Annotated in this window: 59 protein-coding genes, 1 tRNA gene and 1 pseudogene (2 of these 61 only partly in view); 32 read left to right on the top strand and 29 right to left on the bottom strand. The window is 61.0% G+C overall.

Annotated elements, in window-relative coordinates:
* Positions 1-1,182, top strand: the 3' portion of a protein-coding gene (ntrC, locus tag AF337_RS34550; RefSeq protein ID WP_049735607.1) for a nitrogen regulation protein NR(I). The gene continues 270 nt to the left of window position 1, outside the view; the window shows 1,182 of its 1,452 coding nt (coding positions 271-1,452); the start codon falls outside the window, past its left edge; it ends in the stop codon at positions 1,180-1,182.
* Positions 1,183-1,720: 538 nt separating this feature from the next.
* Positions 1,721-2,710 carry a potassium channel beta subunit family protein gene (locus AF337_RS34545; protein ID WP_049735606.1) on the top strand — a complete coding sequence of 330 codons (990 nt, stop codon included), beginning with the start codon at positions 1,721-1,723 and terminating at the stop codon, positions 2,708-2,710.
* 124 nt (positions 2,711-2,834) lie between these two features.
* On the opposite strand, the gene AF337_RS34540 is transcribed toward AF337_RS34545, so the two are convergent.
* The 6 genes from AF337_RS34540 to AF337_RS34515 form a co-directional block, all read right to left on the bottom strand.
* A complete protein-coding gene (locus AF337_RS34540; protein WP_049735605.1) occupies positions 2,835-4,160 on the bottom strand; it encodes a D-serine ammonia-lyase in 1,326 nt (441 codons plus the stop codon).
* 34 nt (positions 4,161-4,194) lie between these two features.
* Positions 4,195-4,953 carry an amino acid ABC transporter ATP-binding protein gene (locus AF337_RS34535; RefSeq protein ID WP_049735604.1) on the bottom strand — a complete coding sequence of 253 codons (759 nt, stop codon included), beginning with the start codon at positions 4,951-4,953 and terminating at the stop codon, positions 4,195-4,197.
* A gap of 25 nt (positions 4,954-4,978) precedes the next feature.
* Positions 4,979-6,106: an amino acid ABC transporter permease gene (locus tag AF337_RS34530; protein WP_049735603.1), complete on the bottom strand. Its 1,128-nt coding sequence runs from the start codon at positions 6,104-6,106 to the stop codon at positions 4,979-4,981.
* Positions 6,103-7,317 carry an ABC transporter permease subunit gene (locus AF337_RS34525; RefSeq protein ID WP_049735602.1) on the bottom strand — a complete coding sequence of 405 codons (1,215 nt, stop codon included), beginning with the start codon at positions 7,315-7,317 and terminating at the stop codon, positions 6,103-6,105. Before AF337_RS34525 ends, AF337_RS34530 begins: the two co-directional genes overlap by 4 nt.
* 57 nt (positions 7,318-7,374) lie before the next feature.
* Positions 7,375-8,406, bottom strand: a complete 1,032-nt coding sequence (locus tag AF337_RS34520) for a transporter substrate-binding domain-containing protein (RefSeq protein ID WP_049735601.1) — start codon at positions 8,404-8,406, stop codon at positions 7,375-7,377.
* A gap of 305 nt (positions 8,407-8,711) precedes the next feature.
* Positions 8,712-9,608, bottom strand: coding sequence for a LysR family transcriptional regulator (locus AF337_RS34515; protein ID WP_049735600.1), 897 nt, complete (start codon positions 9,606-9,608; stop codon positions 8,712-8,714).
* 126 nt (positions 9,609-9,734) lie between these two features.
* On the opposite strand from AF337_RS34515, the gene AF337_RS34510 reads away from it, so the two are divergent.
* From AF337_RS34510 to purU, 3 genes are all read left to right on the top strand, one after another.
* Positions 9,735-11,012, top strand: a complete 1,278-nt coding sequence (locus tag AF337_RS34510) for a serine hydroxymethyltransferase (protein WP_049735599.1) — start codon at positions 9,735-9,737, stop codon at positions 11,010-11,012.
* Between the two features lie 86 nt (positions 11,013-11,098).
* Positions 11,099-11,995, top strand: coding sequence for a bifunctional methylenetetrahydrofolate dehydrogenase/methenyltetrahydrofolate cyclohydrolase FolD (gene folD, locus AF337_RS34505; RefSeq protein WP_049735598.1), 897 nt, complete (start codon positions 11,099-11,101; stop codon positions 11,993-11,995).
* A 22-nt stretch (positions 11,996-12,017) separates the two neighbouring features.
* Positions 12,018-12,914 carry a formyltetrahydrofolate deformylase gene (purU, locus tag AF337_RS34500; protein WP_049735597.1) on the top strand — a complete coding sequence of 299 codons (897 nt, stop codon included), beginning with the start codon at positions 12,018-12,020 and terminating at the stop codon, positions 12,912-12,914.
* 127 nt (positions 12,915-13,041) lie between these two features.
* Here purU and AF337_RS34495 read toward each other — a convergent pair whose 3' ends face one another.
* On the bottom strand, positions 13,042-14,292 hold the full coding sequence (locus AF337_RS34495; protein ID WP_049735596.1) for a MalY/PatB family protein: 1,251 nt from the start codon (positions 14,290-14,292) through the stop codon (positions 13,042-13,044).
* A 157-nt stretch (positions 14,293-14,449) separates the two neighbouring features.
* Here AF337_RS34495 and AF337_RS34490 point away from each other — a divergent pair, with 157 nt between their 5' ends.
* On the top strand, positions 14,450-14,920 hold the full coding sequence (locus AF337_RS34490) for an Lrp/AsnC family transcriptional regulator (RefSeq protein WP_049735595.1): 471 nt from the start codon (positions 14,450-14,452) through the stop codon (positions 14,918-14,920).
* Positions 14,921-15,013: 93 nt separating this feature from the next.
* On the opposite strand, the gene AF337_RS34485 is transcribed toward AF337_RS34490, so the two are convergent.
* A complete protein-coding gene (locus AF337_RS34485) occupies positions 15,014-15,574 on the bottom strand; it encodes a hypothetical protein (protein ID WP_152971327.1) in 561 nt (186 codons plus the stop codon).
* Between the two features lie 315 nt (positions 15,575-15,889).
* Between AF337_RS34485 and AF337_RS34480 the strand changes: the two genes are divergently transcribed.
* Positions 15,890-17,335, top strand: a complete 1,446-nt coding sequence (locus AF337_RS34480; protein WP_049735629.1) for an IS1182 family transposase — start codon at positions 15,890-15,892, stop codon at positions 17,333-17,335.
* Positions 17,336-17,595: 260 nt separating this feature from the next.
* On the opposite strand, the gene AF337_RS46160 is transcribed toward AF337_RS34480, so the two are convergent.
* On the bottom strand, positions 17,596-17,724 hold the full coding sequence (locus tag AF337_RS46160) for a hypothetical protein (protein ID WP_280138886.1): 129 nt from the start codon (positions 17,722-17,724) through the stop codon (positions 17,596-17,598).
* Between the two features lie 210 nt (positions 17,725-17,934).
* On the opposite strand from AF337_RS46160, the gene AF337_RS34475 reads away from it, so the two are divergent.
* From AF337_RS34475 to hflX, 5 genes are all read left to right on the top strand, one after another.
* Positions 17,935-20,205, top strand: a complete 2,271-nt coding sequence (locus tag AF337_RS34475; protein ID WP_049735593.1) for a sensor histidine kinase NtrY-like — start codon at positions 17,935-17,937, stop codon at positions 20,203-20,205.
* Complete coding sequence (gene ntrX / locus AF337_RS34470) at positions 20,195-21,559, top strand: nitrogen assimilation response regulator NtrX (protein ID WP_049735592.1); 1,365 nt, start codon at positions 20,195-20,197, stop codon at positions 21,557-21,559. The genes AF337_RS34475 and ntrX overlap by 11 nt, the downstream gene beginning before the upstream one ends.
* A gap of 64 nt (positions 21,560-21,623) precedes the next feature.
* Positions 21,624-22,487, top strand: coding sequence for a D-amino-acid transaminase (locus AF337_RS34465; RefSeq protein WP_049735591.1), 864 nt, complete (start codon positions 21,624-21,626; stop codon positions 22,485-22,487).
* A gap of 111 nt (positions 22,488-22,598) precedes the next feature.
* Positions 22,599-22,841 carry an RNA chaperone Hfq gene (hfq, locus tag AF337_RS34460; protein ID WP_003539403.1) on the top strand — a complete coding sequence of 81 codons (243 nt, stop codon included), beginning with the start codon at positions 22,599-22,601 and terminating at the stop codon, positions 22,839-22,841.
* Positions 22,842-22,918: 77 nt separating this feature from the next.
* On the top strand, positions 22,919-24,244 hold the full coding sequence (gene hflX / locus AF337_RS34455; protein WP_049735590.1) for a GTPase HflX: 1,326 nt from the start codon (positions 22,919-22,921) through the stop codon (positions 24,242-24,244).
* A 286-nt stretch (positions 24,245-24,530) separates the two neighbouring features.
* On the opposite strand, the gene mazG is transcribed toward hflX, so the two are convergent.
* Together mazG and AF337_RS34445 are read right to left on the bottom strand one after the other, a co-directional pair.
* Positions 24,531-25,376 (bottom strand): nucleoside triphosphate pyrophosphohydrolase, encoded by an 846-nt coding sequence (gene mazG / locus AF337_RS34450; protein ID WP_049735589.1) that lies wholly within the window; start codon positions 25,374-25,376, stop codon positions 24,531-24,533.
* A 20-nt stretch (positions 25,377-25,396) separates the two neighbouring features.
* Positions 25,397-25,984 carry a deaminase gene (locus AF337_RS34445; RefSeq protein ID WP_049735588.1) on the bottom strand — a complete coding sequence of 196 codons (588 nt, stop codon included), beginning with the start codon at positions 25,982-25,984 and terminating at the stop codon, positions 25,397-25,399.
* A 265-nt stretch (positions 25,985-26,249) separates the two neighbouring features.
* On the opposite strand from AF337_RS34445, the gene cysG reads away from it, so the two are divergent.
* From cysG to AF337_RS34420, 5 genes are read left to right on the top strand one after another with little or no spacing between them, the layout of a single operon-like run.
* Positions 26,250-27,686 carry a siroheme synthase CysG gene (gene cysG, locus AF337_RS34440; RefSeq protein ID WP_049735628.1) on the top strand — a complete coding sequence of 479 codons (1,437 nt, stop codon included), beginning with the start codon at positions 26,250-26,252 and terminating at the stop codon, positions 27,684-27,686.
* A 2-nt stretch (positions 27,687-27,688) separates the two neighbouring features.
* The gene (locus tag AF337_RS34435) at positions 27,689-28,003 is read left to right on the top strand and encodes a DUF2849 domain-containing protein (RefSeq protein WP_049735587.1); all 315 of its coding nucleotides are present in this window, start codon (positions 27,689-27,691) and stop codon (positions 28,001-28,003) included.
* A gap of 8 nt (positions 28,004-28,011) precedes the next feature.
* Positions 28,012-29,682 (top strand): nitrite/sulfite reductase, encoded by a 1,671-nt coding sequence (locus tag AF337_RS34430; protein ID WP_049735586.1) that lies wholly within the window; start codon positions 28,012-28,014, stop codon positions 29,680-29,682.
* A gap of 10 nt (positions 29,683-29,692) precedes the next feature.
* Complete coding sequence (locus tag AF337_RS34425; RefSeq protein ID WP_049735585.1) at positions 29,693-30,205, top strand: DUF934 domain-containing protein; 513 nt, start codon at positions 29,693-29,695, stop codon at positions 30,203-30,205.
* 38 nt (positions 30,206-30,243) lie between these two features.
* A complete protein-coding gene (locus tag AF337_RS34420; protein WP_049735584.1) occupies positions 30,244-31,455 on the top strand; it encodes a UbiH/UbiF family hydroxylase in 1,212 nt (403 codons plus the stop codon).
* Here the strand turns inward: AF337_RS34420 and AF337_RS34415 are convergent.
* The 3 genes from AF337_RS34415 to AF337_RS34405 form a co-directional block, all read right to left on the bottom strand.
* A complete protein-coding gene (locus AF337_RS34415; protein ID WP_049735583.1) occupies positions 31,423-32,385 on the bottom strand; it encodes an AEC family transporter in 963 nt (320 codons plus the stop codon). The two genes, AF337_RS34420 and AF337_RS34415, sit on opposite strands and share 33 nt — an antisense overlap.
* Positions 32,386-32,567: 182 nt before the next feature.
* Positions 32,568-33,503 (bottom strand): MBL fold metallo-hydrolase, encoded by a 936-nt coding sequence (locus tag AF337_RS34410; RefSeq protein ID WP_049735582.1) that lies wholly within the window; start codon positions 33,501-33,503, stop codon positions 32,568-32,570.
* Between the two features lie 192 nt (positions 33,504-33,695).
* Complete coding sequence (locus tag AF337_RS34405; protein ID WP_049735581.1) at positions 33,696-34,445, bottom strand: cytochrome c biogenesis CcdA family protein; 750 nt, start codon at positions 34,443-34,445, stop codon at positions 33,696-33,698.
* A 326-nt stretch (positions 34,446-34,771) separates the two neighbouring features.
* On the opposite strand from AF337_RS34405, the gene AF337_RS34400 reads away from it, so the two are divergent.
* A tRNA-Lys gene (locus AF337_RS34400) sits at positions 34,772-34,847 on the top strand.
* 129 nt (positions 34,848-34,976) lie between these two features.
* Positions 34,977-35,477 (top strand): hypothetical protein, encoded by a 501-nt coding sequence (locus tag AF337_RS34395; RefSeq protein ID WP_049735580.1) that lies wholly within the window; start codon positions 34,977-34,979, stop codon positions 35,475-35,477.
* Positions 35,478-35,847: 370 nt separating this feature from the next.
* On the opposite strand, the gene AF337_RS34390 is transcribed toward AF337_RS34395, so the two are convergent.
* A complete protein-coding gene (locus tag AF337_RS34390; protein WP_049735579.1) occupies positions 35,848-36,165 on the bottom strand; it encodes a sunset domain-containing protein in 318 nt (105 codons plus the stop codon).
* 396 nt (positions 36,166-36,561) lie between these two features.
* On the opposite strand from AF337_RS34390, the gene AF337_RS34385 reads away from it, so the two are divergent.
* The 4 genes from AF337_RS34385 to AF337_RS46370 all read left to right on the top strand — a co-directional run bounded on the left by AF337_RS34385 (position 36,562) and on the right by AF337_RS46370 (position 38,815).
* Positions 36,562-37,362, top strand: a complete 801-nt coding sequence (locus tag AF337_RS34385) for a TIGR04255 family protein (protein WP_160320415.1) — start codon at positions 36,562-36,564, stop codon at positions 37,360-37,362.
* 112 nt (positions 37,363-37,474) lie between these two features.
* Entirely contained in the window at positions 37,475-37,966 is a 492-nt protein-coding gene (locus AF337_RS34380; protein ID WP_152971326.1) for a hypothetical protein, read from the top strand.
* A gap of 6 nt (positions 37,967-37,972) precedes the next feature.
* Positions 37,973-38,470 carry a hypothetical protein gene (locus AF337_RS34375; protein ID WP_049735576.1) on the top strand — a complete coding sequence of 166 codons (498 nt, stop codon included), beginning with the start codon at positions 37,973-37,975 and terminating at the stop codon, positions 38,468-38,470.
* 132 nt (positions 38,471-38,602) lie between these two features.
* Positions 38,603-38,815 carry a hypothetical protein gene (locus tag AF337_RS46370; protein ID WP_049735575.1) on the top strand — a complete coding sequence of 71 codons (213 nt, stop codon included), beginning with the start codon at positions 38,603-38,605 and terminating at the stop codon, positions 38,813-38,815.
* Positions 38,816-38,993: 178 nt separating this feature from the next.
* Here AF337_RS46370 and AF337_RS34365 read toward each other — a convergent pair whose 3' ends face one another.
* The 9 genes from AF337_RS34365 to AF337_RS45895 form a co-directional block, all read right to left on the bottom strand.
* Positions 38,994-39,227, bottom strand: a complete 234-nt coding sequence (locus tag AF337_RS34365) for a hypothetical protein (protein ID WP_049735574.1) — start codon at positions 39,225-39,227, stop codon at positions 38,994-38,996.
* A complete protein-coding gene (locus tag AF337_RS34360; protein ID WP_049735573.1) occupies positions 39,224-39,568 on the bottom strand; it encodes a hypothetical protein in 345 nt (114 codons plus the stop codon). Before AF337_RS34360 ends, AF337_RS34365 begins: the two co-directional genes overlap by 4 nt.
* A gap of 15 nt (positions 39,569-39,583) precedes the next feature.
* The gene (locus AF337_RS34355; RefSeq protein ID WP_049735572.1) at positions 39,584-40,603 is read right to left on the bottom strand and encodes a phage major capsid protein; all 1,020 of its coding nucleotides are present in this window, start codon (positions 40,601-40,603) and stop codon (positions 39,584-39,586) included.
* Between the two features lie 85 nt (positions 40,604-40,688).
* A complete protein-coding gene (locus AF337_RS44040; protein WP_049735571.1) occupies positions 40,689-41,045 on the bottom strand; it encodes a helix-turn-helix domain-containing protein in 357 nt (118 codons plus the stop codon).
* Positions 41,042-41,755 (bottom strand): hypothetical protein, encoded by a 714-nt coding sequence (locus AF337_RS34345; protein ID WP_049735570.1) that lies wholly within the window; start codon positions 41,753-41,755, stop codon positions 41,042-41,044. Before AF337_RS34345 ends, AF337_RS44040 begins: the two co-directional genes overlap by 4 nt.
* 340 nt (positions 41,756-42,095) lie before the next feature.
* Positions 42,096-43,259, bottom strand: coding sequence for an AAA family ATPase (locus AF337_RS34340; protein WP_152971325.1), 1,164 nt, complete (start codon positions 43,257-43,259; stop codon positions 42,096-42,098).
* A gap of 345 nt (positions 43,260-43,604) precedes the next feature.
* Positions 43,605-43,868: a helix-turn-helix transcriptional regulator gene (locus tag AF337_RS34335; protein ID WP_049735627.1), complete on the bottom strand. Its 264-nt coding sequence runs from the start codon at positions 43,866-43,868 to the stop codon at positions 43,605-43,607.
* Between the two features lie 252 nt (positions 43,869-44,120).
* Complete coding sequence (locus tag AF337_RS34330; protein ID WP_049735568.1) at positions 44,121-45,410, bottom strand: tyrosine-type recombinase/integrase; 1,290 nt, start codon at positions 45,408-45,410, stop codon at positions 44,121-44,123.
* A gap of 393 nt (positions 45,411-45,803) precedes the next feature.
* On the bottom strand, positions 45,804-46,031 hold the full coding sequence (locus AF337_RS45895) for a hypothetical protein (protein ID WP_082336900.1): 228 nt from the start codon (positions 46,029-46,031) through the stop codon (positions 45,804-45,806).
* A gap of 186 nt (positions 46,032-46,217) precedes the next feature.
* Between AF337_RS45895 and AF337_RS34325 the strand changes: the two genes are divergently transcribed.
* The 3 genes and pseudogenes from AF337_RS34325 to AF337_RS34320 all read left to right on the top strand — a co-directional run bounded on the left by AF337_RS34325 (position 46,218) and on the right by AF337_RS34320 (position 48,616).
* Entirely contained in the window at positions 46,218-46,421 is a 204-nt protein-coding gene (locus tag AF337_RS34325; protein WP_049735567.1) for a CsbD family protein, read from the top strand.
* 177 nt (positions 46,422-46,598) lie between these two features.
* Positions 46,599-46,769 carry a hypothetical protein gene (locus tag AF337_RS43880; protein WP_167347831.1) on the top strand — a complete coding sequence of 57 codons (171 nt, stop codon included), beginning with the start codon at positions 46,599-46,601 and terminating at the stop codon, positions 46,767-46,769.
* 331 nt (positions 46,770-47,100) lie between these two features.
* Positions 47,101-48,616: pseudogene (locus AF337_RS34320) on the top strand (FAD-dependent monooxygenase).
* Here the strand turns inward: AF337_RS34320 and AF337_RS34315 are convergent.
* The gene (locus AF337_RS34315) at positions 48,613-49,344 is read right to left on the bottom strand and encodes a hypothetical protein (protein ID WP_049735566.1); all 732 of its coding nucleotides are present in this window, start codon (positions 49,342-49,344) and stop codon (positions 48,613-48,615) included. The pseudogene AF337_RS34320 and the gene AF337_RS34315 overlap by 4 nt on opposite strands.
* Positions 49,345-49,875: 531 nt before the next feature.
* Positions 49,876-50,058, bottom strand: a complete 183-nt coding sequence (locus tag AF337_RS34310; RefSeq protein ID WP_049735565.1) for a hypothetical protein — start codon at positions 50,056-50,058, stop codon at positions 49,876-49,878.
* A 308-nt stretch (positions 50,059-50,366) separates the two neighbouring features.
* On the opposite strand from AF337_RS34310, the gene AF337_RS34305 reads away from it, so the two are divergent.
* Together AF337_RS34305 and AF337_RS46155 are read left to right on the top strand one after the other, a co-directional pair.
* Entirely contained in the window at positions 50,367-50,660 is a 294-nt protein-coding gene (locus AF337_RS34305; protein ID WP_049735564.1) for a DUF982 domain-containing protein, read from the top strand.
* A complete protein-coding gene (locus AF337_RS46155; protein ID WP_280138885.1) occupies positions 50,653-50,781 on the top strand; it encodes a hypothetical protein in 129 nt (42 codons plus the stop codon). Before AF337_RS34305 ends, AF337_RS46155 begins: the two co-directional genes overlap by 8 nt.
* Positions 50,782-50,815: 34 nt before the next feature.
* Here AF337_RS46155 and AF337_RS34300 read toward each other — a convergent pair whose 3' ends face one another.
* Positions 50,816-51,643, bottom strand: a complete 828-nt coding sequence (locus AF337_RS34300) for a nickel-binding protein (RefSeq protein ID WP_049735563.1) — start codon at positions 51,641-51,643, stop codon at positions 50,816-50,818.
* Positions 51,644-52,032: 389 nt separating this feature from the next.
* Between AF337_RS34300 and AF337_RS34295 the strand changes: the two genes are divergently transcribed.
* From AF337_RS34295 to AF337_RS34290, 3 genes are all read left to right on the top strand, one after another.
* Positions 52,033-52,290, top strand: a complete 258-nt coding sequence (locus AF337_RS34295) for a DUF982 domain-containing protein (RefSeq protein ID WP_049735562.1) — start codon at positions 52,033-52,035, stop codon at positions 52,288-52,290.
* A 98-nt stretch (positions 52,291-52,388) separates the two neighbouring features.
* Positions 52,389-52,559, top strand: coding sequence for a hypothetical protein (locus AF337_RS42965; RefSeq protein WP_010069037.1), 171 nt, complete (start codon positions 52,389-52,391; stop codon positions 52,557-52,559).
* On the top strand, positions 52,559-52,840 hold the full coding sequence (locus tag AF337_RS34290; RefSeq protein ID WP_049735561.1) for a hypothetical protein: 282 nt from the start codon (positions 52,559-52,561) through the stop codon (positions 52,838-52,840). The genes AF337_RS42965 and AF337_RS34290 overlap by 1 nt, the downstream gene beginning before the upstream one ends.
* A gap of 69 nt (positions 52,841-52,909) precedes the next feature.
* On the opposite strand, the gene AF337_RS45890 is transcribed toward AF337_RS34290, so the two are convergent.
* Positions 52,910-53,320 carry an SDR family NAD(P)-dependent oxidoreductase gene (locus tag AF337_RS45890; RefSeq protein ID WP_244471368.1) on the bottom strand — a complete coding sequence of 137 codons (411 nt, stop codon included), beginning with the start codon at positions 53,318-53,320 and terminating at the stop codon, positions 52,910-52,912.
* 123 nt (positions 53,321-53,443) lie between these two features.
* On the opposite strand from AF337_RS45890, the gene AF337_RS42960 reads away from it, so the two are divergent.
* The gene (locus AF337_RS42960; protein ID WP_244471367.1) at positions 53,444-53,698 is read left to right on the top strand and encodes a hypothetical protein; all 255 of its coding nucleotides are present in this window, start codon (positions 53,444-53,446) and stop codon (positions 53,696-53,698) included.
* A 104-nt stretch (positions 53,699-53,802) separates the two neighbouring features.
* Here AF337_RS42960 and AF337_RS34275 read toward each other — a convergent pair whose 3' ends face one another.
* Positions 53,803-54,898 carry the 3' portion of an FAD-dependent oxidoreductase gene (locus AF337_RS34275; protein WP_049735626.1) on the bottom strand. It continues 407 nt past the right edge of the window, so only the last 1,096 of its 1,503 coding nucleotides appear in the window; its start codon lies off the right edge, out of view; the stop codon is at positions 53,803-53,805.

Below are 54,898 nucleotides of genomic sequence, written 5' to 3'. Positions count from 1 at the left end.
AAGGCCTCCGAGAAGGGCGCCTACGACTATCTGCCGAAGCCCTTCGACTTGACCGAGCTGATCGGCATCATCGGCCGCGCGCTTGCCGAGCCGAAGCGCAAACCGGCCAAGCTCGAAGAGGACATGCAGGACGGCATGCCGCTCGTCGGCCGCTCGGCGGCGATGCAGGAAATCTACCGCGTGCTCGCCCGCTTGATGCAGACGGACCTGACGCTGATGATCACCGGCGAATCCGGCACCGGCAAGGAGCTCGTCGCCCGGGCGCTGCATGATTACGGCAAGCGCCGCAACGGCCCGTTCGTCGCCATCAACATGGCGGCGATTCCGCGCGACCTGATCGAATCGGAACTCTTCGGCCACGAGAAGGGCGCCTTCACCGGCGCGCAGACCCGCTCGACCGGCCGCTTCGAACAGGCCGAAGGCGGCACGCTCTTCCTCGACGAGATCGGCGATATGCCGATGGACGCCCAGACCCGGCTTCTGCGCGTGCTGCAGCAGGGCGAATACACAACCGTTGGCGGCCGCACGCCGATCCGCACGGATGTGCGCATCGTCGCCGCCACCAACAAGGATCTGAAGCAGGCGATCAACCAGGGGCTGTTCCGCGAAGATCTCTATTACCGACTCAACGTCGTGCCGCTGCGCCTGCCGCCGCTGCGCGACCGCGCCGAGGACATTCCCGATCTCGTGCGCCATTTCATCCAGCAGGCCGAAAAGGAAGGCCTCGGCTCCAAGCGCTTCGATCAGGAAGCGCTGGAACTGATGAAGGCCTATGCCTGGCCGGGCAATGTCCGCGAGCTGGAAAATCTCATCCGCCGGCTGATGGCGCTCTATCCGCAGGATGTCATCACCCGCGAGATCATCGACGCGGAACTGCGCTCCGACGTGCCCGACAGCCCGATCGACAAGGGTCCGGTCCGCAGCGGCTCGATGACGATCGCGCAAGCGGTCGAGGAGAACATGCGCACCTATTTCTCAGGCTTCGGCGAAAACCTGCCGCCGCCCGGCCTCTATGACCGCGTGCTGACGGAAATGGAATATCCGCTGATCCTCGCGGCGCTCACGGCAACGCGCGGCAACCAGATCAAGGCGGCCGATCTTCTCGGCCTCAACCGCAACACCCTGCGCAAGAAGATCAGGGAACTCGGTGTCTCGGTCTATAGAAGCTCCCGCACTGCCTGAATCAGAACTGGCTGAATGAAAAGAGGGCGGCGGGCCCTCATGTTGCCCACCGCCCACTTCCTCCCGGCGTCCGCCGCCACGGTCGGGAAGAGAATTGAATCTAGCTGAGCCGCGTCGTGGTTTGTATCTGCGCCCGCAAACAAAAGCGCAGTGTCATTCGATGGTCACATTGTATTTGCGGGCTATTGTTTGCCGCCAGGCGAATGTCATTGAAGTTGCTGCGGTCGTAGCTCCAGCGCCTGTGGATAGGCTGTGGATAACAGGTGGATGACAGAGGCGATCGGCTGGAAATAACGTCCCCTGTTCCGCTTGCATGTTGCCAATCCGTTCCGAATCTCGTCATCTGCCGTTGCTGCTGTCGACCTCCGCCGCAAACGTCGTCGATTGCATGCTACGGGCGCTCCGGCTGATGTCGTTGAGCGCCCTTTTTCTTTCCGCTCCTCGCATATCGTCGTTCATGCCATAGATTACGCGAGTCGGTCCTCGATCGATCGCGCAACGCCGGTGACCGGCCGGCACATTTTTCGGGAGCTGCATGATGGAATATCGTCGTCTGGGAAAGTCGGGTCTGCAAGTGAGCGAGTTCTCGTTCGGCTCATGGGTGACATTCGGCAAGCAGGTCCATGGAGGCGATGCCGTCGACCTCATGAAGCTTGCCTATGACAACGGGGTGAACTTCTTCGACAATGCCGAAGGCTATGAGAGCGGCAAGTCCGAAATCGTCATGGGCGAGGCGCTGAAATCGCTTGGCTGGAGCCGCGACAGCTTCGTCGTCTCGAGCAAGGTCTTCTGGGGCGGCCAGAAGCCGACGCAGCGCGGCCTGTCGCGCAAGCACGTGACCGATGCCTGCCATGCCGCGCTGAAGAGACTTCAGGTCGATTACCTCGACCTCTATTTCTGCCACCGCCCGGATATCGATACGCCGGTCGAGGAAACGGTGCGGGCGATGCACGATCTCGTCGCCCAGGGCAAGGTGCTCTATTGGGGGACGTCGGAATGGTCGGCGCAGCAACTGACGGAAGCCTATGCCGTGGCCCGCGATCTTCGCATCACGCCGCCGACCATGGAGCAGCCGCAGTACAATATCTTCGAACGCCAGAAGGTCGAATCCGACTATCTGCCGCTCTACGACCTCATCGGCCTCGGCACCACGATCTGGTCGCCACTCGCCTCCGGCGTCCTGACCGGCAAATACAATAACGGCGTGCCGGCCGACAGCCGTATGAACCTGCCGGGCTATGAATGGCTGAAGGAGAAATGGTCCAGCGACGCCGGCCGCGCCCAGCTCAAACAGGTTGGCGAACTCGCCAGGCTTGCCGACGAGATCGGCCTGTCGATTACCCATCTCGCTTTGCTGTGGTGCCTCGCCAATCGCAACGTCTCCACCGTCATTCTCGGCGCCTCGCGCGCCAGCCAGCTGCAGGACAATCTCTCGGCCCTTTCGCACAGGCAGAAGATGACGCCTGAGGTGCTGGACCGGATCGACGGGATCGTCGGAAACAAACCGGAAGGCCCGCGTCGGTTCTGAAGCCGTCGTGCGAGACTTTGCGCTATCGACATGCATGAAAACTGAGACCTAAGGTAGTGGCAGTCAGGTCGACAGGCGCGGATCTTTCGAGAGCCGCGCCTGTGGCACCATTCGGCATGTGGGACTAAGTGAGGGCTTCCGCCTGACGAAGGAAGTTCTGGAACTGCTCCTCCGGGACGAACGAACCGCCCGTCGTCCAGAGGATGTGCGTCGCCCGCGACATCTTCTTTTCCTCGATGCCCTGTTCAGCCTGGAAACGCCGGCCTTCCCTGTGACGCAAGAGGAAGTCGGGGCCGAGCAAGGCGGCGGCGGCCGAAGGCTCCAGCTTCTGCCTTTGGGTGATCCAGGCCATGCGAAGCAGCTTGAACAGATCGTCGTCGGCGGCCGTGTAGACGCCGGCGAGCATCTCGCGCATCACATTGGCCACGAAGGCCGACATGCGGGCGACGGCCATGCCGTCGGCTTCGGTCTTGTTGGTCAGGCCGACGTCGTAGACCGACACCAGTTCCTGCGAACCCGACATCATGTGGACGAGGGCGCAGGGCGACTGAACCGGCTCGACGAAGAAGGCGTGCACGTTGTCGCCGAAGATCGCTTTGGCACCGAAGGCGACGCCGCCCGGTGCTCCACCGATGCCGCAGGGCAGGTAGAGGAAGAGCGGATTTTCCTCGTCGATCGTTATCCCACGCTCGTCGAGTTGCGCGGCCAGCTCCGACGCCGCTGCGCTGTAACCGAGGAACAGGTGCCGGGACTGTTCGTCGTCGACGAAATAGATCGTCGGATCGGCGTCGGCGATGTCGCGGGCGTTTTCGACGGCTGTCGTGTAGTCCGCCTCATGCTGGATGGCATCGACGCCGAGCTTCCGCAGGCGCTCGACCTTCCAGGCCTTGGCGTCGGACGACATGTGAACCGTGGCCTTGAAGCCGAGCGCGCGCGCGGCGATGCCGACGCTCAAGCCGAGATTTCCGGTGCTGCCCACCGCCACGCTATTGCTTGAAAATAACGAGCGGGCCTCTTCGGTTGCCAGCTTCCGGATATCCTCGCCGTCAGCGAGCAGTCCCTTCTGACGGGCGAGACTTTCGGCAAACAGGAAAACCTCGTAGACGCCGCCGCGCGCCTTGATCGAGCCGGCAACCGGCAGGTGGCTGTCGGCCTTGATGAAGACGTTGCCGAACTCTCTCGTTCGATAGCCGAGCGCCTCGCGGAGTTCCTTGAGTTCTACCAGTTCGGAGCGGATTTCGCCGCCCGTATCCTTCAGTTCCGGAAAGCATTCGGCAAGAAGCGGCGCCAAGCGCTGCCAGTTCTGGCGCGCGCTCTTCACATCGGCCGGTGAAACCGGCAGGTCCGAGGTATCGATCGCCTGTTTCCGGTAGGATGGATTGAGCCAGAGGGTCGGTCGGCCCGCGAGAACATCAGCGCGAGCGGGAGCACTGGGCAGTATGGTGTTCATGGACATTTCCATTCGTGAGCCGGGCTGCGGTTGGTCAGTGTCTTAGGACGCGGGCGAGAAAAGAGCGAGCTCGGTCGTTTTTCGGATTGTCGAAAAACTCGTCCGGCTTCCCGATCTCGATGATCGAACCTTGGTCGATGTAGACGACGCGGTCGGCGACCTCTCTTGCGAACCCCATTTCATGCGTCACGACCATCATCGTCATGCCCTCGGTGGCCAGTTCCCGCATGACGTCGAGGACTTCGCCGACCATTTCCGGATCAAGCGCGCTCGTGGGCTCGTCGAACAGCATCAGATGCGGCTCCATGGCGAGCGAGCGGGCGATGGCCACGCGCTGCTGCTGGCCGCCGGACAGCTGGCCCGGATATTTGTGCGCATGCGCCTTGAGGCCGACGCGGTCGAGGAGCTTCATCGCGGTCGCTTCGGCCTCTTCCCGCGACTTTTTGCGGACCCGCATCGGGGCGATGGTGATATTGTCCAGCACGGTTTTGTGCGGGAACAGGCCGAATTGCTGGAATACCATGCCGACGCCCTTCCGGATCGCCGCGAGCTCGCGTTCCCCGCCAAGCTTCCGGTCCGCCTCGACGGGCATTTCATAGCCGTCCACAACGAGACTGCCGTTCTGGTACATTTCGAGGCCGTTGACGCAGCGGATGAGGGTCGATTTTCCTGAGCCGCTAGCCCCGAGGATGACCATGACTTCACCGCGTGTGACGGCGAGATCGATGTCCTTGAGCACATGGTGGGCGCCGTAGAACTTGTTCATGCTTTTCATTTCGACGATGGCGTTCATCGTGATGTCTCCGTGTTGGATCGGCTCACCGGGTACTCGTTGCCATATGGTCTTCGAGCTTTCTTGCGGCATAGGTGATCATCGAGCCGACCAGGAAATAGGTGATGAGCAGGAAGGAGAGGACTTCGAAGGTCCGGTCGCCATATTGTGGGTTTGCCAGGATCATCTGCCCTGCGCGGAGAAAATCCGTCAGTCCGATGATGAAGACGAGCGGCGCCGAGTTGAAGATGTCGAGCACGTTGCCGACCAGCGGAGCGACCACGACCCGAAGTGCCTGCGGCAGAACGATCGAGCGGTTGATGTCGAATTCGCTGATGCCGAGAGACTTTGCCGCCTCGATCTGAGCGCGGGGAACCGCCTGAAGGCCGCTCCGCACGTATTCGGCGACGTAGGCGGAATAGAAGATCGTGAACCCGATCATGCCGCGCGCGACGTCGGCCAGTCCCCACTGCGGCGCAAGGACCGGCATCAGGATCCAGATCCAGTAGACGACGAGGATGAGCGGGACCGACCGCATCACCTCGATATACCAGGAGGAAATAATCCGCAGGCTTGAGAGCCGGCTCTGCCGTCCGAATGCGAGCAGGATACCGATCGGCAGGGACAGGACCGACGTCACCAGCGTCAGCAGGACGCTGAGAAGAAGTCCGCCCCAGAGCCCCACGCCCGGAGGCGCCATGACCGCCACGACGACGATGAAGCCGGTGAACGCCGCGGCGGGCATCGCCTTCCTGGACAATGGCACATACGACGTCAGCACCCATCCCAGCGAGGTTGCGGCAACGACGCCTGCCGCAGACAGGGCGTTCTGCGGATCGCCATGATCGGCGATCAAAAGCAGCAACGGCACGAGAACGAGAACCAGCCCATGGTGAGGCTTGAACGAAAACACGCAGCCGAGACCGGCGCCGAGGGTCGCTGCGATGATCGCCGAGGCCGTCCATGCGCGCCACGCCTGATCGGCGGGAAAAACGCCGATCATCAACACCCGCAGGCTCTGCACGATGATATCCCACCTTGCCGTGGTGAGCGCCCAGTCAAGGATCGAATAGGCGAGCCAGAGCGCGCCGGGAATGACCAGCAGCGACAGGGCGACGTCGAAAGGCTTTCCGAACAGGTTGTGGCGGGTCCACTTTATTGAGGTGGCGATCATTGCGACACTCCCATGGGGTTAAGACGGCGGTTCGCCCAGTACACCGACGAACTGATGATCCAGCTGAGGATCAGGTAGGACGCCATGACGATGATGATGCCCTCAAGGCTGTGGCCGGTCTGATTGGCGATCGTCCCGTAAATGTTGAACAGATCCGGATATCCGACCGCGATCCCGAGCGCGGTGTTCTTGGTCAGGCTGATATACTGATTGCCGAAGGAGGGGAGAACGACGCGGAACACTTGCGGAAGGATGATGTCGTTGACGGTGTCGCGCCGGCTGAGCCCAAGCGATCCTGCGGCTTCCCATTGGGCCTTCGGAAGAGCGTCGATCGCGCCGCGGACGGTTTCGGCGATGAAGGAAGCGCTGCTCACGACGATGGCAAGCAGAAGGGCCGCCATCTCCGGGCTGATGCTGGTTCCCCCGCTGGCCTTGAACTTGTTGGCGACGGGGAAATTCACCGTCATCCCGCCGGTCGCGACCAGCAGCCCGAGGCAGACGACCGCCGCGCCGACGCATATCCGCCGCGCTCCACGGATGGGGTCGAATATTGCGCCCAAGGCCGACACTCCTGTGGCGGTGACCAGGATAAGCGAAAGGGTGGATGCGCCGCCGGTCCAAGACAGCGTGGGGACGTATATGCCCTGCTGGCTGACGATAAGGCCGCCGTAGAGCTTTGCTGCAGACGCCATTGGAGGAAAGTGCAGGACGACTGCGAAATACCAGAAGACGAGCTGTATGAGCAGCGGCGTGTTGCGGACGAACTCGACGATCCAGAAACAGAGGTTTCGCACCACCCAGTTCGTGGAGAGACGGCCGACGCCGAGCATCGTTCCGAGGATCGTGCTGAGGATGATTGCCAGCAGTGCGATCTTGGCGGTGTTGAAAATGCCTGTGACGAAAGCCGACGCGATCGACATGTCCGAAGAGAACTGGGCGAGGTTGGGGACGAAGCCTTCACCAGACGTCAGCGTCCATCCTTCGCTGATATCGAAGCCGGCGGTGTTGGCAAGAAAGGAGAAGCTGAACCGTATGCCCTTCTCGGCAAGGCCCGCCTTGACCGCATATGCCAGGATGCCGAGCAGCACGACGACCAGAGCGACGATTCCGAGCTGGATCGCTTCGTGCCGGATGCGATTGCGCAGGCGTCGCGACCTCAGTCTATCACTCTCTGCCATGCCGCGGATCGCATTCGTTTCGTGGATTGTCATGTTCAGGCTCCAAGAGCTTGGGGGGCGAAACGTTGTGGTTCCGACCCCCGGCCGGCATCAGTTCCAGAGCGGCGAGTAGATGGCGCCACCCTGCGTCCACAAGGCGTTCGGCGTGCCGTTGCGGTCGAGATACATCTTGGTCTTCGGACCGAGGTTGCGATCATAGGCCTCGCCGTAGTTGCCGACGGCCTTGATCGCCTGAGCAATGAAGTCGTCGGAGAGGCCGAAGTCCTTGCCGTAGCCGCCGCCGACACCGAGGAACTTCTGAATGAAGGGATCTTCGCTCTTCAGCTTTTCGGCCAGATTGGCCTGGGTGATCTCGGACTCCTCGGCCTGGAAGAGGCCGTATTCGATCCAGCGCAGCGCGTTGCGCCACTTGGAGTCGTTGGCAGCCACGAAGCCGCCGAACGGGGACTTGTCCAGCGTATCCGGGAGGATCAGATAGTCGGCAGGCTTCGGCGCATTCCCCGCCCAGGCGGCAAGGGCTGATCTGTCGGTGCTCATCGCATTGCAACGACCCGCGTTGAGAGCGGAGAAAAGCTTCTCGAGGTTTTCATAGGTCAGGACCTTGGAGTCCTTCCAGCCACGCGCCTTGAAGGCAGCAGCCAGAACCGTCTCGGTGGCCGATCCCTGGGTGGTGCAGATCGTTGCGCCATCGAGGTCTGCGAATTCCTTGATCCCGGCATCAGTTTTCACCATGAGGCCGGTGCCGTCGTAGAAGTTGATCGGCAGAAAATCGATCGCGATTGACGATTCGCGCGCCGGTTTGATCGTGGTGTGGGCGAAGACGACATCGACCTGGCCGGTGAGGACAGCATCAAAGCGGCTCTTGTCGGTCACCGTGATGAACTTGACCTTGGAGGCGTCGCCGAGAACGCCGGCGGCAACCGCTTTGCAGAAGTCGACGTCGAGCCCTTCCATCTGTCCGGTCGTGGTATTGAGATAGCCGAAGCCGGGAGCGGTGTTGTCGGTGCCGCAGTTGAGCACACCGCGCTGCTTGACCGTGTCGAGAACGGAGGCGGAAGCATTGGCCGCCGTGAACGCAACGCCTGCGAAAACGCCGGCAGTCAGGATTTTGAGTAGTTTCATCGAAGTTCCCCTTTCGGATCGCGTAGTGATGGTGACGCCAAATCAATGAGCGATGGCTCGATCGAAAGTCCGGTAAGACGCTGGAGGCGTTATCGCCTTTCTGACTGCGTCGTTCCCACTATTGGCCAAGGTCTGCGCGCGATCCTCGCTCCCAGTCCCATCAATTGGCAGATGGAGAGTAGGAGTGGGGTTCATTCAAATCTACTTAATTCTCCTGAGGTGATACATTAGGAAATCTGTTGTTTTGTCGCCTGGATGCCATGTTGAGGTGGTCGGCATGGGGCTGGTTGCGCCGGCACCCAGCGTCAAGACAGCGGCGGCTTCTCGGCCATTCGGTCAAGGAACACCTGAAGGGCCGGACTGCGCTTTTCCTCTTTGCGGAAGGCGATAAATATCCTCCGGCGGATTTCTGGAACGAGCCTGCAGACCCAGACGTCTTCGAGATCATAGCTGGCGCGCAGGCCAGGCAGGATCGAGATGCCGTAATTCTGCCGGATCAGCGCAATGGTCACTTCGAATCCCTTGCACCTCGCCACGATGTTGGGCTTGAAGCCCTCTTCCTGACAGGCCTCCACCAGCATCCTCGTATAGGTGTCGGAAGCGGTGTCGATCGCCCACCGGTCCTCCCGAAGCTCATGCAGGCCAACGGTCGGCCGCTCCGACAGCCTGTGATCCTTGGAGACCATGACGTTGAAGACGTCCTCCATCAGGAAAATCGTCTCGATGTTGGGATCGAGCGCGCCGGTCGGTATATTCAGGTCATCGATAATCGCGACATCCGTCTGCCAGCTTCGCAGCGCGGCAACGCTTTCGCCCGGCTCCATTTCTTCGAATTGGACGGTGAGGTGAGGGTGCCTTTCGGCGAGATCGTAGACGACCTTCGGAATGACGGCGGCCGCCACGGAAGGAAACGCCGCCACCCGAAGTTCGCCGGAAACGACGCTTTTCAATTCGGCGATGTCGGCTTTCGCCGATTCGATTTCGATGAGGATCTTCTCTGCCCGCAGCACCAGTTGCTGGCCGGCGGGCGTCATGACAACGCCCCGCCCGCGTCGCTCGACGAGCCGTATGCCCACCTCTTCTTCAAGAAGCGCAATTTGCTGCGACACGGCCGACGGCGAGACGTGTAAGGCTTCTGCCACCGCCGCCATGGTCTTGCGGATCGACAGTTCACGCAGTGCTCGCAGACGTCCGACATCCATAACGACCTCCTCGCAGCTTCGAAATCATTAGCATGTCTGAACGTATAAGCAAATATTATTAACTTTTTCTGGTGTTTCGATCGATCTAGGGTTCGCCTCACGAATTCGAGGAATTGGAGAACTCAGATGACCAACGCTGCAAGGGTGCATTTCAACACCACCGTCCAGGAGGCTGATCCACTCGTCGCCGATGCCCTCGCCTCCGAGCGGGCCCGCCAGCAGAACCAGATTGAGCTCATCGCCTCGGAGAATATCGTCAGCCGCGCGGTTCTGGACGGCTTGGGCCATGAGATCACCAACAAGACGCTCGAAGGCTATCCGGGCAATCGTTTTCACGGTGGCGGGCAGTTCGTCGACATTGCCGAGCAGGCCGCGATCGACCGCGCCAAGCAACTGTTCAATTGCGGCTACGCCAACGTCCAGCCGCACTCGGGGACGCAGGCCAACCTGGCCGTCTTCTTCCTGCTTCTGAAGCCAGGCGAAAAGGTGCTTTCGCTCGACCTTGCGGCCGGCGGCCACCTGTCGCACGGCATGAAGGCGAACCTGTCGGGCCGCTGGTTCGACGCCAACAATTACAGCGTCAACCCGCAGAACGAGGTCATCGACCTTGATGAGATGGAACGCATCGCCGAAGAAATCCGCCCGAAGCTGCTGATCACCGGTGGTTCGGCATATCCGCGCGAACTCGACTTCGAGCGCATGTCGAAGATCGCCAAGAAGGTCGGCGCCCATTTCCTGGTGGATATGGCCCACATCGCCGGCCTCGTTGCCGGCGGCGTCCATCCTTCGCCGTTCCCGCATGCCGACATCGTGACGTGCACCACCACAAAGACGCTGCGCGGTCCGCGTGGCGGCCTGATCCTCACCAACAACGAGGAATGGTACAAGAAGCTGCAAGCCGCGGTATTTCCCGGCGTCCAGGGATCGCTGCACAGCAACGTCCTGGCCGCCAAGGCGATCTGCCTGGGTGAAGCCCTTCGCGACGATTTCAAGCTCTATGCCCGCCAGGTCGTTGAAAACGCGAAAGTTCTCGCCGAAACGCTGGCGGATCGTGGCGTTCGCATCGTTTCCGGCGGCACCGACACCCACATCGTTCTGCTCGATCTGTCGAGCAAAGGACTGATTGGAAAGCAGGCCGAGACGCTGCTCGCCAAGGCGAACATCACCTCCAACAAGAACCCGATCCCTGGCGACAGTCCACGTCCTCCGGAGTGGGTCGGCATGCGCCTTGGCTCCTCCGCAGCGACGACGCGCGGCCTGAAGGAAGAGGAGTTCCGGGTTCTCGGCCACGTCATCGCGGACCTCATCGACGCCGAAACGAAGGGCAGGACCGACGAGATCGTCGGAACCGCCAGGGCAAAGATCGCGGAATTGACCGCGAAGTTCCCGATCTACGGCCACTAGGGCAACGTACCCATGCGGAAGTGCCCCGCCCAGATCTCCGGGCGCGGCATTTTGCCGGTTCGAGCTTGGATGCAATGGAGCACACCATGGGAATGGACAGATTCACACGCGCCGCAAACATCGACGGCAAAGAGTATGCAGCAAGGCTCATCGAGCGCATCAAGGCCGATGTCAAAACGCTGCAGGCAACGACTGGAGCCGTTCCCGGTCTGGCCGTCGTTCTGGTGGGGCACGACCCGGCAAGCGCAATTTATGTGGCTTCAAAGCACCGTCAGACGGTTGCCGCCGGAATGCGGTCCTTCGAATACCGGCTTGCTGCGGAAACCACGCAGGGCGAACTTCTTGACCTCGTGCATCACCTTAACAATGATGCAGAAGTACATGGAATTCTTGTTCAGTTGCCGCTGCCGGCGCATTTGGATCCGAACGCCGTGATCCAGGCCATCAATCCCGACAAGGATGTCGACGGCTTCCATGTGTCGAATGCGGGCCGCCTTGCCACCGGCAACCCGGCTTTGGTTCCCTGCACCCCTCTCGGCTGCATGATGCTCATCAAGGATACGCTCGGCGAGAGCCTCTCCGGCCTTCATGCTGTCATCGTCGGCAAGTCCAATATCGTTGGAAAACCGATGGCGCAGATGCTGATGAACGCCCACTGCACCGTCACGGTCGTTCACTCGCAGACAAGGAACGCGGCAGAACTTTGCCGGGCGGCCGACATTCTTGTCGTCGCGGCCGGTCGGGCGGGCCTGGTTCGTGGTGACTGGATCAAGCCCGGCGCAGTCGTCATCGACGTCGGCATCAACCGGATCCAGGACGGCGAAAAATCGCGGATCGTCGGTGACGTGGCGTATGGCGAAGCCGGCCACGCGCGCGCCATCACGCCGGTGCCGGGCGGCGTCGGCCCGATGACGATCGCATGCCTGCTGTCCAACACGCTCACCGCATTCCGCGGCCATCACGCGATGATCGCCGCGGCCTGAGACGACAAACAAGGAGATAGACATGACCATCACGGCCCCTCGCTACGCTCTGCGTGTCGCATGCCCGTCGATCCGCGGCGTGACGGCCGCCATCGCCGGCTATCTCTCCCAGAACGGCTGCAACATCTCCGACAGCGCGCAATTCGACGACGCCGACACCGGCCGCTATTTCATGCGGATCAGCTTCCAGCCGCATGACGGCCATACGCTTGACCAGCTTCGTCAAGGCTTCGAGCCGATCGCCAGGAAGTTCGAGGCGAAGGCCGAATTCTTCGACGAAGCCGAAAAGAAGAAGGTGATCCTGATGGTGAGCCGCTTCGGCCACTGCCTCAATGATCTCCTCTATCGCTGGCGCATCGGGGCGCTGCCGATCGACATCGTCGGCGTGATCTCCAACCACACGGATTACCAGCGGGTCGTCGTGAACCACGACATCCCATTCCACTGCATCAAGGTGACTAGGGAAAACAAGCCGGAGGCCGAGGCGAAGCAGATGCAGATCGTCGAGGAGTCGGGCGCTGAACTCATCGTGCTGGCCCGCTATATGCAAGTCCTGTCCGACGACATGTGCCGCAAGATGTCCGGCAGGATCATCAACATCCACCACTCCTTCCTGCCGAGTTTCAAGGGCGCCAATCCCTATAAGCAGGCATTCGAACGGGGCGTGAAGCTCATCGGCGCGACGTCGCACTACGTCACCGCAGACCTCGACGAAGGCCCGATCATCGAGCAGGACATCGTCCGCGTCACCCATGCGCAGAGCGGCGAGGACTATGTCAGCCTCGGCCGCGACGTCGAAAGCCAGGTGCTCGCCCGGGCCATCCACGCCCACATCCATGGCCGGGTGTTCATCAACGGCAACAAGACTGTCGTCTTCCCGGCTTCACCCGGCTCCTACGCGTCGGAGCGCATGGGCTGATTGCCAAGAGGGTCGTGGTCTTACGCTCTGGCATCGTCAGCGTGACCTCAGCGCAACGACAATAGATGGTTCGGACTGCCGCATCGAGAGCTGCCTGTGACCGCCGCCCGGCTGCATGCCGCCAACATCAGGAGTTTTGCGTGGTTAAAATCTTCAACCCGTCCGACGCCGCAGGCGAACGGATGGACGAGATAGCATCACATATTCTTTCCAGGCCACGCAGAACCTGCGAACGGGGACTGGCAAGGTTGAGGCGTATTCGCTGTCTGCCATTTTCGACGAACATTTCTCCGCCTTCGAGAATGACGCCGGCGTTTTCGATGAAAAACCTGGTGAGATTGAGGGAGGCTGGCAGATAGACGGAAAGATCGACCCAGGCGAGATAGGTCGCGTCGGGAATTTGGAAGTCGGCCTGCGGCAGGCGTCGCCGTAGGAACTCGCTAACCAGCGCAAAATTGCCGTCAAGATAATCGCGCAACTCCTCCAGCCACGGCTCGCCGTGGCGATAGACGCCAACAGCGGCCGCCAGGCTGATCGGGTTCACAAACGGGTAGTGGTTTTTTCTCCAAACGGCGCGTAGATCGGCATCGGGGATGACGACCGTCGCGATCATCATGCCCGCCAGATTGAAGGTCTTGCTCACAGCCATACAGGTGATGATGTCCCTGCAGCCGGGAAAAAGCTTGGCTAAGGGCGTGTGGCGACGATCCCTGCGTAGCAGGTCGCAGTGGATCTCGTCCGAAACGATCTTCACCCCGTTGGCGATGCAGATCTCGCCGAGCCGTCGCAGCTCTTCGTCCGTCCATATGCGCCCCGTCGGGTTGTGTGGGTGGCACAGAAAGAACAACTTGACGGCCGGGTCGCTGGCCTTCTGTTCGAAATCGCAAAAATCGATGGCGTAGCTTCCATCAACCTCGAGCAGCGGTGAGGTCACCAATGTCCTACCACGCTGGTTCGCCGCGTGTTTGAAATAGCCATAGGCGGGCGTGAGGGTGAGTACCCGTTCGTTCGGCGCACATATGTAGTCGACTAGGCTGAACAGGGCCGGAATAACGCCGAGGGAAACTTGCATCTCCTCCCGCTCGACCCGCCAGTCGTATCTTTTCAGACACCAGTCCCCGAAGACGTCGTAAAGCCCGTCGTCGAAATTCATGGTGTAGCCGAAGATCGGGTGCTTCAGCCGCTCAGTCATCGCATCGATGGCCGCCGGGGGCACGGCAAACTGCATATCCGCGACCCACATCGAGATGAGATCGGACCTCGGGACAGAGACGACCGCCGCATTCTCGCCGCCACCGAACAAATAGCTGTCAAACCCTTCCGCCGATAGGGCGTTGGTGCCATGGCGGGAGATTATGCGGTCAAAGTCGAAGCTCATAAACGTCAGACCTTTGCGGGTTGAGACAGGTTCGTGGGCCGGCTTGTCCGATCGAACCGACAATGTCGCCGACCGTACACGCAATTCGACGCTTGATGCTTCTAAAGTCTCCCAGCATACTCAGATAAGATGGAAGATTCTGCTACGGTTGAACGATATGGATCAGATTGATTTCAAGATTATCCGCGAATTGCAGAAGGATGGACGCCTGTCCAATCAGGAGCTGAGTGAAAGGATCAATCTCTCGCCGTCACCGTGCCACCGGCGCGTTCGCATACTCGAAGAGTCGGGCGTGATCGAAGGTTACACCGCACGTATCAGCCACCGCGCACTTGGAATGCCGGTCATCGCCTTCATAACGGTTCGTCTTGCATCCCAGAGCAAGAACTCGATGGCCAGATTCGAGGAAGGAGTGGGTCGAACCAGCGAGATCACGGCATGCTATCTCATGTCGGGGCGTCAGGATTATCTCCTCCAGGTCTTTACGGCATCACTTGATACCTATGAGGAGTTCGTCCGCGAAAAACTGGCGGAATTGCCTGGAATCGGCTCATGGGAAACCAATTTCGTTTTTGGCGAAATCAAGAAGGGATACATTGTCCCAGATATCCGAGTGAGCACCTCATAGCCTGTCGCAGAACTCCCGCAGGCCGTCTGAAAACCCCTTTCACGAACCGCCCTGAGGGTATTGGGACAGTCTGTAGGAGTTGCACGACATCCCCTACGATAAAGCGGGTGGATCGACGATTCCCAAGGAACGGAGCTTCCTCAGGTCCTCCAGGAATCGGTCACGTATCTTCTTCGGCTTAGTGAGCGGCGTCGCCAACACGGCGTCCTCGTCCCCCGTTCGCAGAAAATGAGATACCCACGGCCCCCAGGCATTGGTCTCGTAGAACTTGGGCCTCCAGTCCGAAGGAACGTTCTCCCTCCGCACGATGCCCTGAGTTTCCAGGTCAAGCCTGAACAGACGTGCCGGAATGCCTTCGCAGTCGAAGCTTGTGAATTGGGCCTTCGAGATGTCGATCGCCCAGTCCGTATTTTCGTAAAACGTTTGGCGGCTCTCGTCGTAGATCGCCTGCATTCGGGCATCCGGCAGGGACGTCACCGATCTATTGATCTTGAATGCAGAGACCCTGCCGGTGAATGTCACGCGCCGAAACAGGGAGCCCCAGAAGATCGTCAGGTCGTTCGCGGTTGAATTGGCGACCGTTGCGTCGCAGAAGATCGCCGGGCCGATCTGGCAGCCGACGAATTTGCATTGGTCGAGGTGGACGTTTTGCACCTGCGATCTCGATCCATCGGGCCTTTCATCCGATAGTAGGCAATTGTCGAAAAGGCAGTCGTGAAATCTCAGACCCACGAACCTCAGACCTGCGTCTCGATCCTTGAGCCTGGTAAAGGTCTGGCCTTCAATGAACTGCTCTCTTTCGGCCCGTGTGATTGGCGGTTGCTTCCGCCAGGACCATAGCTTGTCAAACATTCTCAGACCTTGCGACACGTTTTGCGATGATACTAAACGACGTAGCGGATACTAGGCAAACCGCCCCAAAACGCTGAGGTCGATTCCTACTGGTGATCGTACATGGTAGAGTTTGCCATGGCCCATCTTTCAGGAACAGATCGCGCGCAATTGCTGCTTTTGCCGGAAGCGGTGGACGATTATGTCGGCCCGGACAACCCGGTCCGCTTCATCGAGACCTTCGTGGACGGCCTCGATCTTGCTGCCGCAGGCTTTGTGCGGGTGGCTGCGAAGGAGACCGGCCGTCCGGGTTATGATCCGGCCGATCTTTTGAAGCTCTACGTGTACGGCTACATCAACCGGGTGCGATCCAGCCGGCGGCTCGAGGCCGAGGCCCATCGCAATATCGAGGTCATCTGGCTGCTGCGGCACCTGAAGCCGGACTTCCGCACTATCGCCGATTTCCGCCGCGTGAACCGGTCGGCCTTCAGGCAGGTGTTCCGTGAGTTCGTCATCCTGTGCCGTCAGCTCGACCTGTTCGGACGGGAACTGCTGGCAGTGGATGGGACTCGCATCAAGGCGGTGAACAACAAGGACCGCAACTTCACGCGTGGAGCGTTGACGAAGTTCATCCGCGAAGCCGACGAGAAACTGGCCGATTACATGAAGCGGCTTGATGAGGGCGATGCAGAAGAGGAGAAAGCCAGCAGCAATGGCGGCGGTTCCGGCCCCTGCGATGGCAAACTCGCGGAAAAGATTGCGGCGATCAAAGGCAAGCGGGATCGTCATAAGGCACTGCTGGATGAACTGGACAAAACCGGCGAGGACCAGATCTCGCTGACCGATCCGGATGCCCGCGCCATGGCGCGTATGACGAAGGTGGGCGTCGGCTACAATATCCAGCTTGCCGTTGATGTGAAGCACAAGCTGATCGCCGAGCAGGAAGTTTGTAACCAGGTACTGGATATGGGGCTTCTTGCGCCGACGGTCGAGGCAGCGATGGAAACGCTCGGTATCGACAGGATCGATGCGGTGGCAGACCGGGGCTACTTCAAGATCGAGGATATCGAGGCTTGCGAGAAGGCCGGTATCACCGCCTATGTTCCCAAACCGATCCGCGGTCCGGCCGTCGCCCAGGGCTTCTTTTCCAAGGAGCAATTCCGCTACGATCCGGACAAGGACATTTACCTTTGCCCAGCAGACCAGGTGCTCTCACCCCGTCACTTTGGAAAATCGCGCGACAATGTGAAGATCGACTACGTCAACCGCGACGCCTGCAAGGCGTGCGCCATGCGCGACCGCTGCACCAAAAGCTTCCGTCGCGTCTCGCGCCTTGAGAAAGAAGCGGTGCTTGACCGCATGGCAACGCGTCTCGCCGCCCGGCCCGACATTCTGAACCGGCGGCGAGAAAGCGTCGAGCATCCGTTCGGGACGATAAAACAGTGGATGTATCAGGGCACATTCCTGATGCGCAGCCTGGAAAACGTCCGGGGGGAGTTCAGCCTGACGGCGCTCGCCTACAACATCAAAAGAGCCATCACCCTTGTCGGCGTTGCGGGTCTAATTGCCGCCCTAAGGGCATGACAGGTCGCCCTACGCACTTTTTTTGAACCATACAGGGGCGAACAGATGCCCAATCATGCCTTCTCGGGCCCTTCAAACGACGAAATCAGAAAAACCCCGGCGCACGCAGAGTTCCGGCACTATCCAGCGTATGCCATCATTCATCCAAAGAGTTTTTGGACGCTCTGCCCGGTTAAAGCGACCATCTCGGATGCGAAGTTGCAGACTAAGGTTTCTGCAGCTTCGTAAAGGCCTGTGAGACTTCCTCGGTCCAAGGCGTTTCACATAGCCTCGTCGATCATGCCGAATACCGCTTGGACGAAGTCGCGCTCCGCGAAGACGGCGGGTGGCTGGATGATGACGGTGCGCGGACGCCGCAGGGCGAGTGGAATGACAATATGCCTGGGCAACGCTCCATTGTGTCGGTCCCAGAGCTTGGCGTGGCTTGACAATGTGAAGGAGGGCGTTGCATTTTCGCCACAATGCGTTGCTTAAAGGTCACGCAAGGGTTTTGGACTTCGCTCCCGATCGAGTCGTTGCAGCGCTGGCTTTCTTGAGCCGGCGTTCTTTGGTTTCGATCGGCTGGCGAGGGCGGTGGGTGCCGCCTGAAGAGAGGCCGAATGACGCAGGATGGGGTATCGCCGGCAGCGGCGGGCGAGGCGGTGACCACGGTGACCGATCGCCGCGCCCTTTTCGCCGTGCCGGGCCTGGTGCTTGCCGGCGGCGCGCTTCTCTGCGCCACGGCCACACTTTTCGTGCTGCTTGGTCTCACCCCGATCGCGCCGAGTTCGCATGTCGTCATCACCTCGGTGATCGTCAACTCCTTCTTCGTCCTGACGCTGCTGGCGCTGATAGCCCGCGAGGTGGCAAGGCTGCTCAAAGCGCGCACCCGGGGCAGGGCGGCGGCACGCCTGCATATCCGCATCGTCGTGCTCTTCTCGATCGTCGCGATCACGCCGGCGATTCTCGTCGCCATCTTTGCCAGCATCACGCTGAATGCCGGCCTCGACCGCTGGTTTGCGCTGCGCACCCAGTCGATCGTCAGTTCGTCGCGCAATATCGGCCAGGCCTATATGATGGAAAACGCCAGCTACCTGCAGGGGCAGACGGTTTCCATGGCCAATGACCTGGAGCGCAACCGTGCACTCTACAGCCTCGACCGGACGGGCTTTGCCGACCTGATGACCCGCCAGGCGAGGGGCCGCGGCCTGCTCGGTTCCTTTCTCGTCGAGCGCGACGGCTCGGTGATCGTTCAGGCCGACATCGCCACCGAAAAGCCGTTGCCGGCAATTCCGCAGGACGCGCTGGAGAAGGCCGCTGCCGGCCAGCCGACGCTGATTCCGCCTGGTGTTACCAACCTCGTCGGCGCCATCATCAAGCTCGATGCCATCCAGGGCACCTTCCTTTATACGGTGCGCGCCGTCGATCCCAAGGTCATGGGCGCCATGCGCATGATGGAGGAGAACGCCACCGAATACCGGTCGATGGAAGCCAACCGCTTCTCGCTGCAGATCGCCTTCGCCGTGCTCTATATCGGCTTCGCGCTGATTGTGCTGCTCGCGGCGATCTGGACTGCGATCGCGGTTGCCGACCGTATCGTCCGGCCGATCCGGCTGTTGATCACTGCGGCCGACAGCGTCGCATCGGGCAATATGGATATCGTCGTGCCGGTGCACGCCGTCGATGGCGACGTCGCCAATCTGTCGCGTACCTTCAACAAGATGATCTCGGAAATCCGCACCCAGCGCGACGAGATCCTCGAGGCCAAGGACGAAGTCGACGACCGCCGCCGCTTCATCGAGGCGGTGCTGTCGGGTGTGACCGCCGCCGTCATCGGCGTCGAGCACGACCGCCGTATCGCCATCGTCAACAGTTCGGCCGAGACGCTGATGTCGCTGTCGGCCGACGAGATGCTTGGCAAGCAGCTGGCCGACATCGCGCCCGAGGTCGATCAGGTGCTGAGCGAGGCTGCGTCGCGTCATCGCGGCGATTTCCGCAAGCAGATCGCGCTCGTGCGCGGCGGCACGGTGCGCACACTGAGCGTGCAGGTCACCCGCGAGGAAGTGCGCGATATGAGCGAATCCTATGTGATCACGCTCGACGACATCACCGATCTCGTCATCGCCCAGCGCTCGACCGCCTGGGGCGACGTGGCAAGGCGCATCGCCCATGAGATCAAGAACCCGCTGACGCCGATCCAGCTGTCCGCCGAGCGCATCCAGCGCCGTTACGGCAAGCAGATCGACCCGGACGACCGAACCGTCTTCGATCAGTGCACGGATACGATCATCCGCCAGGTCGGCGATATCGGCCGCATGGTCGACGAATTCTCCGCCTTTGCCCGCATGCCGAAGCCGACCAAGGAGCCGAGCGACCTGCGCGATATCCTGCGTGATGCGATCTTCCTGCGCGAGATGGGCAACAATCACGTCACCTTCGGGCAGGATTTCGGCGACCAGCCGCTGGAAGGCCTGTTCGACAGCCGCATGCTCGGCCAGGCTTTCGGAAATCTGATCAAGAATGCCGTCGAGGCGATCGAGGCCGTGCCGAGCGACGAACGAGACGAGCGCAAGATTCTGGTGCGCGCCGCCTTCGACGCCGGCCGCGACCGCTTCACCGTCGATGTCATCGACAATGGCCGTGGTCTGCCGGTGGAGAACCGCCACAGCATTCTGGAACCCTATATGACGATGCGCGAGAAGGGCACCGGCCTCGGCCTCGCCATCGTCAAGAAGATCATCGAAGAACATGGCGGGCAGCTCGAGCTGCACGATGCGCCCGCCGATTTTGACCGGGGAAGAGGGGCCATGATCCGCGTGCATCTGCCACGCCGGGATCCGACGCCCGCCTCTCCCGCAGCCAATGACAAGGAAAGCGTTTATGGCCTCTGATATTCTCGTCGTCGACGACGAGCACGATATTCGCGAGATCGTTTCCGGCATTCTCTCCGACGAGGGACACGAAACGCGCACGGCCCATGACAGCGACAGCGCGCTGGCGGCGATATCAGACCGGGTGCCGCGGCTGATCTTCCTCGATATCTGGATGCAGGGCAGCAAGCTCGATGGCCTGTCGCTGCTCGACGAGATCAAGACCCGCCATCCGGATCTGCCGGTGGTGATGATCTCGGGCCATGGCAACATCGAGACCGCCGTCTCGGCGATCAAGCGCGGCGCCTTCGATTTTATCGAAAAGCCTTTCAAGGCCGACCGGCTGATCCTGATCGCCGAACGGGCGCTTGAGAATTCCAAGCTGAAGCGCGAGGTCTCCGAGCTGAAGCGCCGCACCGGCGACGCGTTGGAGCTGATCGGCACCTCGGTCGCCGTGTCGCAGCTGCGCCAGACCATCGAGAAGGTCTCGCCGACCAACAGCCGCATCATGATCCTCGGCGCATCCGGCTCCGGCAAGGAGCTGGTGGCGCGGATGATCCACAAGAAGTCGACCCGCGCCAACGGTCCCTTCGTGGCGATCAACGCTGCCAACATCACGCCGGATCGCATGGAAGTGGCGCTGTTCGGCACCGAGGGCACGCCCGGCCAGGCGCGCAAGATCGGCGCGCTCGAGGAAGCTCATCGCGGCATCCTCTATCTCGACGAAGTCGGCGAGATGCCGCGCGAAACGCAGAACAAGATCCTGCGTGTGCTTGTGGATCAGCAGTTCGAGCGCGTCGGCGGCTCCAAGCGCGTCAAGGTCGATGTCCGCATCATCTCCTCCACAGCCTATAATCTCGAAAGCCGTATCGCCGAAGGGTGGTTCCGCGAGGATCTCTATCATCGCCTCGCCGTCGTGCCGGTGCGGGTGCCGGCGCTGGCCGAGCGACGCGAGGACATTCCCTTCCTCGTCGACCAGCTGATGCGTCAGATTTCCGAGCAGGCCGGCATCCGTCCACGCCGCATCGGCGACGACGCCATGGCCGTGCTGCAGGCGCACGACTGGCCTGGTAATATCCGCCAGCTGCGCAACAATATCGAGCGGCTGATGATCCTTGCCCGCACCGACGGGCCGGATGCGCCGATCACCGCCGACATGCTGCCGACCGATCTCGGCGACATGCTGCCCAAGGTCTCGGCCAAGAACGACTATCACATCATGACGCTGCCGTTGCGCGAAGCCCGCGAGATGTTCGAGAAGGATTACCTGATCGCCCAGATCAACCGCTTCGGCGGCAATATCTCACGCACCGCCGAGTTCGTCGGCATGGAGCGTTCGGCGCTGCATCGCAAGCTGAAGTCGCTCGGCGTCTGATCTTTCCGGCGCGGCCATTGCCACGCCGCATTCCCTTATAGCTTTCTGCAAGACCAGGTTTCCCATGCCGAGAATTGCCTATGTGAATGGCCGTTACGTCAAGCATTCCGATGCCAGCGTGCATATCGAGGACCGCGGTTACCAGTTCGCCGATGGCGTCTACGAGGTCTGCGAGGTGCGTCACGGCTATATCGTCGACCTCACGCGCCATCTGAACCGTCTCGACCGTTCGCTCGGTGAACTCAGCATTGCCTGGCCGATGAGCCGGGCGGCGCTGACGCAGGTCATCCGCGAGACGTTGCGCCGCAATCATGTCCGCAACGGGCTTTTCTATATGCAGGTGACGCGCGGCGTGGCGCGCCGCGATCATGTCTTCCCGGCCGAAGGAACGCCGCCGTCGCTTGTCATCACCGCCAAGAGCACCGATCCCAAAATCATCGCCGCCAAGAATGCCAACGGCATCAGGGCGATCACCGTTACCGACAATCGCTGGGACCGCGTCGACATCAAATCCGTTGGCCTGCTGCCGAATGCCATGGCCCGCCAGCAGGCCAAGGAGGCCGGCGCCCAGGAGGCGATCTATGTCGATGGCGACGGCATGGTGAAGGAAGGGGCGGCGACCAATATCTGGATCGTCGATTCCGAGGGAACGCTGGTGACGCGGCCGGCCGAACACGGCATCCTGCGCGGCATTACCCGCACCACATTGATGGATGTCGCAGCCAAGCTCGGCTTGAAGATCACCGAGCGGAACTTCTCGGTTTCCGAGATGCTCGCCGCCCGCGAGGTCTTCCTGACCGCAGCCACAAGTATTTGTTTTCCGGTCGTTTCCGTCGATGGCCAGACGATCGCCAACGGTCATCCCGGCAGTGTCTCGCAGAAAGTCCGCGAAGCCTTTTTCGACGTTGCGGAAAAGATTGCGATTTGATACCAAGATTTGCTGGACGGGTGGAATGAGGGTGCCACCGGTCTTGCATGGTGAGGTTGATTGATACTCCACCGGCCAACTCAGGTCGGCAATAAAGAAAGAAGCGGCGCGATGGCGGAACGTTCTCAGAATCTTCAGGATCTATTTCTCAATACTGTTCGCAAGCAAAAGATTTCCCTGACAATCTTTTTGATCAACGGCGTGAAACTCACGGGCGTTGTTACCTCTTTCGACAATTTCTGTGTTCTTCTTCGCCGTGACGGCCATTCGCAGCTCGTGTATAAACATGCGATCTCGACGATCATGCCGGGCCAGCCCATGCAGATGTTCGAGAGCGAAGAAGCAGCGTCCTAACAGGATCAGCCGTCATTTCGACACGCGATACCAAGAACGATTCGATCATCCCTGAGGCCGCCAAGCACAGGGACGATATGCGCGCGACCGTCGTCGTGCCGGTTCTGAAGTCGCGCAGCCGCGGCGGCCAGAGCGAATCGGCCTCGACCCGCACGCCGGAAAGCCGGCTGGAAGAAGCGACCGGTCTTGCCCAGGCGATCGACCTCGACGTGGTCAACGGCCAGGTCGTGCCGGTCAACGATCCGAGACCGGCGACATTGCTCGGCACCGGCAAGATCGAGGAGATCAAGGCGCTGCTCGACGAGCGCGATTCCGGTCTCGTCATCGTCGATCATCCACTGACCCCGGTGCAGCAGCGCAATCTCGAAAAGGAATGGAACGCCAAGGTCATCGACCGGACGGGCCTCATCCTCGAAATCTTCGGCCGCCGCGCCTCCACCAAGGAAGGCACGCTGCAGGTCGATCTCGCCCATCTGAATTACCAGAAGGGCCGGCTGGTCAGAAGCTGGACCCACCTTGAACGCCAGCGCGGCGGCGGCGGCTTCATGGGCGGCCCGGGCGAAACCCAGATCGAAGCCGACCGGCGGATGCTGCAGGACCGCATCATCAAGCTCGAACGCGAGCTGGAGCAGGTGGTGCGCACCCGCCAGCTCCACCGCGCCAAGCGCCGCAAGGTGCCGCACCCGATCGTGGCGCTCGTCGGTTATACCAATGCCGGCAAATCGACGCTGTTCAACCGCATCACCGGCGCCGGCGTGCTGGCCGAAGACATGCTCTTTGCCACGCTTGACCCGACGCTGCGCCGCATGAAGCTGCCGCACGGCCGCACCGTCATCCTGTCCGACACTGTCGGCTTCATCTCCGACCTGCCGACCCATCTCGTCGCCGCATTCCGGGCAACGCTGGAAGAGGTGCTGGAAGCCGATCTCATCCTGCATGTCCGCGACATGTCCGATGCCGACAACCAGGCGCAGAGCTCCGACGTCATGCGCATTCTCGGCGACCTCGGCATCGACGAGGCCGAAGCCGGTAAGCGGCTGATCGAGGTCTGGAACAAGATCGACCGGCTGGAGCCCGAGGTCCACGACGCCATGATGCAGAAATCATCAGGCGCCAGCAACGTCGTCGCCGTTTCGGCCGTCAGCGGCGAGGGCGTCGACACGCTGATGGACGAGATCAGCCGCAGGCTCTCCGGCGTTATGACCGAAACCACCGTCCGCCTGCCCGTCGACAAGCTGGCGCTGCTGCCCTGGCTCTACGACCACGCGATCGTCGACGGCCGCGAGGACAACGAAGACGGCTCGATCACACTCGACCTGCGCCTCTCCGAAACCGAAGCTGCCGAACTCGAACGCCGCATCGGAAATGGGCCGAAGCCGCCGCGCGAGGATTGGGAGCGGTGAGCGGGCCTTCGGGCGCGCGCTTTCCTCCATCCTCTTAAGCGGCGGATCGGACAGCTCAGCAAGGGCCGAATGGCTCGATTGAGTGAGAGGAAGCAGGGACGTTGCCACATCTCCCTTCTCCCCAGCGGGGAGAAGATGCCGGCAGGCAGATGAGGGCGTGAGCGGCAAAGCCGCGAATGCGCTGAGCGCAGGCGAAGGGCAATGAATGGTGGGCCGTGTGGCCCCTCATCCGACCCTTCGGGCCACCTTCTCCTCGCTGGGGAGAAGTGGGAGAAGGGGAGAAAGCTCACTCAGCCCCAGCCATCACAGCCCGCTCAATCGCCTTCGCCGCCTGCCAGATCTCTTCCATCCGCTCAAGGCTAGCCGCCTCCAGCGTCTCGCCTTCTGCATCAAGAACATTCTCTATGTGGCTGAACCGACGCCGGAATTTCGTATTCGTTCCACGCAGCGCCTGTTCCGGATCGGTCTTCACATGCCGGCCGATATTGACGACCGCGAAGATCAGGTCGCCGAGTTCATCGCTGACCTTTGCGCGGTCGCCGTCTCGCAGTGCCGCCCGCAATTCGTCGATCTCCTCCTCGATCTTGTCGAGGATCGGCTCGGGGGCCGACCAGTCGAAGCCGACCTTGGCGGCGCGTTCCTGCAGTTTTAGCGCTTCCGTCAAAGCCGGGAAGCTGCGCTGCACGGAGCCGAGGAACCCGCCCTTGAAATCCTCGGTAATCCCGCGCTTTGACCGGCGCTCAGTGCGCTCGCGTTTTTCCGCCTGCTTGATCTCGTCCCACTGGATCTTTACCGCATCCGGCGTGTCGGCCGCCGAGCGGGCGAAGACGTGCGGGTGGCGGCGGATCATCTTGGTGGTGATGGCGTTGACGACGTCGCCGAAGGAAAATTCGCCTGCCTCCTCGGCCATGCGCGCATGGAAGACCACTTGCAGCAGCAGGTCGCCCAGCTCGTCGCAGAGATCGTCCATATCGCCGCGCTCGATCGCATCGGAAACCTCATAGGCCTCCTCGATCGTATAGGGCTTGATCGTCTCGAAGCTCTGCTCGATGTCCCAGGGGCAGCCGGTTTCAGGATGGCGCAGCGCCGCCATGATCTCGATCAGCCGCGAAATATCTTTGGAAGGTTCCATGGTGCCTCGGTTCAGCTGCCTCAGTTGAGCGGAATATCGTTGGCGCTCTTCGACGACTGGTAGGTGGTGGAAAGCGCATTGTAGCGCGCTTTGATGCGGGCAGTCTGCGCCTTCAGCGCCTCTCTCGGCTGGGCCTCTTCGGTCTCGACGAGATCGGCGACGGCAAAGCTGTTCCAGAAGGCGTTTTGCCTGCGATAGCCGCCGGGTTCAAGCCCGAAGACCTCCTTGAGGATCTTCAGATCGTGCGGAATGGCGAAGGCATCGCGGGAATCCTCGTGGCTGAAGAAATAATAGAAATTGTCGAAGCCTGCCCAGGTGATCGCCGACATGCACATGGTGCAGGGCTCGTGCGTCGACAGGAAGATCAAATCCTTGGTCGCCGGCTTGTCGCCAAGCTCGTAGAAGCGCTTCAGCGTATGCACCTCGCCGTGCCAGAGCGGATTGTCGAGTTCGTTGTTGGTTTCGGCGACGACGAGCGAGAGATCGGATTTGCGCAGGATCGCCGCGCCGAACACCTTATTCCCAAGCGATACGCCGCGCTCGGTCAGCGGCAGGATATCGTTTTCGATGACCGAAAGCAGGCGGGCGGCGATGGTCTTGTCAGGCATTGGCGTCTCCGGTTTCCCTCAGTCTATCGCCTCGGCGGCGCAAGTGAAATGCGCCAAACGCCGGTGGACGCTGTTTGTCACAGGCTTTATAGTGCGTTGCAGCAAATGCGCTGACATGTGCTGTTTTGGTCAGCATGGGTGACTTTTCTCAAATCGCTGATGCTACGAGCAAAAGAATACGCACTTGCTGGAGCTTTCGAATTTATGTTCCTTTAAACCCTTGTCGATCAAGGGCATATTCCGGCAACTTCGAAGTGGATTGATGATGTCTCCCAGGACCGAACAGCTTTCGGTATTTCCCGCCTTCTTTCGCGTGGAAGGCCAGAAGACGGCTGTCTTCGGCAATGGCGACGAAGCTTTCGCCAAGGTGCGGTTGCTGCTCAACACGCGGGCGCGGATCGTCGCCTATGCCGACAGGCCGGAAGCCGATTATCATGCCTTCCTGATTGCCAACCGCATCGAGACCGTGCGCGCCGGCTTTTCCGCCGACCAGGTCGAGGGGGCAGCCCTCGTTTTTGCCGCCACCGGCAATGAGGCCGACGACCGCGAGATCGTCGATGCTGCCCGCGCCGCAAGCATTCCGGCCAATGCCGTCGATCAGCCCGACTACTGCGATTTCTTCACCCCGGCGCTGGTCAATCGCGCCCCGGTCGCCGTTGCGATCGGCACCGAAGGGGCAGGGCCGGTTCTGGCGCAGATGATCCGCGCACAGATCGACCAGCTTCTTTCGCCCTCGCTCGGGCGCCTCGCAGCACTGGCGACGAGCTACCGCAAGGCCGTCGAACAGCTCGTGCCCCGCGGCGTTTCCCGCCGCGTCTTCTGGCGCCGCTTCTTCTCCGGCGCCGTCGCCGATGCGGTTGCCAACGGCAACCTGCCGCAGGCCCGCCAGGCCGCCGACCGGCTGCTGGGCTCGATGGACAGGGTTGCGGGCCATGTCTGGCTGGTCGGCGCCGGTCCGGGCGCCGAGGATCTGCTGACGCTGCGCGCCCAGCGCGTGATGATGGAAGCCGATGTCATCGTCTTTGACGCGCTTGTGCCGCAGGCGATCGTCGATATGGGCCGCCGCGACGCCGAGCGGCTTTCCGTCGGCAAGCGTAAGGGCTGCCATTCGAAGTCGCAGGAAGAGATCAACGACCTCTTGGTCGATCTCGGCCGCCAGGGCAAACGTGTCGTCCGCCTCAAGTCGGGCGATCCGCTGGTCTATGGTCGGGCAGGGGAAGAGATGGCGGCATTGCGCGCCGCCGGCATCACCTATGAGGTCGTGCCCGGTATTACCTCGGCTTTCGCCGCCGCCGCCGATTTCGAGTTGCCGCTGACATTGCGCGGCGTCGCGTCCTCGCTGGTCTTCACGACGGGCCATGATCTCACCGGCGACGTGCTGCCCGATTGGGCAAGCCTTGCCGTTTCCGGCGCGACGATCGCCGTCTATATGGGCCGCACGGTTGCCGCCTCCGTCGCCGAGCGGCTGATGGAGGCCGGCATTCCCTCCGAGACGACCGTCGCCGTCATCGAAAATGCCAGCCGTCCCGAGCGCCGCCTGCTGCATGGCACGCTTGCCGATCTTCCCGATCTGCAGCACCGCGATGAGTTGACCGGGCCGGTCATGGTCATTATCGGCGATGCGGTCGCTGGCGCCAATTTCGAACTGTCCGAGCCGCTGGTGCGTGCGAACGCCCGGCTCGAGGAACTTGCAAGGAGCTGAATATGGTAGACAAGGTTCTGACGGCCAACCGGCTGACGGACGGCATTGCCGTCTGGCTGGATGCGAACGGGAAATGGTCGACCTCGCTGCAGGAAGCGCTTGTCGCCCGTCACAACGAAGCCGTCGAAGCGCTGGAGGCGATCGGCAAGAAATCCTATGCCGACAACGAGGTGGTTGACGTCGCCGTCGTCGAAGTTCAGGAAACCAACGGCATTCTCTGGCCGCTGCGCCTTCGCGAGCGCATCCGCGCCCAGGGCCCGACCATGGAATACGCACCGGGCTACGCTCCCGCCGATCCCGAATTCATTGCAGTCTGAGGAAGACGATGTACCGTTACGACGAATTTGACCATGCCTTTGTCAGCGAGCGCGTCGAGCAGTTCCGCGACCAGGTCCAGCGCCGCCTTGCCGGCGAGCTCGCCGAGGATGCGTTCAAGCCGCTGCGCCTGATGAACGGCGTCTACCTGCAGCTGCACGCCTATATGCTGCGCATCGCCATTCCCTATGGCACGCTGAGCGCGCGCCAGATGCGCATGCTCGCCCATATCGCCCGCACCTATGACCGCGGCTATGGCCATTTCACCACGCGGCAGAACCTGCAGTTCAACTGGCCGAAGCTGTCGGAAATCCCCGATGCGCTGGCCGATCTTGCAAGCGTCGAGATGCATGCGCTGCAGACCTCGGGCAACTGCATCAGAAACGTGACGGCCGATCACTTTGCGGGTGCAGCCGCCGACGAGATCGCCGATCCCAGGCCCTACGCCGAAATCCTGCGCCAGTGGTCGTCGGTCCATCCGGAATTCTCCTTCCTGCCGCGCAAGTTCAAGATCGCCGTCACCGGCGCCGAGCGCGACCGTGCCGCCATCCAGGTCCATGATATCGGCCTGCATCTGAAGAAGAACGACAAGGGCGAGATCGGCTTTGCCGTCTATGTCGGCGGTGGCCAGGGCCGCACGCCGATGATCGCCAAGCTGATCCGCGACTTTTTGCCCGAGGAAGACCTGCTCTCCTACACCACATCAATCGTGCGCGTGTACAATCTGCATGGCCGCCGCGACAACAAGTACAAGGCCCGCATCAAGATCCTGGTGCACGAAACCGGCGCCGAGGAACTGACGCGCCAGGTCGAGGCCGAATTCGCCTCGCTGAGGGATAGCGAACTGAAGCTGCCGGAACAGGATGTCGAGGCGATCGCCGCCTATTTCGCGCTGCCCGATCTGCCTCAGCGCGCCGAGGGCTGGGAAAACCTTGCCCGCTGGAAGAAGGCCGATCCGGCTTTCGCCCGCTGGGTCCAGCAGAATGTGCAGCCGCACAAGAACCCCGACTACGGCATGGTGACGATCTCGCTGAAGCCGATCGGCGGCATTCCGGGCGACGCCACCGACGCGCAGATGGACGCAATCGCCGATCTCGCCGAAGAATATGCCTTCGACGAAATCCGCGTCAGCCATGAGCAGAACCTGATCCTGCCGCATGTGGCGCTGGCCGATCTCGAAGCCGTCTATCGCGGCCTCGTCGCCATCGATCTGGCCGAAGCCAATGCCGGCCTGATCACCGATATCATTGCCTGTCCGGGGCTCGACTACTGTGCGCTCGCCAATGCGCGCTCCATTCCGCTGGCGCAGGAAATCTCCCGCCGCTTCGGCAGCGCCGAACGCCAGGCCGAGATCGGCGAGTTGAAGATCAAGATCTCCGGCTGCATCAATGCCTGCGGCCACCACCATGTCGGCCATATCGGCCTGCTCGGTGTGGAGAAGAAGGGTGCCGAACTCTATCAGATCACCCTCGGCGGTTCCGGCGACGAACATACCTCGATCGGCGAGATCATCGGCCGCGGCTTCGAGCCGGACCGGGTGACGGACGCGATCGAGACGATCGTCGACACCTATCTCGGCCTGCGCCTTGATCCGTCGGAGATTTTCCTTGCTGCCTATCGCCGCGTCGGGCCGCAGCCTTTCAAGGCTGCGCTCTACGGCTCGGCTGCGGAAGCGGCATAAGGAGGGGATGATGACGAAGATTTGGAGAGAAACCGGTTTTGTCGAAAACGATCCCTGGCTGATCGAGACCGACGAGGTGAAGGCTTCAGGGGAGCAGAAGCCGCTGCTCGGTCTCGACGAGCTGATCGCCAAGGCCGACGAAAGCAATGATGTCGGCCTCGGCGTGCTGATCAAGCCGGCCGACGACGTGCGGCGGCTGGAGCCCTATCTCTCTCGCCTCGACATCGTGGCCGTCGCCTTTCCGGCCTTCAACGACGGCCGCGCCTTCAGCCACGCCTCGCTGCTGCGCCAGCGGTTGGGATACACCAACGAGCTGCGCGCCGTCGGCGACGTGCTGATCGACCAGGTGCCGCTGATGCTGCGCGTCGGCATCGACAGCTTCTCGGTCAGCAACGCCACGGCGCTGAAGCGGCTTTCCGAAAACCGTCTTCCCGCCATTCCCCATCATTATCAGCCGGCGGTGCGTGACGCCGAAGCCGGCAAGGGCTATAGTTGGCGCCGTCAGGCGAAGCCGGCCGCATAAGCGACTGGTCCGCCATTTTATGATAGCGGAACGGTAGCATGAAGACATTCGAAGTGGCGGTGATCGGTGGCGGTCTCGCCGGCATGATTGCGGCAATCGCGCTCGCTCGCGGCGGCCGCAGCGTGGCGCTGGTGGCACCCCTTGCTGCAAAGGAGGACCGGCGCACCACGGCGCTGATGGATCAGTCGATCCGCTTCCTCGACCGTCTGGCGCTCTGGGATAAGCTGCGCCCTGCGACGGCACCGCTTGCCAGCATGCGCATCATCGACGGCACCAACCGGCTGCTGCGCGCGCCGACGACCACGTTTCGCGCCGCCGAAGTGGGCCTCGATGCCTTCGGCTATAATTTCCCCAACAAGATGCTGATCGACATCCTCGAAGCGGCCACGGCCGGAGAGGGCAATATCACCCGCTTCACCGATATGGCCGAATCGATCGAGATCTCGGCCGAGAAAGTGTCGATCGCGCTTGCCGGCGGCGAGACGCTTTTCGCCGATTTTGCCGTCGGCGCCGACGGCCGCGGCTCGAAGCTGCGCGAAACATCAGGGATCGGCGTGCGCAACTGGTCCTATCCGCAATCGGCCATGGTGCTGAATTTCGCCCATTCCCTGCCGCATCAGAATATCTCGAGCGAATTCCACACCAAACACGGCCCTTTCACCCAGGTGCCACTGCCGGGGAACCGCTCCAGCCTCGTCTGGGTGCAGGATCCCACGGAAGCTGCAAGCCGCATGGAGTTGCCGCTTGCCGAACTCGGCCGTCTCGTCGAGGTGCAGATGCACTCCATGCTCGGCAAGGTCGATGTGGAAGACGGCGTCCAGCTCTGGCCGCTGTCGGGCATGATGGCGCATCGCTTCGGCAAGGGGCGTATCGCGCTGATCGGCGAGGCTGCCCATGTCTTCCCGCCGATCGGGGCGCAGGGGCTGAACCTCAGCCTGCGCGACATCATGGCGCTGACCGACATCCTCTGCGACCGGGCCGAATTGCCGATTCCGGCCGATGCCGGCGAAAGCTTCGACCGCAAGCGCCGCGCCGACATCATGACGCGTACGGCAAGCGTCGATCTTCTCAACCGCTCGCTGCTTTCGGATTTCCTGCCGGTGCAGATGCTGCGCGCCGCCGGTCTGCATATCCTCTCGGCCATTCCGCCGCTGCGCAGCATCGTCATGCGTGAAGGCATCGAGCCTGGCCGGGGCTTCCGTGATATTCCGGATGCGCTACGGGAAAAGCTGAAGCGGAAGAAGGCCTGAGCGGATCGCGATCAGCCAGAGTGAGACGCTGACCACCGAAAGCACCGTCGTGATCAGGATCGTCGCCGAGGCGCGCTCCTGCCAGACGCCATATTGCTGGCCGATGACGAAGACATTGGTCGCCGTCGGCAGCGTGGCGAGCAGCACGGCCGCCTGGATCCACACCGGCTCGAAACCACCCACCACAGTCAGCGCGATGAAAACCACGATCGGATGCAGGATCAGCTTCGCCGGCACTATGTAGCCGATCTCGGCCGGGACCCGTTTCAGCGGCCGGAGCGCCAGCGTCACCCCCATGGCAAAGAGGGCGCAGGGCGCCGCCGCCTGGGCGAGGTAATCGACGAGGCGCTGAAACGCCAGCGGCTGGTCGATGTGGAGGGCGGCCACAGCAAAGCCTGCCGCCGTCGACAGGATGAAGGGATGCAGCGCCACCTTCCGGGCAATATCGGCGGCAAGCCGGCCCGCGGAACGCTTGTCGTCGCCGGCCGCCGCCATCAGCGCCGGCGCGACGATGAAATGCAGTGCGTTCTCGAAACAGATGATCAGCGCCACCGGCACTGCCGCCTTTTCGCCGAGCGCCAGAAGCGCCAGGCCCGGCCCCATATAGCCGATATTGCCATAGGCGCCGGCAAAGGACTGGATGGTGCAATCGGCAAGCGAATTGCCGCGCACGAGGCGGCCGATGGCAAACAGCAGGATGAACACCGCATAGGTCGCGGCAATATCGGTGACGATGAAATCGATGCGCGTCAGCTCTTCGATCGGCGTGCGCGAGACGAGCTTGAAGAACAGAGCGGGCAGGGCGGCATAGATGATGAAGGTATTCAGCCATCCGAGCGCGTCAGCCGGCTGCTTCGTCGCCTTGGCGGCGGCATAGCCGATGAGGATCAGGCCGAAGAACGGCAGGAGCAGGCTGACGATATCGGCCAAGAGGTTTTCCAGTGCGCGGGGATCGGCGGGTCAGGATCTGACTTACGCAATTCCAGCGAAACTGTGTAGCTGTTTAGCCTCGGGAGTTGTGCAAAAAATCGATAGAGCGTTTTCGTCATTCGAGGGAAAGACGGAAACGCTCTACGGGCGGGACGCCCCTTGGTGCAGGCCTAACCAAGCCGTCAGTAATCCCAGAAGACTGGCACCCAGCGGAAGGCATCGCCGTCAACCGCCACATGGCAGACGGAGGGGAAGGGCAGGTGAGTGGCGACCAGCAGCTCGCCGGTCGCGGCCAGTTCCCGCAGGAGGCCGACCCGGACGCGAGCCGCCTCCTCGGGGTCGTGCTCGAAGCCGTTATGCCAGTCGGGTTGGTCGAAGCCGACCGCGAACACCGCGTCGCCGGCAAATGTCAGCCGGTCGCCGCCGGAGGCCAGGCGGATCACGCTGTGTCCGGGGGTGTGGCCGCCGGTGCGGCGGGCGACTACCCCTGGCGCCACTTCGCACTCGTCGTCGAACAGCCGCAGGTGGCTGCGGTACTCGTTCACGAACCGCTTGGCGGTGGCCCGAAGCGCATCCGGGAAGCCCGGCGGCATGCGGGTCCGGGAGAAATCGGGCGCTTCCCAGAACTTCACCTCGGCGGCCGCCAGGTGGATTCTTAGGTCGGGGCGCAGCCGCTCCTTCACCCCGTCGACGAGAAGCCCGCCGATGTGGTCCATGTGCAGGTGGGTCAGCACCACGTCGGTCACGGATGCAAGATCGACGCCGGCGTCCTCCAGTCGCTTGATCAACTGCCCGGCCCGCGGCAAGTGCAGGTCCGGGTCGAGGCCAAGCCCGGCATCGAGAAGTATGGTCTGCCCGCCGCTGCGCGCCACCACCACGTTCAGCGGCCAATCCAGCGAGTCCGGCGGCAGGAACATGTGGTTCAGCCAGGCTTCACGGACCGCGGGCTCGGCGTTGTGCGCCAACATCGTGGTCGGGAGCGGCAGCACGCCATCGCTGATGATCATCACCTCGATCTCGCCGATCTGCACTGCATAGCGCGAGGGAACCAGTTCGCCGGGCCCTGGTCCACCGGGATGAGAGGCGTCTTCCAGGCTCATATTTGTCGCGAGGCTCATGTTTGTCTCCTTCTGACCGCCGCTTGAACACGGCACCGACGACGCTACATCGAGGCGTGTTTTCGATCGATTGGGTCGAAGGTCAGGGCGAATGGGTCGAGGGACAGGGCGAGCTATACCACGGCATAGGTCCCGTCATGCAAGTTGCCGGGGCGTCGGACAACCGGCGCGGATCGACCGACCGGCCGCGCTTTAGCCGATCTGCATCAGGATCGGGAAGGTCTGCTGAAACCAGATCGCCACATCGCTGACCCATCCGAACAGGAAGGCGAGGCCGGTCAGCACGAGGAAGACACCCATCACCTTCTCCACCGTGCCGAGATGGCGGCGGAAGCGCGACAGGAAGCGCATGAAGGCGCCGGAAAAACCGGCGGCGATCCAGAAGGGGATGGCAAGGCCGAGCGAATAGACGGCGAGCAGCCCGGCGCCGGAGCCCACCGTCTCTCGCGAGGCGGCGACACCGAGAATCGCGCCGAGCACCGGCCCGATGCAGGGCGTCCAGCCGAAGGCGAAGGCAAGTCCCATGATATAGGCGCCCGTCAGCGTCGCCGGCTTGCCGCCGCCCTGGAAGCGCGCCTCGCGGGCAAGGATCCCCAACCGGAAGAGGCCGAGGAAATTCAGCCCCATGACGATGATGATCAGCCCGCCGAGCTTCGACAACAGGTCGAGATGCTGGCGAAGCGCCATGCCGATGCTGGAAGCGCCGGCGCCGAGCGCCACGAAAACGGTGGCAAAGCCGAGCGTGAAGAGCAAAGCGGAGAACAGCACGCCACGCCTGATATCGGGCGCGACCGCAACCGCACCGCCGCCGCGGAACTGCTCGACTGAGATGCCGGCCATGTAACAGAGATAGGGCGGGACGAGGGGAAGCACGCAAGGCGAAAGAAAGGAAAGCGCCCCTGCTATCAACGCGCTCCACAGCGAAATATCGGCAATCGACACACATTCTCTCCGGCTGCAATCTGCGCCCTGTTCCTAGCTTTGCGAGGCCGGGATTGCCAATCACCTTTTTGCGTTTGGATCGCGGCCTGTCCGGATCATGCGATCAGAAGCGACAGGCCGCTGTGGGTCGCAGAACATCGCCAAGGATTGGCTAACAAGCTCGCCGCCGATTTCCCGTCGTGTGCCTTCCGCTCGCAAGGCATGTGGCTTGCGTCCGCAAGAAATGTGCCGACTGCCGGAAAAAGCTGAATTTTTCGGTTGACCGCAATGGGTCGCCTGCCTATGTTCCGCCCACTTCCAGCCGGGGTGCTTCACCCGCGGAGCGGGAGAGCGTAGCTCAGCCGGTAGAGCAACTGACTTTTAATCAGTAGGTCTCGGGTTCGAACCCCGACGCTCTCACCAAAAACATCCAATAAAAACAAGTGCATGTAGTTTCGAACACGGAACGGACGCTCCGGTGAATCGGCCTGGGGGAAAATCTGGGGGAAAATTGGCTTTCCGGTTTCCCCGTCTCTATGGCATCCTGCAGGCATGCCCGCGCCATCCAAGAAATTAAAGCTCCGCCCCGTCCTCGTGGAGAATCCCTATCATTCCCGCTCCCATCCGCCGGATGCGACGAACCCTCGCGACGTCGTCGCGATGATAAACGTCCGCGAATCGGCGATCACGACGATGGCGGCGAGAGGTGTTCTCGATGCTGCTCAGGTCGCCGCCGCGACTCGCTTTCGGGCGCTGTGGGAATCAATGGGCGGCAAGGGAGCCGGCGCTATTGATTACGGCAAGGAACATGTCGACGGCGGCAAGGGGCGCGACCTGATCACCGAGAGGGAGGTCAATGCCGGCAAGGAACTCGCGAAGTGCCGGGAGCTTCTGGGCGTCCGTCTTTATGGTCTCGTGTCCGCCGTCTGCGGCGAGGGATTTGCCCTAACTGAAATCTTCGAAGGAAAACGAGAACGGCTGACAGCGGCGGATATGCTCCGCATGGGTCTTGACGATCTCGCTGAACTCTGGCGGCTAGCTACCCGCCGTTGATGCCCCGCCTTGCCTCCCACCGGGCCGCCAGCGCGCACCGTCGATCCGGCCGGGGGATTATGCTCGGTGCCGAACATCGCGCGTTGCCGGTGCCCGCTGCCCCCCCAGGGGGGAACCGTTGGGGCGGCGACTCCTGCATTCTTTTGCTCTTGCCGCCGCAGCTCACCGGCCTTCTTTGGCGAGGTTCTTGTCAATGCCGGCTTCGGCGAGGGTAGGCGTAACTGGGTTTTTTGATAACCCGGTTTCCGCCGGGCGCCCGCCCTTCGATAGCCCGACCGTATCCTTCTGCGCTTGCCGCATCTGATCGAGCCGTCGCGTAGCCCGCATGCGGATTTCGGCGGCGTCGGCCGGGCGTGGCGTGAAGAAAGCATCACGATTTCGATTTCCGCCAGCCGGCCGCCCAGGCTTCAGCTTCCGAGCAGAACCACCGTTCTCCATACCGAGGGCTGATTCTCGTCTCTGCGTAGCGTCGCTGGCCCGGCACGTGGAAGATGCGCTCGCCGGTGTTGATGCTGATATTGCCCTTGATCGTGCACGATTGTCCGGAGCCGCCAGCAGCGCTCCATGAGGCCAGCAAGTCGCTCGCGGTCCAGCCGCCGGCCGCACCAAACGCGACCGCGCCGATGACCAAACCCGGAAACTTGAGAAGCACCGATCGCTTCTGTGGATTGCGATAACCCGGACGCATGCCCCCGTCTCCGCCATGTCGCGCGGAGATTGTAACCGCGTTGGCGCAAGGCGAATATCTGTCCGAAAGAGGTATACCGTCCATTCCGACCTACGGGCCTGCCGTCCGCCACCAGATGCCTCGATCGGTTCCCGGACTTCTGCCGGGGTTGATGGGGCGCTCATCGCATAAAAGGACGGTCGGGCGTAAATCCCTAACGATTCGGTTTTTGTCCTGATCGCTGCGCGGCGTCGTACTCATCCGCAAGCCTCTGGTTTGCGTTGGGAAACCAAACCGGCGGTTGCGTCAGTCGACCGACCTGCCTTATCCATTTCGACGCAAGCTTGAAATTAGAAAATTCTTCATGACATTCGTGCAAGTCGGATTTATGAGGACGCAACCGTTAAGGGGAGCGCTGTGGCATTCGATCCTGTGAGTGGCGATCATGCAATCGCCGAAGTCGTATTTGGTCTGAGTTTTTCCCGGCCGTTCGCTGCGCCTGAAATAGAGCGTGTCGCGAGGAGTCACTCGAAATGGAAGGCAGACCTGCCACGACTTAACCGAACACCTGGTTTCCCCTTCATGATTGGGAACAACCTTCAGTTTGCTGACGGTATTCAGTTTGGCGGCATCGCCGGTGGCGTTTCCTTCGAGCGCATCAAGACTGATGGATCGCTAGATTGGAGAGTCCTGGTCGATCAGAATAATATTTTCGTGAACTGCCTGTCATATACTCGATGGGCAGAAATTTGGCCTCGCGCTGCGAAATATATGCAAGACGTGATCGGTGTGGCCGGTGCAGCTGATGCTTTGGTGTCGAGCGCGACTCTCCAGTATGTCGATATCTTTAAATGGACGTCTGATGTATCCGAGTATAACGCAAGACAGGTGATGAAACCCGGTCAGAACGTGCCCCCCGTTTTATTTGATAAAGGACCGTTCTGGCACCTTCATCAGGGCTGGTTTGAGCCAGCAGATAATGGTCGGGTGTTGTCGAGAGTGCACATTGATGCGGTTCAAGACGACGAAGGCATTCCAATTGTGAAATTCGATACCTACATGCAGCACCAACTAGCAACTTTTTATACACCAACTGAGGCTATTTCTGGAGGGTGGATCGAATCAACTTTTGCTAGTATGCACGACAAGAATAAAATATTGCTTGCCTCATTCATAACTGATGAGATGGCGACGAGGATAAATCTCAATGTGGCTTGACACCTCGACATCTGCCCTGGGGGGGCGTTCGCAATCCCAACTTGCGGCGTCCATCCATTCGGAGACTACGGGCAACGTTGCTTCTATGACTGGTGTTAGGTCGGGTCGGGCTATGAGCCTGATGTTTACGGGTTTTACGGCCGCCGCTGCTTTCCTAGCGCTAACAAATGAATTTTCGGCGCAAACGCTTACAGCTCCCAATTATGCGGAAACCGCAAGCCGCTTTCCGATTGATCGATTGGCTGTCGCGGTGCCTCTCGCATTTCAAGAAGCGATCAGCGAAATGCTCCGATATCAGAACTTGGCATCGGGATGGGACGGTATCGGGAGCGTTGCACCTCGCCCTCCGGTTATTGAATCGGCTATTGGCTTCTTGCGCGCGTTTCCTCTCGAACTGTTGGCACCGGAACCATCTGTGTCTGCAGACGGATCGGTGAGCTGGTTTTGGAACACAGCCAGCATCTACGCCACTGTGTCTTTCACTCGGCCGGGTAAATTTGCCTACTATGCGAAGAACAAGCAGGACGGTTCCAAGATTAAGGGCGTAGGCGTTCTCGACAACTCCGTTCCGCAGGAGCTTATCGACTTTATTAGGGTTGCATAAGCGGTGATGGACGGTGCGCAATATTGTGCATGTGAGGCGGAAAGCCATGGTGATTTAGGGCCAGTATCCGACGATGAGCGGCTCGCTCGGCTGGTCACAAGCCCCAATCACTTTCGAAAAGACGGCGGCCTGAAGCCCGGTGTCTTTCCTCTGTCACATATCAAGAGTTCTGGCCTCTCCCTAATGCGCGTCGACCATATGCAGGAAGTCGCGATTACTGACATATCTCACAAAATCGCTAGGCAGAAGGAAGGGGAAAGCCCCAGTGGTTTACTCATTCGGAGCGCCTTAGAACTGCGGTCACTACGAGATGAAGTGGAAGACCGGCTTCTTTGCGTGGTCGATGATCCGGTTCTCGATGCGCCGCCTTTTCCGGATAATCCCGCTCATGCAATCGCAGTGAGCGCTAAGGAACGTTCCGACGAGGAGATACTGGAGATTCAATCGACGCTATTTGAACTATTCGACGGAGCGATCGTGTCTTTGGGAATGGTTCACGAATAGCCGCGTGCACGCGCTTCCGGTCTGTCAGCCGCATGGCGGTGGTGCAAAGCGCGACCACCCGAACCGGCATCGAAGAAGGAAGATGATGGCCCTTAATGCCACCTCGTCGTCGCCTGCGGCAAGGCCGAGCAGATGGCCGATAAGAGCGGCTTGGAGCTTTGCGGCACCGACGTCCAGCTCCCGGCGATAACGCTTCCGCAACGTCTTTGGGCTGACGGCGAGGATGCGGCAGATTTCCGGCTGCGGAACGGCCTGACCGGCAAGTACCTGGACCAGACGACGTTGCATGTCCGTGGGGTGATGCCGGGGTCGGCCGGAGGTTTGATTCGGGAGTTTCATCCATAGGCGGGAAAAACCCGTCCTCGTTATTCTGCCTGCGAAAAAAAATCCGGGCGTGAGGGTGCGCGCGGGTCTTCTGACGCGCCGGTTTCCTGGTCCGAATGCCCCCCGCTAGGTCGGTTCTCGATGATGCTCGGCTCCGAGATACGAACCACGGTTCGCATTGCCGCCTGCCGCCGTGACTTCACTGCAGCTTGCCGGTCGGCGCGTTCCAATCTGACAGTCCGCGAATGATCTCAGCCAGGGCTTCGGCCTTCCACTCTTGGGCTTCGGCCAGGTATCCAGTACGGAAAGAGGCGATCTCGTCTGCGGTTGCGCCTTGGTCGAGGAGGAGCAACTCGGATTGGTCGAGGGCGTCCGCGATCTGTCGGTCGAGCGATGCGGCGGTCCGCGCCATTGCTTCTTCGAAGGATATCATTGTTCTCTCCCTGTCTTCAGGCGCACGGCCGGGCGAGCGGATTTAGCCGAGAGCTGCCATGCCTCTAACGCCTTCCCGGGCTGCTCGCCTTCGGTTGTATCGCGCAACGCCGTCCACATCGCGCCGGACGCGGTCACCACAGTGCCCCTCCTATATGGCAGGGCGCGTTGCCAGCTTCCGGCGAATTCAATCCCACGGCCTTCCAGCAGTTCGACACGCGCCTTCAACGATTGAATCGCTTCCGTGATCGCATCCAAGGCGTCGAAGAACTCGCCCGCTTTGATCACGCGCTCAAGCGCCTTGTTGCCGAACTGCCGCTCCATCTCTTCCTTCACGGACATCCGCCTTACCTCCGATCAACTACCGCCGGCGGCGACGTAACCGACGCTGCCGGGGCGTGCGACGGCCCAGTTCATTGCCCGTTCGGCGAGGAGTCCCGCCGCGTTGGTCTGCCACAGCGAGACGAGAGACGTTCCGGTGCCGTCGGTGGCGTCCTGCGTCAGGCCGCTATCCAGCATTTCAACCGTCGCCTCAGTGGTCACGCGCAGATCGGCAGAGCCTTCACCGAGGGCAATGCCGGTCGGATCGGCCAACACGATATTGCCTTCGGCTACGTTACGGGACGTAACGACCGGCACGCCGGAAAGCTCGCCGCCTCGGGCACCGATGTTCGGACGGTCGGCGCTCGAAAGCGAAACCGCTGTTGCCGGGTTCATCACAAGCACGGCGCTACCAAGGTCGCCGGCGAAGTCCGAGACCAGCGCCTCCAAATCGGCGGACGGTATAAGACCGTTGGTGATCGAAGCAGGCATCACATCGCTGATGCCAGCGTTCGCCGGATCAATAAACGCGACGTCGAGTGCATCCACCACGGCGCGGACTAGATCAGTTTTGATCACGCCTTCAGCCGCCGGATCGCTACTTTCTAGCAGCTCGCGCGTGACGACACAGAGTGCGATCACCTTCCGAGACGGCAGCCGCGCGTCGCCGAACACCAAGGCGCTAACCGGCTTGGGCTTACCTTCGCCGACCCAATGCGCGGTGGAACCGCCGATGACTGAGATCGATCTCGTCAACAACGGCATTCGCCGCAGGCCGGCCATCCGCCCGACGATGGAACGCTCGGCCACGAGTTGGAAGAATTCGACGGTGGCGGTCGCGAGATCACCTGCGAGTTCGCTTCCCCAGGTGCCGGAGCCGCCACCCAGCTGGCCAGCCTCAACAGCCGCTTTCGCGACGCGCGCGGCGGGCGACATAAGACCCCATCGCCCGGCTGCAATCTCGGCCGCGTGAACCATATCACCTTTGGCGAGGGCTAGCGCCATTGCACATCTGACGAACGTTGAACCCCTCGGCGCGAGCGAAACGGCGGACATAGCGGCAAAACTCCTGCTGATCTTCACTGCGAGTATCGCGCTCGACTGCATCTGCGGTAAGTCCGTTTCGGGCGGTTTCGGGTGGTCAGTCGTCGTTCTGTCCGCCATTCAGGAAAGCAGCGAGGTCTTCGAGGCGGTACATGATCCTGCCGCCGAGCTTGTTGTGTGGTATAGGGCGCTCACCAAATCGCCAATTTCTGAGGGTCGTGGGCGACCTTCCGAGAAGCATGGCGGCGTCATACTCTCCGATCCGGCCGTCGCCGGTTAGGACGATGGCGCGTTCGTGGCAGACGGCCCGCAACGCTGCGACCGGATCGCGCTGGTCGGTGCTCTGCATCTGACGATCACCCGTCGCAAGCACCCGGTCGAGCTTCGCCTCGATGCGGTTAACGGCTCGCTCAATCCTGACGATCTGTTGAACGATGATGGCCTCGTCTTTCATAGAACAGCCTCCGGCAGTCCCACTGCTGCCTCTCCCTGTAAGGCATGGTCATGCTCTCGTGATTGATCGATGAATTTTTGAAACCATCCGCTTACGGTCGTGGCGTTCGCGCGGGCATCGACGATCTCGAATTGCTTCATCGCGCCGAGGATGAATCCGGGCGTTTTGTCCGCCAGGAATGCGGACAACCTTTCGAGCTCACCGATCAGTTTGGTGGCATCGGCGAAGCCGGGCGGCTGGGGCGGTTGCTGCGGCGCGGCCTTCTTGCCTTGCTCCGCCAGTTGCGTGATTGTCGGCGGCGCATCGCTTTCGACTTGCCGCTCAAACTCCTCGGTAGGAACATTGGCGACGCGGATAGCGGTGACCTTCTGCCGTTCGGACATGCCGGCGGCCTTGGCGGCTTCACGCTGCGAAATATTAGTGACGGCGTCGTCACTATTTTTGGCCGGGCGGCCTCTGTCATCGAACTCCTTCAGCAGCTCGCCCGCCCGCTTTATCGCCCTCGATCGAATCCGCATGGCATAATTTTCGAGCGTCTTGTCGTCGGCTTGCCGGGCGTAGGAGGCGAGCGCGGCGGCCTTGTCGGACCAGGACTTGCACTCGTCTATGCGATCGCACTCCGCTATGGCCTGCGTCGCCCGCTCATAGGCTACCGGAAGTCGGGCGTTCGACATTTCCATGGCTCGGGCGATCATGCGGTCAGAATTCATCGCCGTTCTCCTCTCCTCTTCCGCCGGATCGTCGGCTCCGGGCATTGCCGTCTAAATGGCTTTGGAATGGGTCAAATTCGGCGCTGGGTGCCCACTGCCCATCCCCTAGGAATGGGCATGGGCGGGCACCCCCACCGCTTCCGAATCGCTGCCCGCAAAGTGCCCGCACAACTTTCCGCGTAAGCTCTTGCTGCGATTAATGAATTTCGAAAGTCCGCCCGCACAACTTTTGCGGTGGGCAGGTACAACCAAATGTAAAAGTAGGGGTGGGCACCTGCCCACTGTTTTTCGGGGGGTATTTTTGATTTTGGTTGTGGCTTTTCGCTCGGTTGTATCGGGGTCATTTTCTGGCCATCTCCAAAGCGCGTTCGCCTTCGGCCAAGATTTTTTTTCTGCCGCTGTAATCGCGAATCCATTTCTTCTTGGTCAGCGCATCAAGGTCTCGCTGGATCGTCGCGCGGCCCACGTTCAGAAGCGAAGCCAGCGCGGTTTGGTTGATACCAGGGCTCTGCTTGATCGCTTCGAGAATGGCGACCTCCCTATTGCCGGCCTGCCGCAAGATTTCACTTTCGCGGCCTTCTGGCAGGGGACGAATGATGGTGCATCCCATCTGATCGCCGCGCGCATCCAGCAGACCTTCCGGCCGGACAACCGATAGTTCCAGCTTGATCGGGTCGAAAGGGACGCCCCGGAACTTTCCGTGATTATGAAGCTCGACAATGCCGTTGTCGGCCCAACAAGTCAGATTGCCGTCCAGCTCGTTGGTGATGGCCGAGCCGCCGCGCGGCAGGAGATTACCCTTCGAAGCATTCTTAATCGGATGGGCGATAATCAGAGAGGCTGGTCTGTTGGGATGCGCCGCCGTCAGGTCGCGGAAATCGAGCGCAAGGTCGAGCATCGCCATGTTCGCATTATCATCGTCACCCTGAAAAAACGCTTGAAGTGAATCGAAGGCGCAGAAGGCGAGGTCGGGGCATCGTGCCAGATCGGAACGCACGGCGGCGACGGCGGTATCCAATGCAAACAGACCGTCATGCCAACGGATATCGACGGTTTCCGGCTCTATGCCCATTTCCGCACACAAGGCGAAAAATTGAATCCGCACGTTGTCCGGGTTTTCGGCAGCGAAGAACGCTACCGGACCTTTGCGGCATTTGCGCCCGCAGAACCATTCCCCGCGCGAAATCCGGATGGCCATCAGGAGCGCCACGAGCGTCTTTCCGTGGCCGGTAGGGCCGGTCAAGGTATAAGTGGAACCCCGCAGCAGAAGACCGTCGATCAAGTAATCCGGCGGCCGCATGCGTCCCATGAATTGTTGCGTGGTGACGAGGCCCTGATAGGGACGCTCCCGCCGCCTGCGGCCCTTACCGTATCCTAGCGGCACTGCGTCCGGCCTCGGCCCGAAATCGCGGTTACTGTCGCCGTTTCCTCGCCTCCGAGGCTGCTCTCGTGACCCGACCTCGGGAGGATCATCCGGGAACTCCGGCCAGAATTCATCTGCCACGTCGCTCGCTCCCCTTCCTGACGGGGTAAGGAGTCATCCTTCGATGTCGCGCGTAATCGGCATACAACCGCTGCCACGCCGCTTCGATCGAAACCAGAAACGGACCATCGGGCGGCGGTTCGAGCGATGACAGCAACCGGCGTCGGGATTCCACTTCGCGTGTGAAATCGCCGCGGGACGAGCGGATGTGCGCGAGCAGCCATTTGTGGCGGCGGACACGGTCGAGCCGTTGAACTTCAGGCGATGGAGGAGTAGGCTCCTCGCTGTCCAACCGCTGCCGTGGTAAGACATCTTTTTGAAGGCCGCACGCTGCACCAGCGAGCGGCCTTCGCCGTATTTGTTGCTTCATGAGTCACCCGGCGCGCTCTCTTCCTCAGCAGCCTTGAGCTGCGGCGGCACGTGCTTCGGCGGTTCAGCCCGTGTGCGCCGGTAGTCGGACTTCGCCCGGCGATCAGCCTCATCAAGCTCGTCCTCGTCAAAATAATGTCGATTGGCGATCAGCGCCGGTTCTGGAATGCGACCGGCCCTAAGCCATCTCGTGATCGTCATGTCGGAGATGCCGCCGTAGCGCTTCCTGACTTGCGCCCTGGTAATAAATTTCTTGGCCATGAGCGTGCCTTCTCTGTCGTTAGGAACCTCTTCGGCTTGGCACTCCAGGCGACCTTCCAAGGCCACTACCGAACCAAATCAACTCCCATCAAACGACAACACCTGCGCTCAATGCAAACAGTATTTACATCCAGTAATTTTATTTACCTGCAAGTAAAACTTGCGGTATACAGTCATCGCCTCACTTTTTGGCAAGCAAAGCTTGCGCATACAACTCACCAATATGCCGGATCACAAGGAAATCACGCGATTTTATTCGCCGGTCTCCCGCAAGGTTACCTTGCCGAACGAAATGACATTAGAACCCGGTTCGGCGGCGATGATCGACCTGACGTGTCTCTCCCAACCTGTCAGGGCCTGTTTTTTCTCGCGATCATAGTCGTAGCGATTGTATACTGCTGCGACGCCTTTGATCGCGCCGCTCTTATGATTCAGCACGGCCTCAATGACATGGGGTTGAACCCCTTGTGCAGCCATACCGCTTGCCGCCGTTCGCCTGAAATCATGCAATACCCACGGTGCGATCTTGACTTCCTCCGGATCGTTGCACCGTTCCTGTGCCTCTCTGCGAGCGATCTTCAACATCGCGGCATCTAGTCGTTCCTTGGCCTTGGAAAAGCCGCCCACGGTCGTTTCGCCGTTGGTAGTAAAGAGGAGATCTGACGCATTGATAACAGGCAGCGACTCGATAAGACTGATCGCCAGCGGCGTGACCGGCACAAGATGCTCGCGGCCGTTCTTAGCCCTCGCTGGCGGGATAACCCACACGGGGTCTCTGGCTTTCAAGTCGAATTCTGAGCGGGATGCTCCTGCTACTTCCTCCTTGCGCTGGGCCGTCACTGCCAACATTTTGAATAGAGGCCCGAAAGGCCATCCGATCTCGTCCGCCGCGAGCCATGCCCAGCGAAGCTCCGTGTCAGAAAGAACCCGGTCACGGGCTTCCACTGTCGCGGGAGGCTTCAGACCGCCCATAGGCGAAACTTCGAGAATTCCCCGTTCAATGCACCAATTGAAAAATTTCTTAAGCAGCGCATAGGTCCTCACCGCCATGGTCGGCACGCCGCGGTCAACCATGTCGTCCAGCAGACTGATGACATCACGGCGGCGGATAGCCGTGATCATCTTCCCTTTCATTTTCGGCTTGATCTCCCGCCTGATCGTATTCTCTACATCGTAGGCGGTGCGACCGTTGTTCTTCGCCTTGACGTGTCGTTTCAGAAATTCGTCGAGCACATTCTCGGTGAGATTATCATCGCTGGTCGCCTCCTTTTTTTCGGCGTGCGGATCACGGCCCTCGTCAAGGGCGCGCATGACGCGCCCAGCTTCCTTACGGGCATCCGCGAGGCTCCACGCCGCGACGCTGCCGATCGTAAATTTAGGCTTGCCTTTGTAGCGCACAGCCCAACTCTTCGCCGCCCCCGGAGCCGGCTGGATGATGAGGTAGAACCCCCTCAAGCTGGGGTCGGGTATCTCTTGCCGCTTGTCCGTCGCCTGGACGGAATCGACCCATTTTGATGTAAATGCGCTCTTCGCCCTTGTCATTTTCCACCCCTCAATATTTTCCCCGGAACATCCGGGGGAAACCTGGGGGAAAATTATAAGAGGGATTGCAAGTGTTGGCGAGTGTTTATTAGTGATGGTCTAAATAACTGTAAAACTTGCCGTATTTATGAATGTATGGAGCTGTCATGCTGGTGACTGTTGGCGCTAGAATCTGGTCTGCAACTTACTTTTAATCAGTAGGTCTCGGGTTCGAACCCCGACGCTCTCACCATAAAATCAATAATTTACCGGAAAATTTGTGAGATTTGTGACCGCAAAAAAGTCACACGCGTCACACGGCCGTTTTAGTTGGTCGACCGCTTCTGCGTCGCCTCGATCCGCTGCAGAATCTCTTTCACCACGCGCAGGTCGCCGGTCGAGCGCGGCTCGTTGTCATGAATATCCGCCAAAAGCCAAGAGAAGTGCGCCAACCGCAATCACAGCCATGGCTGGCCAATTTTGCGATACGCCGAGGAACCTCAGGCCTTGGTGCCGCGGTTCGAGGGTGCTGCCGCCTTGCGGCATCTGGTGCGGGTCACTCGGCCTTCGGCTGAGCGCCGACCGAAAGAGAACAACAACGCCTCCAATTATCAGGGCCGCACCGATCAGGATTGCCCACATCGTCGCCTCCGCTAGGGACCAGGGTGTAGGCTAAACCAGATCCGGATCTGATTGTTCCCGCGTCACCACCGCTACGCGATTGTTCATGAAATCGACCCGCACCATCGGGTCTCGCGTCGCCCAATATCATCGGAACACTTACCCTTCATCCCCGTTCCTCTATTCCAACGATAGGAGGAAATACCCATGGATTGGAATCGCGTTGAAGGTAACTGGAAGCAGATGAAGGGCAAGGTGAAGGAGCAGTGGGGCAAGCTCACTGACGATGACCTTGACGTCATCGATGGCAAGCGCGATCAGCTCGAAGGCAAGATCCAGGAGCGCTACGGCTACGAAAAAGACCGTGCGAAAAGAGACATCGACGACTGGTACGGCCGCCAGCCCTGGTAATCAGCGAGACTCGCCTGTCTTAAGCCGCCGGCTTTTGGTCGGCGGCTTATCTGTGCAGGTCGCGGCTTCGATGAAGTGCAACGCGGCATGTGGGAAAAGCGTCATCGACAGACTTCCATTCTCGGAACCGGAAGTGCTCGCAGTGAATTTGAACACTGAGCAATCTTGGAGATCCTCATGGACAGGACACCGAAAACGGCAATCCGTGGGATGATGTTGTACGTACTCGCTCTTCTCGTCCTGGGCGTTCTGGCGGGGGCCGTTTATACCATCTATGGCCATCCCGCCGATCCGTCCGAGCAGCCGGCGGCCGAGACGATTCCGCAAAAGGCGCCGCCGCCGCAGTGAGGCTGTAGCAAATATTCGAATGATCGCTTTCGAGCACGAAGGGTGATTCCGGGAAGCGCTTGCCGCATCCGCGCCCACCCGGTCAGGTCGTGTTGAAAAGCCTGGATTCTCCGGCAGGAAAGCAGCAAGCGGCAATCAATATGGCTTCGAAAAGCAAGGCGGAAATTCCTGTCGCAAGTCCTTCCAACCAGTAGAGATCTCTATTTATAGGGAGAACAACCTGCGACAGGCAAAATCGTCACCCGGCAGGCCGGGTCAATTTGGCGCTCCGCAGTGGTTGGGCGTTTCTTGGAGTTCTGAGATATCGGCCTCGGAACTGAGGAGTTTGCAGATGAGAGAACATGCCGTCGTGATTGCCGGAGGAGGGCCGACGGGGCTGATGCTGGCGGGCGAATTGGCTCTGGCAGGTGTCGATGTCGCGCTCGTCGAGCGCCGGCCGAACCAGGAAGTCGTCGGTTCGCGCGCCGGTGGGCTGAGCGCGCGCACGCTCGAGGTTCTCGATCAGCGGGGCGTGGTCGACCGGTTTCTCGCGGCAGGGCAGATCGCCCAGGTCACCGGGTTTGCCGTCACGCGGCTCGATATCAGCGATTTTCCGACACGGCACAATTACGGGCTGGCGCTGCGGCAGAAGCATATCGAGCGCATTCTGGCCGGATGGGTCGGCGAACTGCCGGTGACGATCTATCGTGGCCGCGAGCTGACCGGATTTGCGCAGGACGATACCGGCGTCACCATTGAACTCTCCGATGGTTTCCAGCTCAGGGCAGGCTACCTCGTCGGCTGCGATGGCGGCCGCAGTCTGGTTCGCAAGATCGCGGGCATTGAATTTCCGGGATGGGATGCGACGACCAGCAATATTCTGGCCGAGGCCGAGATGGAGGAGGAGCCGCCGCTCGGCGTCCATCGCACGGCGCTCGGCATGCATGCCTTCGGCCGCGAGGAATATGAAATCCGCGACGGCAAGGTCGTCTTTGCCAGTGAAGGTCCGATCAACGTCATGGTGACGGAAAAGACTGCCGGCGCTACTACAAGCGAACCGACGCTCGGCGACCTCAGGCAAACCCTGATCGAGTCATGCGGAACGGATTTTGGAATCCACAGCTTAAGGTGGATTTCCAGGTTCACCGATGTCGCGGCAGGCGGCGGCTTACCGCAACGGCCGCATCTTCCTGGCCGGCGATGCCGCGCATGTGCATTCTCCGGTGGGCGGGCAGGGCCTCAACACCGGCGTGCAGGATGCCGTCAATCTCGGCTGGAAGCTGGCGCAGGTGGTGAAAGGAATATCGCCGGAAAGCTTGCTCGACACCTATCACGCCGAGCGGCATCCGGTGGCCGCCCGCGTGCTGCGCGCGACGATGGCGCAGGTCGCCTTGCAACGGACCGATGACCGCACCGAAGCCTTGCGGGAGATCGTCCTGGAACTCCTCGCGATCGACGAGCCCCGCAAAAAGATCGCCGCCGAAATGTCCGGACTGGCCATCCATTACGAGTTCGGCGAGGGGCATCCGCTGCGCGGCCGCCGCATGCCCGACCTCGACCTCACCACGCCCGATGGCCCGCTCCGCGTCTATGTGCTGCTCCAAAATGCGCGGCCAGCGCTGTTGAATCTCGGCGCACCCGGCAGCCTCGACATCACGCCATGGTCAGCCCGCGTCCAGTTGGTTGACGCCAGCTATGACGGCGCATGGGAGCTGCCGGTGCTGGGCGCGGTCTCCGCCCCAACCGCAGTGCTGATCCGGCCCGACGGCTATGTGGCGTGGGTGGGCGAGGGCAAGCCGGATGGTCTCCACGAGGCGATGACGACCTGGTTCGGACCACCGGCCAATGCCGAAAAGACTCCGGCCTAAGCGGCCAGCGGCATCGAACCGCAATCCGATATCGCCTCGGCCCCCGGCATGGGTTTGCCGCGGCGCTCCCATGTCCGGCGGCTGATGCCGAAAGCGTCCCAGGGGCGGGCCTGGCTGAAGGAATTGGCGAGATAGTCGGCTCTGGGAAGCGCGCCGGCGGCGCGGCGTTGCTCCTCTTTCCGGCTTCGGTTGCGCTGGCGCCGCTTTTCCTTTTGAAGCCTTGCTCTTTTCGCCTTCGGCACATCGAAGGCGCCGATCGTGCGGATATCGAGGGCGCACCGTTCGGCGTAGCTCACATGCAGCGCATGGCCGAGCGCGTCGGCCGACAAGGCGGAAAAACGCACCTTCGTCCGCTCGTAGATGATCTCCTCCACGTCGGCTTTCCCAGCCCAGGGAAGCCATCGCGCCGCCCAGCCGAGAACCACGTCGACGAAGTCTTGTCCGAATTCGACAAGGGCGAGGCTGGCGATCACCTCGACATAGATCAATGCGTCGTCCGCCTCGGGTACGATGTCGCCATGGCGATGCCGGATCAATTTTTCGATCTCGCGCATCCGGCCGCGGAAATGGTTCCAGTGGCCGCCTCGCGCACGACGCTGCGCCGCCTTGTACCCCAGCAGGCAGTCGCCGACTTTGACAACTGAAACATCCCGGGCAGAACCGGAGTGATCGGCTTCTGCAGCCCGCTTCCTGGATTCAGTCGCTTTATGCACGCCAAGACGTTCCATCGAATTCCCTCGCGACCGGCCCCGGGGTAGGCCGAAACGCTTGACTGTAAAGGAAGTCGAGGGGGGTGATGTAGCCTATCCGAGCGTCATTCGGTGGATTATTGACGAAACGGCAATGGAGCGCGGTTCGACGCTCAGCGGACAACACGCGCAAACAGCGTTCGGCCCGCCAAAGCCGACAGAGACAAGTCGCTCCGAAGATCGGCGTCAGAGGGTCTCATCTCCATCCGATCGGCGTGGAGAGAGGGCCCATCGCCACAATTTACATCAATCAGCGAAAGCCAAAGAAGCTCAAAATCGCGAGCACGATGACGACAGCGCCGACAAGCCAGATCAAATTGTTCATTGGGAACCGTTCTCCTGTTTGAATTGAGCCAACCGTGACCCGTTGACTTAACTGCGGGGCGAGCTTGCGGTTCCCTAACCACTCCTATTGCTGTAACGCGCTTCCTCTCGCGACGCAGTCATACCGCGGCTGCTCCCTGGGGCAATCGCGGCGATGCTCCGCACCCATGTCGGCCGCTCGCACCTTCAATAACTGCACGAGCGTGCGTTGCCGGGCCTGAAGCCCCCCGCGCAGGCCGGGTTGATCGATGTATCCCGCTGGTACTGAAAATCTTCGCGATCGGGCTTGCCAGGCGTGGTGCAGGATGAGCTGATCGCGGACGCGCCGAGCAGCGCCCCGGCAGCGATAAATGTGAGAAATCGGTTCATCTAGGCTCTCCCCTGCGGAGTTGATCTTGGTCACAATCTACCACGCCGTCACGAGCCTACACGAAAACTTCCGGCGCGCTTGATCACGCTTGGCTGAACACGTGTGCGAGGGATCAGTTAACCTTGGGCGTGTGCGTTTGAACCTTGATCGCTGATCAATTCACTCAAGATAATCTCATCGAGCTATTCTGCCGTTATGGAAGTAGTTGCGGATGCTTTTGGGTAGGGGTGGCCGATTTTGTCTTGAATGAATCAAGGTTTTTCAGTAATATTATGCCATAAAAAAGTAATATAAATGGGAGGATACTATGACGGAAACTCGGTTCGATCCGGTTTTGCTTCATCGTCAACATTTCATCGCTGAGATCACCTGTCTCGATGAAATCTTCGATTTTCTGGATGAATGGCCGGAGGACAAACGAGGTCTGGCATATGACACGCTGTTGAAGGCGTGCAGAGACACCGCCAGCGGGCGTTTCCCGCTGAGCGCTGCGCGCGAGAATTTCCGGCGTTTTCTGAAGATGTCGGGCGTGCTTGCCAAGGTCGAGGGCGCCCCCAAATTCGAGCAGCTGATGGGCGATCGAAATATCGGCAATGCCTGATTGGCAGAATGAACAAAAACGCGCCGGCACATCACGTGCGGCGCGTTTTGGTTTTGATGGCGGCTGCCTGCCGGACGTCTATTTCCTTGCCAAAAAAGCGGGACGACAGACATCTGCATGAGGCGGAGGTGACCCCGGGGAATCTTGGCGGAACCTCAAGCAAGCCCGCCATTCGCCCAGTCGCACCGGAAGACCATCATCGGCTTCGAAAAGCCCTTGAGCCGTCGGCGCGAGGCGTGACCGAAGAGATCGGCGGCGCCATATTCCCGAAAGATATTCTCCGAGACGAGGATCTGGTCGCTGGACGCGACCGCACAGAGCCGTGCGGCGAGCTGGACGGTCGAGCCGAACAGGTCGTTGCTGTCCTCGACCGGCTCGCCGCAATCCAGCCCGATGCGGATATGGATCGGCTCGGTGTTGCCGCCGTTGTAAAGCTGGAATTCCTTCTGGATCGCTATGGCGCATTCGACGGCGGCCGTTGTCGAGGAAAAGGCCGCCATGATGCCGTCGCCGGTGTGCTTCACTTCGCGGCCGGAATTTTGGCCGAGGCATCGGCGCACGATCGCGTCATGGGCTCTTACCATTTCGGCCCCGATGCGATCGCCGAGCCGCGCCGTCATCTCGGTCGAGCCGACGATATCGGTAAAGAGAATTGCCCGGTGGCCAGGATCCACATCGGCCGAGGATTGGCCAGGCACCGGCTCGGGGTCATGAATTCGGCCGAGAAAAGCCTCGACCGCTGACAAAGCCACCTCGACCACCTCGCCGGCGACGAAGCCATGCGCCTCGCGATGCACACATTGTGCGGTTTCCACGTCGGGAGCATCGATGAGGCAGAAGGCCGTCCCGCGCCGCTGGTCGAACCAATAGGTGAGGAACTTGACGCCGTAGCGATCCTGAATGTCGAGATCCATGCGATGCGCCCGGGCAACGTCGGCCGCCGACGTTCCCTCGAGAAAGTGCCGGTCCATGAAGATAGGCATCGCGCATCCTTCCAGAACCGCCGCGTGCAAGGAATGACACTGTACGGTCTGGATGCTTCCGCGTCCACCTTTGGCACAATCAAAGAATGAATATTCAGGCTGTTGCTTCCAGAAAATTCGATGCGTTGATGTAAATTCTATAGAATACTAGGAAAAGGCCGGATTTTAATGAGTAGGACAGGAGGGCGAAGCCTGATATTTACCATAATCTGTCGTTTGGTAACTGAGCGCGGGTTTCTCGGGGCCGATCGGGACGCTTTAAGCGTTGCATGTGCTCAAAGCGCCTGGCTGGAGGGGCGAAGGAGCCTGTCGGTTCCCGGCCCCGCCAACGGCACGCAAATTGCATCGTTAACTCGTAAGCTCACGGAAATTGGAAAAGCTGTAGTAAAGTGAGACAGACGGCAAATTTTAGACCGGTCGGCTTGGCCTCAGTGGGGCTCGGCCATTATGCCGTTATTAACTCTGTGTGGGACGCCGCGCGCACGCTGCTGCGCGATTGGCCGGTCGATGACGGCGAAGACTATTTCGAAGCCGTGAAGTCATGCCTGGATGCGATCATCGGCGATCTGCCGCCGGAAGAGGTGCGCGCATCCTTTATCAGAGCTGCGCAGGAAGCCGGCATCGCCGTCATCGAAGCTGCCGACTGAACATCCATCTGATCCACCGTCCTGAACACCAGCCCCCCGACTTGACTTTTTCGGGATGAGGTTTAATTTAGAACAAAACAGGAACATTGGAGATGGTCATGACACATACGGAACAAGTGATCGCCAACGCCCTAGCCCTTGTCGAAGCGTCGCGTGCGGCGCGTGAGCGCGATCAGCTGCGACGCGCCGCCTGGCAGAGAAAGGTCGAACTCAGCCGGCCGCTGCCACCTTTGCCGCGTCCGGTTCAATTGCCATTGGCACTGAACTGATGCAGCCGGCAAAGATCCTGGAACCCGATCCCATGTGGCCCGATCCGGCCTTGCCCAGTGCTGCCTTGCCTGATGCTGCGTCGCCCGATGCTGCTTGGCCCGATCCTGCCTGGGAAGTCGAAGCCGTGCTGGCCTGGCATGACGACAATGCCAAGGCGGCGATCCGCTCGCTGCTCGACGATTGTAAACATCTCCGCCAGCAGCTGGCGCTGGCGGAGGGGGCGATGAGCCGCGGGATGACCCGAGGCTGGACGCCGCGATACAAACGCGACGCCCTCTGACACAACAGAGCCTCGCGCAGCCGCGCGTCTTTTGCGGACGCGCCTCGCAAAGAGCGCGCCGAAGCGCCGTCAGATCTGCGCCCAGCCACCGTCGACGCACAATTCCGAGCCTGTGATGTAGGCCGAGTCGTCGGAGGCGAGGAAAAGGACTGATTTGGCGATCTCATCGACAGTGCCGCTGCGGTGCATGGGGATTTGGCCGTGCACCTGCACCTTCGTCTGTTCGATCATCTCCTCGTTCACGCCGGCTTTGCGCGCCTGATCCGTATCGATGTAGCCGGGAGCCATGGCATTCACGCGAATCCCTTTCTCGCTCAGTTCCACGGTAAGCGAGCGTGCCAGCGAGCGAATGGCCGCTTTCCCCGCTGAGTAGACGCTGACATAGGGGCGGCCTTGTCTGCTCAGCGGTGTTGGCGATCGAGAAATCGAATTCTTCCTCCGACATGTATTCGAGCAGGTTTGGCTTCGCTCCGCCGGCATTCGCAAAGATGATGTCGACGCGACCGTGCTTTTTCTCGATATGGTCGCGAAGCGCGTCGATATCAGCGATTCTGGAGATATCGCTCGCGCGCCGAGGTCTCTCCGGCCCTCTATCCCATCGCCATGGAACTGGACGCCCGCGCGTTGATCGAGGCCGCGACCCGGCGAAGCGCAAGCGCCATCGAGGCGATGCTATCCACAGAGGATGGCCGTTTCGCCGATCCGGGCCTGCTGGCGCAAACGCTGACGGCAGCGCTTTACGGAACGGTTCCGCCCTTCTGCCACCGCGTTCTGTCCGCCGCCGATGCTCACGAGGCCGAAAAGCAGCTGACGATTATGTTTCGCTCTTATCTGGTCGCGCAGCCGAGGCAGGATTGAGAGATCGCGCGCCGCGCGCGTCGACCTCAGCAAGCCGCGCAGAAGGGCGATGGCCAGGCGTTTTGAAGGGCATCCTTTATGGAGGCTTTTCCCCCGGCCGGCGCTCAGACATCATGTTCGAAACCGACATGTGCCAGATAGTCTTCCAGCGCCCAGGCCTCAGCCGAGGCGACGATGGCGCCGACATAACCATCCGGGCGCACCAGCATCCAATCGCCTGGGGCCAGGCCATAGGCCTCGCGGAAATGCCCGCCTTTATCGATGACGTCGCCGCCTTGGCAAATCCTGTGGATGTGCAGCCCCAAGCGTGGCGGCACGGTGACTTGCCCGACCTCATAGCCGAGCAGCGTCCAGTGAGCGCCCTTGAACAGGTCGAACAGACGCCTCGGCTGGCCGGCTGCACCGGTCAGCGGCGCATCGGGCGCACGGTCGCCGGCCAGCAGGCCGCTGCGCCGCTCCGGCTTTCCCAGAGCGAGGGAAGACTCGGTATAGCCGATATCGAGCTGATGGACCTCGCGGCCGCGCCTGAAATCGCCGCGCTTCAGAGCATCGAGAAGACCGGTGGCAAGACCGAGCATTGCCGCTGCGATCGGGCGGCGCTCTTCCTCATAGCTGTCGAGCAACGCATCCGGCGCGCCGCCGGCGACGGCCGCCAGCTTCCATCCGAGATTATAGGCGTCCTGGACGCTGGTATTGAGACCCTGGCCGCCGGTCGGCGGATGCGTGTGAGCGGCATCGCCGACCAGGAAGACGCGGCCGAGCCGGTAGCGATCGGCAAGCCGGGCGTTCATGTGGAAGGCCGATGCCCAGGAAACCGATCGGACGTGAATATCGTCGCGGCCGGTGCGCTCCGCCACCAACTCGGTCAGACCCGCCGCGGAAAGATCGAACTCGCCTTCGAGCGGGATCGGTCCCTGGATCTGGAACAGTTCCGTTCCTGCGAGTGGGCATAGCCCGATCTGCCGCCGCATGTCGCCTTCGCCGAAACGATGCCAGGCGTCGCGATCCAGACCCGTCAGCATGACATCGGCGACGATGGCGCGCACGCCGAGCGTCTTGCCGGGAAAGCCGATATCAAGCGCGTGGCGCACGAAGCTGCGGCCGCCATCGGCGCCGACGAGCCAGCGCACGCGGACGGTTTCTTCACCGGACGGGCCCTGCAGCCGCGCCGTCACGCCCGTATCGTCCTGCTCGAAGCCG

Source organism: Rhizobium ecuadorense (genome assembly GCF_001187535.1).
Lineage (GTDB): Bacteria > Pseudomonadota > Alphaproteobacteria > Rhizobiales > Rhizobiaceae > Rhizobium > Rhizobium ecuadorense.
The sequence above is the reverse complement of the archived record's forward strand: the minus strand, read 5'-3'. Positions and strand labels throughout refer to the sequence as shown.

What these genes read in the sequence shown, in the direction of transcription:
- AF337_RS34545 (WP_049735606.1), top strand. Translation starts at nt 1,721, where the DNA reads ATGGAATATCGTCGTCTGGGAAAGTCGGGTCTGCAAGTGAGCGAGTTC.
- AF337_RS34540 (WP_049735605.1), bottom strand. Translation starts at nt 4,160, where the DNA reads ATGAACACCATACTGCCCAGTGCTCCCGCTCGCGCTGATGTTCTCGCG.
- AF337_RS34535 (WP_049735604.1), bottom strand. Translation starts at nt 4,953, where the DNA reads ATGAACGCCATCGTCGAAATGAAAAGCATGAACAAGTTCTACGGCGCC.
- AF337_RS34530 (WP_049735603.1), bottom strand. Translation starts at nt 6,106, where the DNA reads ATGATCGCCACCTCAATAAAGTGGACCCGCCACAACCTGTTCGGAAAG.
- AF337_RS34525 (WP_049735602.1), bottom strand. Translation starts at nt 7,317, where the DNA reads ATGACAATCCACGAAACGAATGCGATCCGCGGCATGGCAGAGAGTGAT.
- AF337_RS34520 (WP_049735601.1), bottom strand. Translation starts at nt 8,406, where the DNA reads ATGAAACTACTCAAAATCCTGACTGCCGGCGTTTTCGCAGGCGTTGCG.
- AF337_RS34515 (WP_049735600.1), bottom strand. Translation starts at nt 9,608, where the DNA reads ATGGATGTCGGACGTCTGCGAGCACTGCGTGAACTGTCGATCCGCAAG.
- AF337_RS34510 (WP_049735599.1), top strand. Translation starts at nt 9,735, where the DNA reads ATGACCAACGCTGCAAGGGTGCATTTCAACACCACCGTCCAGGAGGCT.
- folD (WP_049735598.1), top strand. Translation starts at nt 11,099, where the DNA reads ATGGGAATGGACAGATTCACACGCGCCGCAAACATCGACGGCAAAGAG.
- purU (WP_049735597.1), top strand. Translation starts at nt 12,018, where the DNA reads ATGACCATCACGGCCCCTCGCTACGCTCTGCGTGTCGCATGCCCGTCG.
- AF337_RS34495 (WP_049735596.1), bottom strand. Translation starts at nt 14,292, where the DNA reads ATGAGCTTCGACTTTGACCGCATAATCTCCCGCCATGGCACCAACGCC.
- AF337_RS34490 (WP_049735595.1), top strand. Translation starts at nt 14,450, where the DNA reads ATGGATCAGATTGATTTCAAGATTATCCGCGAATTGCAGAAGGATGGA.
- AF337_RS34480 (WP_049735629.1), top strand. Translation starts at nt 15,890, where the DNA reads ATGGCCCATCTTTCAGGAACAGATCGCGCGCAATTGCTGCTTTTGCCG.
- AF337_RS34475 (WP_049735593.1), top strand. Translation starts at nt 17,935, where the DNA reads ATGACGCAGGATGGGGTATCGCCGGCAGCGGCGGGCGAGGCGGTGACC.
- ntrX (WP_049735592.1), top strand. Translation starts at nt 20,195, where the DNA reads ATGGCCTCTGATATTCTCGTCGTCGACGACGAGCACGATATTCGCGAG.
- AF337_RS34465 (WP_049735591.1), top strand. Translation starts at nt 21,624, where the DNA reads ATGCCGAGAATTGCCTATGTGAATGGCCGTTACGTCAAGCATTCCGAT.
- hfq (WP_003539403.1), top strand. Translation starts at nt 22,599, where the DNA reads ATGGCGGAACGTTCTCAGAATCTTCAGGATCTATTTCTCAATACTGTT.
- hflX (WP_049735590.1), top strand. Translation starts at nt 22,919, where the DNA reads ATGCGCGCGACCGTCGTCGTGCCGGTTCTGAAGTCGCGCAGCCGCGGC.
- mazG (WP_049735589.1), bottom strand. Translation starts at nt 25,376, where the DNA reads ATGGAACCTTCCAAAGATATTTCGCGGCTGATCGAGATCATGGCGGCG.
- AF337_RS34445 (WP_049735588.1), bottom strand. Translation starts at nt 25,984, where the DNA reads ATGCCTGACAAGACCATCGCCGCCCGCCTGCTTTCGGTCATCGAAAAC.
- cysG (WP_049735628.1), top strand. Translation starts at nt 26,250, where the DNA reads ATGTCTCCCAGGACCGAACAGCTTTCGGTATTTCCCGCCTTCTTTCGC.
- AF337_RS34435 (WP_049735587.1), top strand. Translation starts at nt 27,689, where the DNA reads ATGGTAGACAAGGTTCTGACGGCCAACCGGCTGACGGACGGCATTGCC.
- AF337_RS34430 (WP_049735586.1), top strand. Translation starts at nt 28,012, where the DNA reads ATGTACCGTTACGACGAATTTGACCATGCCTTTGTCAGCGAGCGCGTC.
- AF337_RS34425 (WP_049735585.1), top strand. Translation starts at nt 29,693, where the DNA reads ATGACGAAGATTTGGAGAGAAACCGGTTTTGTCGAAAACGATCCCTGG.
- AF337_RS34420 (WP_049735584.1), top strand. Translation starts at nt 30,244, where the DNA reads ATGAAGACATTCGAAGTGGCGGTGATCGGTGGCGGTCTCGCCGGCATG.
- AF337_RS34410 (WP_049735582.1), bottom strand. Translation starts at nt 33,503, where the DNA reads ATGAGCCTCGCGACAAATATGAGCCTGGAAGACGCCTCTCATCCCGGT.
- AF337_RS34395 (WP_049735580.1), top strand. Translation starts at nt 34,977, where the DNA reads ATGCCCGCGCCATCCAAGAAATTAAAGCTCCGCCCCGTCCTCGTGGAG.
- AF337_RS34390 (WP_049735579.1), bottom strand. Translation starts at nt 36,165, where the DNA reads ATGCGTCCGGGTTATCGCAATCCACAGAAGCGATCGGTGCTTCTCAAG.
- AF337_RS34380 (WP_152971326.1), top strand. Translation starts at nt 37,475, where the DNA reads ATGAGCCTGATGTTTACGGGTTTTACGGCCGCCGCTGCTTTCCTAGCG.
- AF337_RS34375 (WP_049735576.1), top strand. Translation starts at nt 37,973, where the DNA reads ATGGACGGTGCGCAATATTGTGCATGTGAGGCGGAAAGCCATGGTGAT.
- AF337_RS46370 (WP_049735575.1), top strand. Translation starts at nt 38,603, where the DNA reads ATGGCCGATAAGAGCGGCTTGGAGCTTTGCGGCACCGACGTCCAGCTC.
- AF337_RS34365 (WP_049735574.1), bottom strand. Translation starts at nt 39,227, where the DNA reads ATGATATCCTTCGAAGAAGCAATGGCGCGGACCGCCGCATCGCTCGAC.
- AF337_RS34360 (WP_049735573.1), bottom strand. Translation starts at nt 39,568, where the DNA reads ATGTCCGTGAAGGAAGAGATGGAGCGGCAGTTCGGCAACAAGGCGCTT.
- AF337_RS34355 (WP_049735572.1), bottom strand. Translation starts at nt 40,603, where the DNA reads ATGTCCGCCGTTTCGCTCGCGCCGAGGGGTTCAACGTTCGTCAGATGT.
- AF337_RS44040 (WP_049735571.1), bottom strand. Translation starts at nt 41,045, where the DNA reads ATGAAAGACGAGGCCATCATCGTTCAACAGATCGTCAGGATTGAGCGA.
- AF337_RS34345 (WP_049735570.1), bottom strand. Translation starts at nt 41,755, where the DNA reads ATGAATTCTGACCGCATGATCGCCCGAGCCATGGAAATGTCGAACGCC.
- AF337_RS34335 (WP_049735627.1), bottom strand. Translation starts at nt 43,868, where the DNA reads ATGGCCAAGAAATTTATTACCAGGGCGCAAGTCAGGAAGCGCTACGGC.
- AF337_RS34330 (WP_049735568.1), bottom strand. Translation starts at nt 45,410, where the DNA reads ATGACAAGGGCGAAGAGCGCATTTACATCAAAATGGGTCGATTCCGTC.
- AF337_RS45895 (WP_082336900.1), bottom strand. Translation starts at nt 46,031, where the DNA reads ATGTGGGCAATCCTGATCGGTGCGGCCCTGATAATTGGAGGCGTTGTT.
- AF337_RS34325 (WP_049735567.1), top strand. Translation starts at nt 46,218, where the DNA reads ATGGATTGGAATCGCGTTGAAGGTAACTGGAAGCAGATGAAGGGCAAG.
- AF337_RS43880 (WP_167347831.1), top strand. Translation starts at nt 46,599, where the DNA reads ATGGACAGGACACCGAAAACGGCAATCCGTGGGATGATGTTGTACGTA.
- AF337_RS34315 (WP_049735566.1), bottom strand. Translation starts at nt 49,344, where the DNA reads ATGGAACGTCTTGGCGTGCATAAAGCGACTGAATCCAGGAAGCGGGCT.
- AF337_RS34310 (WP_049735565.1), bottom strand. Translation starts at nt 50,058, where the DNA reads ATGAACCGATTTCTCACATTTATCGCTGCCGGGGCGCTGCTCGGCGCG.
- AF337_RS34305 (WP_049735564.1), top strand. Translation starts at nt 50,367, where the DNA reads ATGACGGAAACTCGGTTCGATCCGGTTTTGCTTCATCGTCAACATTTC.
- AF337_RS46155 (WP_280138885.1), top strand. Translation starts at nt 50,653, where the DNA reads ATGCCTGATTGGCAGAATGAACAAAAACGCGCCGGCACATCACGTGCG.
- AF337_RS34300 (WP_049735563.1), bottom strand. Translation starts at nt 51,643, where the DNA reads ATGCCTATCTTCATGGACCGGCACTTTCTCGAGGGAACGTCGGCGGCC.
- AF337_RS42965 (WP_010069037.1), top strand. Translation starts at nt 52,389, where the DNA reads ATGACACATACGGAACAAGTGATCGCCAACGCCCTAGCCCTTGTCGAA.
- AF337_RS34290 (WP_049735561.1), top strand. Translation starts at nt 52,559, where the DNA reads ATGCAGCCGGCAAAGATCCTGGAACCCGATCCCATGTGGCCCGATCCG.
- AF337_RS45890 (WP_244471368.1), bottom strand. Translation starts at nt 53,320, where the DNA reads ATGCCGGCGGAGCGAAGCCAAACCTGCTCGAATACATGTCGGAGGAAG.
- AF337_RS42960 (WP_244471367.1), top strand. Translation starts at nt 53,444, where the DNA reads ATGGAACTGGACGCCCGCGCGTTGATCGAGGCCGCGACCCGGCGAAGC.